The sequence below is a fragment of the Vibrio sp. 10N genome (genome assembly GCF_036245475.1).
Lineage (GTDB): Bacteria > Pseudomonadota > Gammaproteobacteria > Enterobacterales > Vibrionaceae > Vibrio.
This window is the reverse complement of the sequence record NZ_BTPM01000002.1, coordinates 346,028-403,698: the sequence shown is the minus strand read 5'-3', so window position 1 is coordinate 403,698 and position 57,671 is coordinate 346,028. Positions and strand designations below refer to the sequence as shown.

General features: G+C 43.8%; 42 protein-coding genes and 1 tRNA gene (2 of these 43 running past the window's edge). 10 read left to right on the top strand and 33 right to left on the bottom strand.

Going from position 1 to position 57,671, the window contains the following annotated elements; translation table 11 throughout:
• The 27 genes from AAA946_RS17985 to AAA946_RS17855 form a co-directional block, all read right to left on the bottom strand.
• Positions 1–1,175: the 5' end (the start) of a DEAD/DEAH box helicase gene (locus AAA946_RS17985; RefSeq protein WP_338166156.1), read on the bottom strand. It extends 5,053 nt beyond the left edge of the window; only the first 1,175 of its 6,228 coding nucleotides appear in the window; it begins with the start codon at positions 1,173–1,175; its stop codon lies off the left edge, out of view.
• A 15-nt stretch (positions 1,176–1,190) separates the two neighbouring features.
• Positions 1,191–4,583, bottom strand: a complete 3,393-nt coding sequence (locus tag AAA946_RS17980) for an STY4851/ECs_5259 family protein (RefSeq protein ID WP_338166155.1) — start codon at positions 4,581–4,583, stop codon at positions 1,191–1,193.
• A gap of 57 nt (positions 4,584–4,640) precedes the next feature.
• Positions 4,641–4,979, bottom strand: coding sequence for a hypothetical protein (locus tag AAA946_RS17975; RefSeq protein ID WP_338166154.1), 339 nt, complete (start codon positions 4,977–4,979; stop codon positions 4,641–4,643).
• Between the two features lie 53 nt (positions 4,980–5,032).
• Positions 5,033–6,448 (bottom strand): McrC family protein, encoded by a 1,416-nt coding sequence (locus AAA946_RS17970; protein ID WP_338166153.1) that lies wholly within the window; start codon positions 6,446–6,448, stop codon positions 5,033–5,035.
• A gap of 2 nt (positions 6,449–6,450) precedes the next feature.
• Positions 6,451–8,544, bottom strand: coding sequence for an McrB family protein (locus AAA946_RS17965; RefSeq protein WP_338166152.1), 2,094 nt, complete (start codon positions 8,542–8,544; stop codon positions 6,451–6,453).
• 51 nt (positions 8,545–8,595) lie between these two features.
• A complete protein-coding gene (locus tag AAA946_RS17960) occupies positions 8,596–9,978 on the bottom strand; it encodes a restriction endonuclease subunit S (RefSeq protein WP_338166151.1) in 1,383 nt (460 codons plus the stop codon).
• The gene (locus AAA946_RS17955) at positions 9,978–11,564 is read right to left on the bottom strand and encodes an N-6 DNA methylase (RefSeq protein ID WP_338166150.1); all 1,587 of its coding nucleotides are present in this window, start codon (positions 11,562–11,564) and stop codon (positions 9,978–9,980) included. Before AAA946_RS17955 ends, AAA946_RS17960 begins: the two co-directional genes overlap by 1 nt.
• A 317-nt stretch (positions 11,565–11,881) precedes the next feature.
• Complete coding sequence (locus AAA946_RS17950) at positions 11,882–13,648, bottom strand: hypothetical protein (RefSeq protein WP_338166149.1); 1,767 nt, start codon at positions 13,646–13,648, stop codon at positions 11,882–11,884.
• A 2-nt stretch (positions 13,649–13,650) separates the two neighbouring features.
• Positions 13,651–16,014 (bottom strand): AAA family ATPase, encoded by a 2,364-nt coding sequence (locus AAA946_RS17945; protein WP_338166148.1) that lies wholly within the window; start codon positions 16,012–16,014, stop codon positions 13,651–13,653.
• A gap of 3 nt (positions 16,015–16,017) precedes the next feature.
• Complete coding sequence (locus tag AAA946_RS17940; protein ID WP_338166147.1) at positions 16,018–17,472, bottom strand: hypothetical protein; 1,455 nt, start codon at positions 17,470–17,472, stop codon at positions 16,018–16,020.
• The gene (locus tag AAA946_RS17935) at positions 17,462–20,803 is read right to left on the bottom strand and encodes a DEAD/DEAH box helicase (protein WP_338166146.1); all 3,342 of its coding nucleotides are present in this window, start codon (positions 20,801–20,803) and stop codon (positions 17,462–17,464) included. The genes AAA946_RS17940 and AAA946_RS17935 overlap by 11 nt, the downstream gene beginning before the upstream one ends.
• An 8-nt stretch (positions 20,804–20,811) precedes the next feature.
• Positions 20,812–22,242 carry a protein kinase domain-containing protein gene (locus tag AAA946_RS17930; RefSeq protein WP_338166145.1) on the bottom strand — a complete coding sequence of 477 codons (1,431 nt, stop codon included), beginning with the start codon at positions 22,240–22,242 and terminating at the stop codon, positions 20,812–20,814.
• Positions 22,235–22,930: a PP2C family serine/threonine-protein phosphatase gene (locus tag AAA946_RS17925; protein WP_338166144.1), complete on the bottom strand. Its 696-nt coding sequence runs from the start codon at positions 22,928–22,930 to the stop codon at positions 22,235–22,237. The genes AAA946_RS17930 and AAA946_RS17925 overlap by 8 nt, the downstream gene beginning before the upstream one ends.
• Positions 22,931–23,608 (bottom strand): vWA domain-containing protein, encoded by a 678-nt coding sequence (locus AAA946_RS17920; protein WP_338166143.1) that lies wholly within the window; start codon positions 23,606–23,608, stop codon positions 22,931–22,933.
• 120 nt (positions 23,609–23,728) lie between these two features.
• Positions 23,729–27,280 (bottom strand): type I restriction-modification system endonuclease, encoded by a 3,552-nt coding sequence (hsdR, locus tag AAA946_RS17915; RefSeq protein WP_338166142.1) that lies wholly within the window; start codon positions 27,278–27,280, stop codon positions 23,729–23,731.
• Positions 27,281–27,292: 12 nt separating this feature from the next.
• On the bottom strand, positions 27,293–28,441 hold the full coding sequence (csm6, locus tag AAA946_RS17910; protein WP_338166141.1) for a CRISPR-associated ring nuclease Csm6: 1,149 nt from the start codon (positions 28,439–28,441) through the stop codon (positions 27,293–27,295).
• A gap of 108 nt (positions 28,442–28,549) precedes the next feature.
• Complete coding sequence (locus AAA946_RS17905; RefSeq protein ID WP_338166140.1) at positions 28,550–30,304, bottom strand: EH signature domain-containing protein; 1,755 nt, start codon at positions 30,302–30,304, stop codon at positions 28,550–28,552.
• On the bottom strand, positions 30,297–30,953 hold the full coding sequence (locus AAA946_RS17900; protein WP_290300290.1) for an OmpA family protein: 657 nt from the start codon (positions 30,951–30,953) through the stop codon (positions 30,297–30,299). The genes AAA946_RS17905 and AAA946_RS17900 overlap by 8 nt, the downstream gene beginning before the upstream one ends.
• On the bottom strand, positions 30,953–33,019 hold the full coding sequence (locus AAA946_RS17895; protein ID WP_338166139.1) for a chemotaxis protein: 2,067 nt from the start codon (positions 33,017–33,019) through the stop codon (positions 30,953–30,955). Before AAA946_RS17895 ends, AAA946_RS17900 begins: the two co-directional genes overlap by 1 nt.
• Positions 33,020–33,021: 2 nt before the next feature.
• Positions 33,022–33,357, bottom strand: coding sequence for a hypothetical protein (locus tag AAA946_RS17890; protein WP_338167198.1), 336 nt, complete (start codon positions 33,355–33,357; stop codon positions 33,022–33,024).
• A gap of 8 nt (positions 33,358–33,365) precedes the next feature.
• Complete coding sequence (locus tag AAA946_RS17885; protein WP_338166138.1) at positions 33,366–34,451, bottom strand: HNH endonuclease; 1,086 nt, start codon at positions 34,449–34,451, stop codon at positions 33,366–33,368.
• The gene (locus AAA946_RS17880; protein ID WP_198557603.1) at positions 34,448–35,158 is read right to left on the bottom strand and encodes an OmpA family protein; all 711 of its coding nucleotides are present in this window, start codon (positions 35,156–35,158) and stop codon (positions 34,448–34,450) included. The genes AAA946_RS17885 and AAA946_RS17880 overlap by 4 nt, the downstream gene beginning before the upstream one ends.
• A 2-nt stretch (positions 35,159–35,160) precedes the next feature.
• Entirely contained in the window at positions 35,161–36,933 is a 1,773-nt protein-coding gene (locus AAA946_RS17875) for a hypothetical protein (protein ID WP_338166137.1), read from the bottom strand.
• A gap of 512 nt (positions 36,934–37,445) precedes the next feature.
• Entirely contained in the window at positions 37,446–38,411 is a 966-nt protein-coding gene (locus AAA946_RS17870; protein WP_338166136.1) for a hypothetical protein, read from the bottom strand.
• 267 nt (positions 38,412–38,678) lie between these two features.
• Positions 38,679–38,990 carry a hypothetical protein gene (locus tag AAA946_RS17865; RefSeq protein ID WP_338166135.1) on the bottom strand — a complete coding sequence of 104 codons (312 nt, stop codon included), beginning with the start codon at positions 38,988–38,990 and terminating at the stop codon, positions 38,679–38,681.
• Positions 38,990–39,478, bottom strand: a complete 489-nt coding sequence (locus AAA946_RS17860) for a site-specific integrase (RefSeq protein ID WP_338166134.1) — start codon at positions 39,476–39,478, stop codon at positions 38,990–38,992. The genes AAA946_RS17865 and AAA946_RS17860 overlap by 1 nt, the downstream gene beginning before the upstream one ends.
• Positions 39,479–39,774: 296 nt before the next feature.
• A tRNA-Gly gene (locus tag AAA946_RS17855) sits at positions 39,775–39,849 on the bottom strand.
• Between the two features lie 382 nt (positions 39,850–40,231).
• Here AAA946_RS17855 and AAA946_RS17850 point away from each other — a divergent pair.
• The 4 genes from AAA946_RS17850 to AAA946_RS17835 all read left to right on the top strand — a co-directional run bounded on the left by AAA946_RS17850 (position 40,232) and on the right by AAA946_RS17835 (position 43,252).
• Positions 40,232–41,395 carry a threonine/serine exporter family protein gene (locus AAA946_RS17850; protein ID WP_112479605.1) on the top strand — a complete coding sequence of 388 codons (1,164 nt, stop codon included), beginning with the start codon at positions 40,232–40,234 and terminating at the stop codon, positions 41,393–41,395.
• Positions 41,396–41,821: 426 nt separating this feature from the next.
• Entirely contained in the window at positions 41,822–42,031 is a 210-nt protein-coding gene (locus AAA946_RS17845; protein WP_112462860.1) for a cold-shock protein, read from the top strand.
• 148 nt (positions 42,032–42,179) lie between these two features.
• On the top strand, positions 42,180–42,716 hold the full coding sequence (locus AAA946_RS17840; RefSeq protein WP_338166133.1) for a YaeQ family protein: 537 nt from the start codon (positions 42,180–42,182) through the stop codon (positions 42,714–42,716).
• The gene (locus AAA946_RS17835; protein WP_338166132.1) at positions 42,713–43,252 is read left to right on the top strand and encodes a hypothetical protein; all 540 of its coding nucleotides are present in this window, start codon (positions 42,713–42,715) and stop codon (positions 43,250–43,252) included. Before AAA946_RS17840 ends, AAA946_RS17835 begins: the two co-directional genes overlap by 4 nt.
• 5 nt (positions 43,253–43,257) lie before the next feature.
• Here the strand turns inward: AAA946_RS17835 and hmpA are convergent, their stop codons facing one another.
• Positions 43,258–44,457 carry an NO-inducible flavohemoprotein gene (gene hmpA / locus AAA946_RS17830; protein WP_338166131.1) on the bottom strand — a complete coding sequence of 400 codons (1,200 nt, stop codon included), beginning with the start codon at positions 44,455–44,457 and terminating at the stop codon, positions 43,258–43,260.
• 261 nt (positions 44,458–44,718) lie between these two features.
• On the opposite strand from hmpA, the gene norR reads away from it, so the two are divergent.
• Both norR and AAA946_RS17820 read left to right on the top strand, forming a co-directional pair.
• Positions 44,719–46,302 (top strand): nitric oxide reductase transcriptional regulator NorR, encoded by a 1,584-nt coding sequence (gene norR, locus AAA946_RS17825; RefSeq protein ID WP_338166130.1) that lies wholly within the window; start codon positions 44,719–44,721, stop codon positions 46,300–46,302.
• Between the two features lie 104 nt (positions 46,303–46,406).
• Positions 46,407–46,766, top strand: a complete 360-nt coding sequence (locus AAA946_RS17820; RefSeq protein ID WP_338166129.1) for a glutaredoxin family protein — start codon at positions 46,407–46,409, stop codon at positions 46,764–46,766.
• Positions 46,767–46,848: 82 nt separating this feature from the next.
• On the opposite strand, the gene AAA946_RS17815 is transcribed toward AAA946_RS17820, so the two are convergent.
• Entirely contained in the window at positions 46,849–49,575 is a 2,727-nt protein-coding gene (locus AAA946_RS17815; RefSeq protein ID WP_338166128.1) for a parallel beta-helix domain-containing protein, read from the bottom strand.
• A 30-nt stretch (positions 49,576–49,605) separates the two neighbouring features.
• On the bottom strand, positions 49,606–50,901 hold the full coding sequence (locus tag AAA946_RS17810; RefSeq protein WP_338166127.1) for an outer membrane protein transport protein: 1,296 nt from the start codon (positions 50,899–50,901) through the stop codon (positions 49,606–49,608).
• 673 nt (positions 50,902–51,574) lie between these two features.
• Between AAA946_RS17810 and AAA946_RS17805 the strand changes: the two genes are divergently transcribed.
• Positions 51,575–51,826, top strand: coding sequence for a DUF2999 family protein (locus AAA946_RS17805; protein WP_338166126.1), 252 nt, complete (start codon positions 51,575–51,577; stop codon positions 51,824–51,826).
• 74 nt (positions 51,827–51,900) lie between these two features.
• Here the strand turns inward: AAA946_RS17805 and AAA946_RS17800 are convergent, their stop codons facing one another.
• Positions 51,901–52,644, bottom strand: coding sequence for an urea carboxylase-associated family protein (locus AAA946_RS17800; protein ID WP_338166125.1), 744 nt, complete (start codon positions 52,642–52,644; stop codon positions 51,901–51,903).
• An 8-nt stretch (positions 52,645–52,652) separates the two neighbouring features.
• On the bottom strand, positions 52,653–53,393 hold the full coding sequence (locus AAA946_RS17795) for an SDR family NAD(P)-dependent oxidoreductase (RefSeq protein ID WP_338166124.1): 741 nt from the start codon (positions 53,391–53,393) through the stop codon (positions 52,653–52,655).
• Between the two features lie 96 nt (positions 53,394–53,489).
• Here AAA946_RS17795 and AAA946_RS17790 point away from each other — a divergent pair, with 96 nt between their 5' ends.
• The gene (locus AAA946_RS17790; RefSeq protein WP_338166123.1) at positions 53,490–54,506 is read left to right on the top strand and encodes a helix-turn-helix domain-containing protein; all 1,017 of its coding nucleotides are present in this window, start codon (positions 53,490–53,492) and stop codon (positions 54,504–54,506) included.
• Positions 54,507–54,604: 98 nt separating this feature from the next.
• A complete protein-coding gene (locus tag AAA946_RS17785; RefSeq protein ID WP_338166122.1) occupies positions 54,605–55,732 on the top strand; it encodes a ribosomal protein uL16 3-hydroxylase in 1,128 nt (375 codons plus the stop codon).
• A gap of 53 nt (positions 55,733–55,785) precedes the next feature.
• Here AAA946_RS17785 and AAA946_RS17780 read toward each other — a convergent pair whose 3' ends face one another.
• The gene (locus AAA946_RS17780; protein WP_338166121.1) at positions 55,786–56,958 is read right to left on the bottom strand and encodes a hypothetical protein; all 1,173 of its coding nucleotides are present in this window, start codon (positions 56,956–56,958) and stop codon (positions 55,786–55,788) included.
• Positions 56,959–57,261: 303 nt separating this feature from the next.
• On the opposite strand from AAA946_RS17780, the gene AAA946_RS17775 reads away from it, so the two are divergent.
• Positions 57,262–57,671, top strand: the 5' portion of a protein-coding gene (locus AAA946_RS17775) for a nucleoside recognition domain-containing protein (RefSeq protein WP_338166120.1). It continues 325 nt past the right edge of the window; 410 of the gene's 735 nt are visible here — the first part of the coding sequence; its start codon is at positions 57,262–57,264; its stop codon lies off the right edge, out of view.

The window sequence follows — 57,671 nt, the reverse complement described above, 5'->3', positions numbered from 1 at the left end:
TCATCTGTTGCTGAGAGGAGCTTTCTTATTTGGAGGAGCGACAAGCGGTTGTCATCAGCACTTAAGGTTTGACGAAGAATACGAAGCGGCACAATCGACTCTAGCGCCTTATATCGCTCACTCATGCTGGCAATGGCATTTATTGCTTCCAAATCCATTGCATACGGTAAATCAAGCTCTGAAAGAGACGAGACTTCACGATGGCCTTTCACAAGATAAACTTGAGATATATCCACACCAGCCACATCCGCCAAAAATGCTTTCAGTTCGGTGTCTGAATCCTTACCGCCTATCGTCGCAGAGGTCGCTACAAATCGAACTTGATCTGGAGTGACATCAAAACCATGCATAACTCTTCGGAGCAACAGAGATAGTTCTGCAGCCTGAGAACCTATATATGTGTGAGCTTCATCTAAGACAATCCAACGCAACTTGCCCTTGGATTTAGCTAAGATGGGCTCATCTTTTTGACGAACCAACATGTATTCCAACATCGTCGCGTTGGTAACTAAGATTTGTCCTGGGTCGGAACGTAATGCCTTTCTAGAAAGCTGTTGATTCGGCTGGATACGTTGCTTGGCAGCGGGCACGTTCTCTTTAGTTTCGCCATTGTACAAACAAAACTTTACATCAGCGCCAAGCTCATGTGTCCAAGCTGCAAGTCTATCACGCTGACTGTTAATTAAAGCGTTTAGAGGATACAAGAACAGCGCCTCAACACCGTTTGATTTGCTTTGGCGTCTTACAATGTCGTTAAGAATTGGAACAAGGAAACATTCTGTTTTACCTGAGCCAGTACCGCTACTAACAATCACTGACCGAGGTTCTGATTTAGAGAGATGTTCCCAAGCCTCATATTGATGGGCATAGGGATACCAACTACTATCGAACTTATAGTCATCACGAAGCTCTTTGGGAGGGTTTTCCATCGCACTGACCAGACGGCTCTCCAACAGTCTGCCTGATAAGGCGGTCATGGGTTCGGTGTGTGGTTTCCAACCAAAGGTTGCTTCGAACACAGGATCCCCTAGAAATGCCCCATCGTTACCCGGCGATTGACTAAAGGCATTCCATAGAAACTCTCTGAGTGGTTTAGAGCGAAGTCCAAATTGCCCAAGTGTTGCTCTCGCAGCACGCTTCGTTAGCTGATCAATAATTGATTCAAAATATTCCATTTCGCTGTCTCCAAACTAAACGTTGAGCAAACCAATAATTAATTTCTGTGTCAGATTAAACGCTTCATCGAAGTAGGTTTCATCAAACCTACGATATTCTCGCATCGCATGAACAACCTCAGCGGTCATTCGTAAATCAGCATGTCCAGCCGTCGCCAATGCAAGAAGGACGGGAGCGTTCATTACATTGTTTTTAAATGAGTAATCACCAGTGAGACAAAGTTCTACGATCTGTTTGTGCACTCTTTGCATCACCTGCCCAAACACATCGTTCGCGTTATGGCATGGCCATTCATTTTCACACTTCCGCTGTGCCAATTGACCACGTATGGCTCGAAGTTGAGCGGTATAATCACCGACCTCTATAAAGGACTTCTCTAAATTGAAAGCAATCTTGACGCCCAATAACTGTATGAGCGAAGAAAGGCTAGGAAAGAAAGATTCTAATTCCGATAGCTTTTTCATAATCCTGTCTTGAACCAGCTCTTCCATGCCCTCTCCACCTAGCCTTTCCAGTAAGTACTCATAGTAGGCTCGAACTACTTTAATAGACTGCTGAATATCGAGTGAAGTCCACAACATAGGAAACTGTGTACCCATATGCCATACAGCTTCGATTTCTGACTTGTTAGCCTGCAGTAGCAACGCAAGCATGAATTCAGGTTGCTGAGAGGCTCCGCGCCATAAATCGAAGGTAGTTAAAGGTACTTGATTGAAAGCTAATAATGTTCGAACGTACTTCCACTCAACCGATGAGTAGTCAGCGGCTAACTCTTTTGCTGCATGACTGAAGGCTTTGATGCGATCAATGTTCCGACTAATGCCAGCTGCGGCTTCAAAAGCACCTTTAGGGGCCGGAAGAAGTTGTAGATCTTTCGTCCACATAACAGGTCGAATGCCAAATTTAGGTTCGTTGCAATAAACTAACCAAGCGCCCGGCTCGAGCTCCTCATCAGGCATATGCCAACAATAGCGTCCTGAATCATCTACAGACTCTAGTTTCAGTGGAATAGGCGTCTGGTCTGGCTGCCCTAGAGGAATGGTAAACAAGTCTATAGCTACAATGTTATCTAGGTGTGAGCTCGCCGCTGAGCTCAAAACTACATGGCTATTAGAACGGTCTGGTAAGAGTGAACATTGATACAGTGCGAGATCAACGGAAAAAACCTCGTGGCCATGATGCATGACTTCCATTTTTACTTTTGCATCTAGACTTGTCGAAAGCGCAAATAGAGATTGAATGCTAGAGCGAAATGCGGAGAGTGATAAACCAGCAGACATGTCTTCGACCGAAGAGAGCACCGTTTTATAAAAAGCAGAACGAGCAAAGGCACCTCTAACGTCCTTAGCTTTCAACGAGAACTGAACCTCAATCTCACCATCTAATCCACAACCGTATAACTCATAGCTACTCAAGCTATCAACCAAAATCTCACTGTAGTTGTCAACTCTCTGTTGCTTAGCGTCAAGTAAGCACACTCCCTTACTAGGGAAAGGCAATCTCATTTCTATAGATTTAGGCTTATCTTGCCACCAGATTTCGATATCTATGTATGCTGGCGGGTAAGTGCCATTGGCACTAAGTTCGAGAACTACTGCTTGCTCCGTTGACGACAACTCCATTTTGACATCATCATGGTTGTCTTTTGCCAATGCTACCAAAGGGGGACAACTGGTTGATATGATTACTCTGCCTTGGCTAAGATCCGTAGCAGGAATTAAATCAACTCGAAAATCACTCGGAACACTAGCAATTCGAAAGTGCTTGTTGGTACCTGACTGATTTGTGTATCGAACCTCACTTTTCCCCGATGGTAGTGTACTCAACGAGGACCATTGTTGCTTATTCAGATCGTGCCAATGAACCGAGCTATCCTGTATCGGAGTTCGAACACCTTGCTCATTCAGTTCGATGAGTTTTGGGGTGCCTATGAAGCTTTTTTGTGGCGTTGTTTGAAATGGTAAAACGTCACCTTGCCACACATACTCTTTGGGTTGAACCCTCTCACCTCCAAGTACGATTTGATACTGACCGACATTGTATCGACCAGCCTCTCGAAGCATTGTAAGCTGACGATTATCTTGCAAAGCAGAGCTGGCTATGTCCTCGCATTGCTCTGAAGCCGATTCGACTACATATCCTTGTTGAGTCGCAATGATTGCCTTGCTGGCCTCACAGATGACGTCCCCTGCGCCTGAGAACACCCATTGTTCTTCTTTCTCGATGAATACCCAAGGTTCTTTATCAGATGCCGAGCTACCTCCTATTACAGGAGCAAACCACGTCTCACCTTGATCATCTCTAGCCATCAACTCTATTTCACAGCTAAACCAATCTGCAGGCAGCTGACTTTCAAGGACATCAACTAAGTATCTATCCGGGGTATTTTTGGGGCGAAAGGCCTTCGCCACAAGAAGCGGTTTTTTGCCCACAGCGAAAAGACTGAAACGTTCAGGTAAGCTCGCCATGTTAAATAGCTGCTGAATGTAAAGTGTGTTGACGCGAGAACGCAACGTTAGTTCTAACGAGTAAACGTAGTTTACCTCAACCTCACCTATATCATCGACCGTAAAGGCGTGTCTGTTGTGCTGTGGTTTTAACGAGCGAAGTAATCGAATCGTTTCCGGCATCTTACGCTGAACAACAATCGCTTTACCTAACGCCCTGTCTAACAAACTCTTAGCGACCGTATGCTCTATGTTGAGTGGCAACCTATCTACCCAGTTGGGCTCAACGACGTCAAGATACATTAAGGGATCTTCTTGCTTACCTAGGTCATGCTGATCGGCCAAAGAAAAAATCGCTTCAGCGATCTTACCGACCACTGAGTAAACCGCATCGTTTCTAAATGAAGACGCAATATGATGATCATGAGCTTTTGCTATCGCCAATGAATCAGGCTTTGATAGTGTGAATTTACCAAAGTCTTGAATCACCTGTTCAAAGTAATAGGCGAGTTTACTGCTCGAATCGGTCACCAACTGCAGCGGCAGTCCCCCTTCAACAGCAACTGTTCCCAGAAACATATGACCTTGCGCATTCATTAGAATTGGCCTTCGCCAGTAGCGGCAGCCAGCGGCTACCATACGACTTCTCTGCGCAGGAGAAAGCTCTGACTCATGAATACCTAAAGCACCAAATACAGGCTCCCAACTCCAATGTCCACCTGAAAACTCCCTGCGCCACCACTCAGAGGCAAATAACACAAAGGCCCCCGACCATTCAGAACTGATAGCCGTCGGAACGTAACTGGATATGCTATTGTTTCGTAAACTGTCTGACAGTGATTGTTTCAACAGCTCAAACTCGTTATCGCTGAGCTTATAGCTATAAAGTGGTTGTCCCGTCACTTTGTCTAAATCTCTAAAAGACAAAATTGACTGAATACAGTGTCTGAATGTGTTCATATTGCCCCTACCTAACTGACGTTATTGTTACTTTTCTAATTGACTAAAACAGACCCGTTACTCCGGCAACAAATATCCCAAAAACATTTCAATATGCTTTAAGGTCTGTACCTTAATTTTAAGCGCCGACTCCCCTCGCGTTAGACCTGGCGTGCTGTATGTGTTGCTGTGACGACCTTTATCTTCGGGGTAACGCGTTGTTGGGATCTCTGGTAATGTCACATTACCAAATGGTTCAGGTAGCCAGACATTGGCATACGAGCCATCTTTTGGCGTATCGACCTCAATCACGATGCCGAACTGGCTGGTGATATGCCATGCATTTACCTTTTTAGTGACGCGTGCTGGTTCACCAAATTCAAGTAAAAGTCTGTCTAATAGTTCGTCTCTAATCATTAGCGGTTCATTCTTATTACAATTTTGAGCATTACAATTACTTAGAGCTTAACTCACAAATGCAAGGGTCCACTCTTCATAAGCTTGTGAAATGGGTGATAGTCTCTGGTAATCAATCGACTAAGCCCACCCTGCTCTATTTCAAACGGGACAACCCACAACCGTAGGTCTTTGGTAAACTCAAATGAGAACTCTATCGGCTCTTGGAACCCATCATGTTGTGGGTAAATCAGCACAAGATCACCGGCTCCATCTTGATAATTCTGCCCGTAGGCCAGCATTTGATAGAAGTCAGACTGAGCCAAGCCATAATTGTTAGCTTGGATATCAATCAACTTCCATTTCGTGTCCAGCACCAGTTTTATTTTTTTCGAACTTATACCTTCAGAGTAAGTAATAAGCAGATCAGGTCTTAACTGAAACTGGCGCCGCTTTTGATGTTGAACCAAATACTCACTGGTCGTTTGGGTATGCAGTTTTGCTTCGGGTATGAGTTGCTCGTTTAGCACTGAGGCAACGTAGCTTTCGAACACTGATTCCATCGGAAACAGCAACGATTGTGCGCTCGACATGCCTTTCATACTCAGCGGAGAAAAACCTTCGAGAATCAAACGAGCCCACACCAGAGGTGCTTGGTAATAGCTCATACTTCGGTCCAATTTCACTCGCGCAAAATCTTGTTTCGCGTTAAGACTTGCGGGTACCTCATCGAAAGCAAAGTCGAGTTCTCGCAATAAACGCTGGTTAACATTGGCTCTGGTGTACGAGGCAACCTTTTTTAACGCAGCCCTAATCAGACGGTTCGCCGGTCGATCTTGAAGATACTCGTCATACTCAACAAAGAACTTATGTTTGTTCACCACATTGTGACGAAGCTGCTTAGATACTTTGAGCTTACCCTTTTGAAACGCTAAATTGTCTTCACGGCGCACATAATCACTTCGCAAGCCGCGTTTGACCAGTTGATTTACGCTATCCAAAAACTGCTTAATAAATACTTCAAGGAGCGGCATCTTAAGCGTATCGACGCTGGCGGAATCGGTGGCTAGGTGCCTAAACTCGCCTAGATGTCTGAGCATCATTAACAGTTTGCTTCGTGACTCAGTAACACCCAATTCAAAGTCTTCCGCCGTTTTGGCTATTTTGGGCAACACCTCTATATGCTGGCCATGTGGCGTAAAAATGACACCAACGTAGTTCTTTACTTGCAGCACCTTGTAACCAAAACGGGTTCTCAATTGCAGAAACTGCGATACGTTACTGTCTCTCTGCTCTAGATCGTGCTGGCTGGCACTTTGTTCATTGAAGAAAAGCGACTCAAGGTATTCAAAAGAACGTTCGGAGACATGGCAAAAGCCGTACTGAATCGCAGCGTCTTTGTCACTACAAAGAAAACCAAACTCAAAGACAACAGGATGCCCGCTCGCTACCCCGTTGCCCTTGTGTAATGGACTGTTGTTAGCGCCCATGATTAATCACCCGACGCTTGGCCCAACGAATAGATCCCAATGTAGGCAGAAGGATTATCCCAGACACTGTCGGTTTTATCTTTTAGTGTGAATTTCTGTTGTTCCTCACCGTACTGGTTTAAGCCATGGTTATGGCCAAACAGAGTTCCCAACGCCGCGGTGGTAAGCTTTTGTTCAGAAATAAACTGCAAGCTCTCTAATTGGGAATTCTCGGCTTTCTGGTTGTCCGCTAGCACCAAACGGATCTTGTTCCAATCTTCAAAGAAGTACTCTTCGAGCAAAGGGATGATTTTGTTTTGAAAGACCGACTTCAACACGATAAAGGCCTGAGTATCATCACCTTGCTCAACACATTCCTTGACTGGCATAAAGAAAGCATGCCCCAAGGTGTGTTCATGGTCGTAAAGTACTTCAATACGTTGGTTTAGAGTTTCTAGGAACTGCTCTAAATCTATGCCTTTAACCATAATGCTACTCAAAAGGCTAGGCTTTGGCATCATCTCGACAAACTCGAAACGGCGTCGCAATGCGGTGTCCATCATAGCTAGTGAGCGGTCAGCAGTGTTCATCGTTCCAATAAGGTATAGATTATTTGGCACAGAAAACGTCTCGCCAGAGTGAGGCAGAACGACTTCGATTGATTCAGTCTGCCCTTTTCCAGAGCGCTTGGAGTCTTCTATTAACGTAATCAGTTCACCAAATATCTTTGAAATGTTGCCTCGATTAATTTCGTCGATAACTAAAACAAAGTTCTTGGCATTTTGTGCAGAGGTCGCAGGCTTTTCTGGTAGCTTATATTTGGTGACTAAATATTTGAGTATGGCTTTTACGTATGAAGGGTTATAGAACTCCCTTACATTTGCTCCTCGATAGAGCTTACGAATACTGTCTATAGCAACAGGATAGCCGTTACCCAAATCTTCATGACTTGTCTCATGGGGAAATGCTCTGAAGGTCGTATTGCCGTGATATTGAATATCGAACGCCTTACCTCTTTGCGTTGATAAAGACAGTGAAGAGCCTTCTTCAAGTTCTTCTTTAAGCGCGGCAATTGCAATTTCCAGCGGGTCATTGTCTTGCTCTATCCCTTGTGTCGCCTGCTCGCAAATACTTTTAAAAATGCCCGATTTGACATCATAAGAGACTTGTCCATCTACTGAGTTTGCACTCAACCCTTCTACAAACTCCTCATAGCCATAGCTTTGATGGAACGTGACAAAGCGGATACGCTTAGCATCACACAGTTCTTGGTATTTTTTCTGGAGCGTAGCACGTTGCTCCGCAGTGGCACCGACCTTCTGATCGATATTCAGCTCAAGGTAAAACTCTGGCTCTGCGGCTTTTACTGCTGCTTCAATAGTGTGGTAGGTTTTACCTGTTCCTGGTGGGCCATAAAGGATTTGGTTCAATGGTTCAGAACTTTTGACTGCTGTCATGCTGCTTTCCGATGTATACGAATTATTTGCCTTTTCTTGTATTTCACCATCACCTAGACGGTTTTCTTTAAGATCCTCATAAACTTGCCATGTTGCCATGTTCGCAAGAAAATGGTCATAGTCTTCAGGAAGGTGCGCTCTTAACGCCGTTGTATAAGCTTGATTAAGTTCGAACCAATTGCCTTTAAGTGACAAGCCCAAATCGAAACGCTTGTTAAGGTAAGTCAATGCCCTAATTAAATAGCGGTCATCTACTGTTGAAATGCATATGCGAGGAGCTATTGCAGAAAAGGCTCTGTTAAGCAGCGCTTTATAGTTTTTATTGAGTAACTGTTTAGATTTGTATTCGAGCATTAGCCGCTGAGCTTCTGAGTACATCTCTGCTGATGGTTCAGCCTTTATACGCAGCGTTAACTCCCGCAGCGATGACTTCGCTCTCTCAAATTCTTCTTGAGACGGGGCCCCTTGCATTAGACTTGAAACATAGTTATCACGCTGATACCAAATCAACGCTAACGTTTCATCTGTAATGTCGGGATCATTTTGAATAGTTTCACAAGTACGCGTGTAACCAGTGTGCCACTTTGCAGTGGCATCTTTATACTGGTTGAAAAACTGCGCTAAGCTGGTTTCACCTGAATATTGATTTGACGTTTCCATTGTTACACTCATAAAAAAGCACGCTGCTGTGCGTGCTAATAAATTTATAAATTAATTATTTTCAGCAGCCTTTTTCGCTGCACGCTTTTTCGCGTTCTCTGCTTTTTTAGCGGCTTTAGCGAGCGCTTCGGCCTCTTTGCGGGCTTCTGCGATGCGCTCTAAAAGCTTGTCTGCGGGCTCATCGTTTGGATCTTGTGGAACCAGTTCACCACGGAAGGCTTTTGCTAAAATGCTTTGGGTTAGATTATCTACCCTCACTTGTGCTTTTTTCACTTGTGCTTCGATGGTGTTAGCGAGATCAAATAGGTTCCTAGCTTTAGATGCAATCAAGTTTTGTGTTTCCATACTTGGTATAGACAATTTACAAGACATAATGTGCTTTGAACCGACATTGCCTTGATTAACACCACCTGTCTCTCCTGCAAAAAACTGGTTTCTAAACAATTCCGAACGAAGGTACAAGTGCAAGTACTCAGGGATTACCTTTTTACGCTCAGGAAGAATCCGACCAACTCGCTGATTAATTAACACCGGTAAGTCCCTTTCAACTAAACATGCAAAACCATAATCTCTTTTGAACTTAGTCCCCGTCATGGAAAGTAAAATATCACCAACGCTTGGCTTAAATTTAAGGTATTCCTGTGCTTGCTTAGAATTCAAATAAGCAGGTGCTGTATCTAACTTTAAATAGTCATCTTTAACGTTACCAAGCTTGATTACTTGAAAATCGCCTTCATCACTAAACCACCCACTCTTAAAAGCATAGCCATTTTGAAATGTCGCAACATCGGATAGTTCGCCTTCTAACCATATGCTAGAGCTAGTCTCCGTCAACTTACCCGACACCGCAGCAGCAAGTACCGATTGGCGGAAGCGTTTTAGCAAATCAGGGATGCCGTCTAGGCGGGCTTTGATGGTGTCGACCTGTGCCAATACCTCGTCGAGTTTTTCGACGATGCGTTTTTGTTCGGTAAGTGGTGCTATATGCACTGGCAGTTTTTTCAACGTCGCAGCTTTTATTCCCTTAACAGTTGAACCAGTAGAGTTCAATCCAAGCTTTTGGTTAAACAAAGGTGAACGAAGATAGTAGTAAACAAAACGTTCTACTTCATTTTTGTAAAACTGAAAACAAATCGCTCTTTGTGCCAAAGCAAATTTTTCTTTTATATCAATCTGAGCAACGTTACCTAGAGGAGCTTCTGTAGTTAACAAAACATCCCCTACTATAGGTATACCTCTAGTCATCCAGCCATCGTAGTCAGCTTCAGCAATAAACTCCCTCGGTTCGCGATTGATAAAACCATCTTTAATGTTCTTAGCCGTGATTAAGGGGATACCTTCCTCAGTTTTTTTTGGAGTACGTCCTCGATAATCAATAAACTTAGCTAAGTCAATTAGTGACGACTCAACCCACCCCTTCGGCAACTTACTCATTACTCTGCCTCCGGCTTTTCTGCCAAGCCAAAGGCTTCTTCAAGCAATTGTTTTTGTGACTCAGCTTCATCGTTCGCACCAAGTGCTTGCATCAGTTGGTAGATCTCAGACATGGCTTCAGTGAGTTCTGCCATTGCTTCTCCGGCAAGCACTTCTGGCTCTGGTAGGTTTTCCGCACTCGTGGCTTCGAGATCTTTAAGCCATGAGATATCTAAGCTATCGCCTTTTTGGTCGCGAATATATTCACGGCTGAACTTGCGGAAACGTGCATTTTCGATGGTTTGCTCTACTGAAGATTCGCCTTCTGCAAACACGTTACCTAACGTTTCGTATACACCTTCAACACGATCAGATTGACCATTCGCATCGCTACCGTATGCGTCTACAAATACATCGAAGTGTTTGTCTGTTAGTGGGCGGCGTTTACCAAAGGTGTTCATATTGGTTCGCATATCAAATACCCAAGTCTCCTTGGTGCAACCTTTGTCCTGAGCTGGATTCTCTGGCGTGCCTTTTTGGAAAAACAGCACATTAGTCTTCACCCCTTGCGCGTAGAAGATGCCCGTTGGCAAGCGTAGGATGGTGTGCAGGTTACATTTGTCCATTAAGTCTCGACGGATTTCTGTACCTTTACCGCCTTCAAACAAGACGTTATCTGGGATAACAACCGCAGCACGGCCACCTGGCTCTAGCGCATCGTAGATATGCTGCATAAAACAAAGCTGTTTGTTACCCGTTGGGTGAACAAAGGTGCGAGTAATGTTGGTGCTTGCGGCACTACCGAATGGAGGGTTAGTCAAAATCACGTTGGCTTTTGGCAAGCTTTCACCCGCACTACCTAGTGTATTACCAAGGCGAATAGCCCCTTCATCTTCATCGCCCTCGATGTCATGTAGCAAGCAGTTCATCAGTGCAAGACGACGGGTCTCTGGCACCAGTTCCAAACCCACAAAGGCTTTGGTCATTTGGAACTCTTGGTCATCATCATCGAGGTCATCAAGATCGTTGGTTTGCGCTTTGATGTATTTATCAGCTTCAATCAAAAAGCCTGCTGTGCCTGCTGCTGGATCTTGAATGATTTCACGCGGCTGCGGCTGCATAAGTTTAACGATGGTGCTGATAAGCGAACGCGGCGTAAAGTACTGACCAGCTCCTGATTTGGTCTCGTTCGCGTTCTTTTGTAGTAGGCCTTCGTACATGTCACCAAAATCATCACGGCTCTTGCCCTTATCACCTTCAAACCATTCAAGGCTGTCCATGTTGTCCACTAGCTCGGTAAGCTGCGCTGGCTGCGTGATAGTGGTGTTGACGTTTTGGAAAATCGCTCGAACAATCGCGTGATCATCGGCGCCCAACTGTACCAACATATTGCGGTAGAACTGGTGTTGGTCTTGGCCGATTTTTGCTTTCAAATCCGCCCAGCGGTACCCCTCTGGTAACAGGTCATCTTCCTGACCCGTTTCTTCACACATTTTAAGAAACAGCAGTGAGGCCAGTTCGTTAACGTAGTTTTGGTATGACACCCCACCATCACGTAGGTTGTCACAGAGTTTCCAGAGTTTGGCGACGAGATCGTTGTTGTTCATGGTTTATCTCTTTATTGTTTGAGGGTATTCCCTCTAGCTTTCCCCTAACAATGGGTATAGCTATTAAGTTTCTATGGCCTTGCTTGTACAGAAAAAGACCATCAAAGTATCCATCAATTATATGGATTTAAGCAGGCTCATCCTACATATATTCCGTCTAGTTTGAAGAGTATGGTGCCTAATTCAACACTGAAACCGAAACATGGTACGCCTGAAGGCTTGAACATGCATTTTCCGCAGAAGAATTGTGCTTACAAGGCGACATAAGTCACCCTGCCCTTATTCGGTTCCCGTTATCCCAATCAAACCAGTGTATCCTAAAAACTGAAACTGAACGCAAACCTACCGTTTGATGAACTCTCCTCATTCAAACTAAATAGCGACCGCTTAACGTCTAAAGTCCAAGTTGCTTTGCAAGTTTTGTTTCTGCAAGCTGCCTTAAAGTAGTCTTTCGTTGTTTGCTCAACACTACTTTCGTGAGCTGGCTGGCTACAAACCGGACACTGCTTTAAGTACATCGATATATGACTTTTAGTGACAATTGCGTTGTACAGCTCTGTATTAGCATGTTCCTTCGCTATTTTGAGTTCTTCATCTGACAAACTGAAGTCAAATTTCTCTTGATATAGCTTGTCTATCGCGGTGGGCAGCTTGACCTTAAACCCAGTCAAATACTCACGAATGATAGTTTTCAAAATCTGCTGTTGCAGTTTACCAGCTAAGATTTCTTTTCCGTCAAGGGCAATCGGTGAGATTTCGATAATGTGGTCACTTGAACTCAACGTATTATTTTCGGGACATACTAGAAACACTCCAGGTGCTAACTCTCTTTCTGAAATTTCTTCAACCAATGGTTCAGAAATAGCAACTATTCGAGCTACTACATCTTCTTTTTTTACTACTAACCACTCACCTTTACCTGAGTGTTTGACCTCTAGTTCAAACGTATTGTTGTGTGTTAATTTATAGCCATCCTTTGCTTCGGATAAAGACCAGCCTAAATTAAAGAACACTTGCCTCAACACTTGGTCAAAGTATCTTTGAAATTGGATGAAGTTATGCTGTTTTTGTTCAAGAGCCTGTTTTGGTGATAACTTATCAATATTCGAGTTTGCAAGCCAAAGTCGCCAAAGCTTAGCAACTCTTCGATAGTTTTTGTCGTGAACCAGAATATTGGTTTGTTTCAGCTCCATACCCACCTTAGCTGCACGTGGAATCGACTGATACAGTTTGTCTGATCGTAACTGGGATAGCTTTCGAATACTGGCCTTGATTTTCTCTAGACTTGATTCAGTTTGATCCTGCAGTTGCTCCATCGAGTCGGTACTGTTTTCATATGCCCTGCCCCAGTCCTCAGTTAATTGAGTGATATAACGATGATCTTTGTTGCTGCTGTCCAGGGTTCCAAATTTCCCAATGAAAGTAACAATCTCCTCAAGACGTATTTTGTATAACGTCAAATAATTGAATAAATTATCAATTAACCGTACGTAAACGATGTTCTCATAAATACCGATCTCGTCCTCACTAACTTTTGCCATTAGTTTTTTAGGAACAATGCCAACAATCGTCCTTTGCTGCCAGCACTCGGAATGTGCAACTAAGTGAGCTTGATAGTTATTCGCATACCGCTTTACTCTACTCGTAGGCAACAGTTCTGTGTCGTAACGCATGCTCATTCTTGGCGAGCTATTTATCTGAAATAACACGCCATTATCGAAAGCATCGTCTATTCCGATATCCAGCTCATTGGGTGTTATGTTTTTGCTAATTTCTGGTGGTAGGAAATGGCTAAACTTATCTAGGTCAGTTGTATCAAATTTATCATTGATTTGATGGATAGCATCGTAAATCACTCTAAGTTGTTGCTCGCTCTTTAGAATATCTTCATTAGTAAACAGATCCTCCGAAGGCTGAGCAAAAACGAAATCTGTCGAGAGTCCCTCTGGGATAATAGGCTCTAATATCAGTGATTCTTCAAAGCACCCCTTACGTTTTTGAACAGTCAGGGCATAACGCCCTGATTGTAGGCGAGATAGTTCGTTGGGATTAACATTTTCAGAAGTTACCCTGTCTATTAACATTGTTAATAAACCCCTTCTTCTTTACGAGTAATTTCGCTCTCAATGATATTAATCGCTCTCGTACAAGGGCTATTAAAGGCCTTAAACAAGACACCTAGAGCACTTTTTAGGTCTTTAAGTTTCTCCACTGAAATATCATAACGTCCAAGTACTTTGCCTTTACGAAGCACTCTCGTAATCAGCAGGTGCTCAAGTGCATCGGCTTCATGACCACCACACTCTTTGTAAACGGATACGAATTTCAGTGCCTGAGCTTCCAAACGATTACCCCAACCGATATCAAACTGACGTTCAAGGATTGCTGTAAAATCAGATTTAGTGAGCTTTTTAAGCATGTCTAAGACCAGTTTTCGATGGGTCTTTTGTGCCTTCACAAACAACTCATCAACTGAATCAAAATCTATGACGGTGTTCTTGATAGACTTGGCAACCCAACCTTCAGGCTTAACTTGCTTCTCCAAATCTAATGTGAACGCTCGGTCATGCGTTTTATCCGCAAATTCGAATGTCGTTTCATCATGGTTCGCTGTCCCCATAAACCAAGTATTGGTTTTAAGTAATAGCTTTCTCTCTTCTACAAAGTGCTTCGGCGGATTTGCGACAGAAGAGTCCATTAACACCACTTTACGTTTCTGTTCATTTTGCTCCATTGCCGACAAAAACTCTGCGAAGTATTGTTCTGGACGAGATAGGTTCATCTCATCCAAAAGGATGATATTGAATCTATTTTCGTAAGATGGAGTATGTGCTTTATATAGGCCTTGCAGACACTCTTTTTCATAGTAGCGTTTTTCAAACGCATTGTAGTGACCGATTAAATCGTCTCTATCCCGCCAACCAGCTTGGACTGGTACCGTCGTCACTTCACCGCCTACCGCAGCGGCAAACGCGTTTACCAAACTCGTTTTACCTGTTCCTGAGATCCCTTGGAAAACGTGCAAAGGGCTGAGAGCTAAACCAGCCATGAACTTTCTGAGCAAGTCTAAATCGTAATACAGCTCTACATCCGTAGATATAGCGATTCTATGTTGCAACTCTTCTGTAAATTCTTTCAATGAATTAACGGGTTGTGCTGGAACCGGCTCACGATATTTTCGGTCCATTAGTGTCAGTTCTTTAAAAACTTCTTGAGACTGCTGCTTTTCGATTAAGTCATCTAATTGAGACTTAACCGCTTCGATACTGTGAGTTAATGCTGCATTGCTAAGTTCAAGAAGATCCTTTTGCTTCTGCAGCTCTAACTTTTCTCTCATGCTGAGCTTATACTTACCTTCTCGTAGCTTAACCTCTTCATGTTCTTGTTTTAGATCTCTTAGCTCTTCTTCTAAATCATCCACTCGATCTTTGTAGAAATCTAATTCTTCTTCCAAATCGTCTTCACTGCGACCTTTTAATTTAATGCGTGCATCTCGTAGGTCTTTTTCAAGCTCATCAATTCGTTGTAAAACTGCCGCAGGAGAGCCAAGTTCTTTGATTTTAGCTTCTCTTTCCAACTCTTTGTAACCACGTATACGTTCAGTCAGAGTTATAATTTCTTGTTGATCACGTTTACGATAATCTTCTAACAGCTTCAATTGATTTTCTAAATTTACTTTTTCCGTCTGAAACTCTCTTTGACACTCTTCTAAGGCTTGTTTTTTCAATACAGCATGCGCACCAAGCTTTTTCTTAAGCTGCTCATTTAGTAACTTGTTTTCTTCGATTTTTTTGTCAAGCTCGATCTGGCGCTCATCTAACTGCTGCTGCTCAACCAACAGCTTGTTCTTCAATGCTTCAAATCGGATATTTTCTTGCTCTTTTACTCGTTGGTTACTTTGAGCTTGTTGCTCAAGGATTTTGATTTCATTTGTTCTTCGTTGCTCATCAAGGTGCGCAATCTTTTGCTCAATTTTTTGATACTCTTTTTTTAAAGATTCAAGAGACTGTTGACGTTCCAGAACAAAACCTGCGTTTGCGTTAGCTTCCTTTTCTAATAACGACTTCTCTTTAATTGAAAGCTCAGATGTTTTCGCTAGCAGCTCTTTCTCTTTTACTCCAATAGACGCCTCTTTTCCTTCTATCGATTGGAGTTTAACTTTAGCTTCTTCGTGATCTTTGGCTGATTGCTCTAAATTGAAATCAATTTCGACTTGAGCGTCTTCTTGTTCTTTCTTTCTAGTCTCATTTTCGGAAATTAAATGTTCGAGCTGGTTTGTTAGAGCTACTAGAGCCTGTTTTTCGTCTTCATTAAGCTTACTCAGTAGTTGCTCATCCGAAGGGACACCTGCTTTTTTGAGTAGACCACCAAGAAACCCGTTTGAAACTGAGGATTTTGATCTTTCGGTAGGAATATTTGTTGCAACTTTTCTATTTTTACCTTTAGCCATTTTTTAGCCTACTAACATATTATCTAAAACTTTGTGCACAACATTGATGTAATGTAACGCCTGTTCATTTGTGAATTTTGTATTGTTTCCGTGCGAAGCCTCATCACGGGAATGCGACAATTTGTATACTTCATCGAATAGCAAACTATCGTTTGTAATAAACAACAGTGGATGGTGTGGGTAATCCCTCATTGATATGAAAATCGTCGCTAACAAAGAGCGAAGACTTGAATTCCGACCCTTCGCTGTTTGAAAGATCTTCCCTGGCTGTACGCTGAGAATGCTCTCTACCTGTGAAGCACTGAACTTACCAACTTCTTTCAATAGCCACTCGAGCTCTCTTTTCTTTTCATGATTTGAAAGATGTTTCCCCGGTAAGACGTTTAGTCGCTTGAATGGATAAGCCTTCAAAGTAGCCTTACACAAGACTTCTAAAACAGAGCCACATCCATTAATTAGCGATTTATTTAGGCTGTAGTCAGCCGATTTTTCTCGATTAAGCCTCTCTTTACCATTCATCAGCTCAAATAACGGTTCAACCAAATCTTCAAAACGCTCTGCATTCGGGTATCGACTTAATACTTCAACGCGGGCTGTTTCTTTCATAAGATCAACAGCTTCCTGATAAGAGAGTTCCTCCTCGGAGGTGTCGAATTTTGAGCAGGAGAACTGCTCTAACCTATCATCCGCATTTCTTGCGTGATCAAATAGTTTATTCATCCACGATGCCTTGCTTGAAAGACCAAAAGGATCGAAGAAGTCAAACTTAAAACCCGATGAGGTGTCTGCCCACAGCAACAAATACGCTTGCTCCGCTTCTTTATCAGACAGAAGCATTTTTTCTGCCTTGATAGGCAGATGATATCTCTCTTCACTGATGTTATTCGCGATCCAACGAGCTTCTTTGTCCTTGCTCAAAAGGTTTTCTAAGTCAGAGATAGTCGGCCGACTAATCTCTTGCAACCGTTTTCTTGCTCGATATGCTCTAACCGTTCTGTCTGTTGCTCGATCGAGCTTAAACGTCAGTACATTCGTGTCATTTTCTGGTTTGACCTCGATTGAGTGATAAGAAATTCTAGGAAGCCATTGACCTGTTAACGCACATTGAAAAACGGACGCCGTTGCCATCTCTGGTTCCAACTCAGAATCCAAGATTTTTCGGCCGCTTTCTGTAATCTTAAAGTTTTTATCCAGCCAACCATTCGGTTGCAATGTTGCGGTTAATATGTATAAAACCATTTCTTTCTCTAAACAAAGCCATGTAGCTATCTCACTTGCAGACAAGTCTCTATTACCACTAACCCTTATTAGCTCTAAAATAGCTCTTTCAAAAAGATTAAGTTCACGACCTCTATGCGAAGACAGATACACTTCCCAAGAGTATACAGGCCATGCGAAAAGCTGGACTTCTCTGCCTTTAGGGAAGTCTATTGTTTTAATATATTTATTAGAGAACAAGACCTTTCTCCTTTTGACACAGTTCATTAAAGAACTTGGGAAAGCCAACTAGTAATCTTTCAGCTTCAGATGTTCGAGTGGACTCTGGCATAAGTTGGTTCAGCCTATTCGAAGCTAAGCTAGCATCACCTACGACGATCAAAAGGCGTTTCTGTCGCGACATGGCAACGTTTATTCGGTTTGGTATACGGAGAAAACCGAGCTGCGCATTGACACTATCTTGTGTGATTTCATCTGGTTCATTCCAACTTCGAACCGTAGATAATAAAACCACATCAAACTCTTTTCCCTGGAACGCGTCAACAGAACCAACACGGAAGCGCTCTTCAGGCGTCTCACCTGAATTTGGTCTCGTCATTCTGTACTCAGAAACGACACTAGAACCTGAACCGGAATCCTCCATCACTCTTCTCTCCACCATTTTTTCAATGATATGGTCTCTTTGAGCTGCATAGAAAGTGATAATTCCTACACTTAAATCCGGTCTTGCTGATAGTATCTTGTATGCTTCGTCTGCTATAACTTCCGCTTCGCAATCTCGATATTTGGAGCCATTCTTTGATGACATCTTGCCTTTTGAACGCTCAACATCAATCCATGCTGCAAGCTTTCCTTCATATCCTGGGACATCTAAAGGAAAATACGATTCATCCAAGCCTGGTTTCACAGGAGGTAAACCAAACCTCTCGTAAAACTCTTCGCTGACAAATGCACCTAGCTCAGGATGCATACGAAACTGAGTATCTAGCATAACAACGCGTTTGTGTTCTGAAGAACCATCTTTTTCATATTTAGAAAGTGAGAAATACAAACGTTCAAACAAACTTTGTTGCAACAGTTCGTGATCAGTAATCTCTAGCTCGTTTTTATCTTGCAATTCTTTTTCTACTCTAGGTTCTAACATATGCGGAAGCTGTCTGTGATCCCCCACTAAAACAATACGTTTGCGCGCCATTGACATCGGTATCATGAGATCTAGCGGATTGGCTCTTGCAGCTTCGTCGACAATCACCGAATCAAAGTGAATGCTTTTACTGTGCTCAACAGACTTTACACCGACCATAGCTTCTCCAGCAGCTTGCTGACAGGTCGCTCCTAGTACGGCACTGTATTCTTCCAACGATTTCCGAACCTGTTGTTTCTCAAGCATCAAGTGATCAAGGTATTTTTTACGATAATACAACTGGCCAAGTCGCGGCGAACTTGCTAAACAAGCTTTAAGTTCTTCGATTAAATCGTCTAATAGTCTGGTTTGCCCGGTCTTCAATGAGCGTTGGTTTGGGAGCACAAACTGTTCTTGTAAAGCTTCCAGTAACCTGTCTTTTACGCTTTTTAATATCTCAAAATCTATGTCGGTTTGTAGCATCGCTTGGAGCTTTTCTGTGCCTTTGGCAGCAATGTTAAGCTCAGAAAGTAGAGTAGTTAGCCTTTCTAGTCTGAGCATCCCATCATCTTCATAAGAGATAGCTTCAGTTCTCAAAGCCCTTACCGCGGTTGTTAGTTCTTGCTTTTGAGCAGCCGTTAATGCATAAGAAGACGATAAGCTATACTTCTCTAAAAGCTGTTCGATATTTCTCTCAACCTTAGAGGAGACCTTAATGCCATAACCAAAAGCCAATTTCCTAAGGTTCACCTGCAATTCGACTAAGTTTTGATAAGTGAAGCTGGCACTACTAGAATTTTTGATTTGAAAGACGAGCGAAGAAACCTTGTCTACCAATAAAAATTCATCACTACTTTCAATTTCTTTATCGACGATTGGCTTTACCTTATCGACAACTTTGGATATCCAACTAGCTACGCCATTTTCTAGTAACTGTTCAGCATCATCCTTCTTACCCCCCACTTTGATCGCAGGAAGACCGAAAACACCAGATCTTGCTACAACGTTGTCTACTGCGTCGTGTTGATAGCTCGTCAATAGAACTTGATGTTTAAGTGAAAGATTGTACTTATTTCCCTCTTCAGCAATTCTATGTTGAATCGCAGAGATAACCTGAGTTTTCCCAGTACCTGGAGGGCCTATAATTAAAGCGATATCCGGTGTATTTAAGGCTACTTTTACAGCTTTTTCTTGTTTCTTAGTTAAGGACTTTCTACCAAGTTTTTTCTTTAAAGTTGTTGTTATCGCACGGAGCTTTTTGGTCTTCGTCTCTGGTGGCGTTACACCTTCTAAAATAAACTTGAGCTGCGGCATTGGGTTTCTTCCATCCTTCAATAGATCAAACGCAACTTTTTTCCTTTCGTGTTGCTTTTTCATACCATTAAGAGAAACGAAGATAAAACCCTTAGTTCTTGGTCTTTGTCGTAAATTTGCAACTAAATAGTCGCCTTCAACTTTAACTCTATTCAAGAAAACAGGTCTTGAACCTGCCTTTTCAAAGTTCTCTGATGAAGTGAGCCAACTCGGCAAATCCAAAGCGACCTGTAGCTCTAACTCTGACATCGAAAAGGTATCGCCGAGTGCATCTAACTCACTTTTGTATCGTTCAAAGAACGAGGCCAGTGCGTCACGCCCTACCTTGAACTTAAATCGTATTTCAGATTCTGATTCACTAGAGGCAGAGTCATATTCGAGGAACCCCACTGCTTTCGCCAATCTTGAGTGTTGCTCCCAGTGAAGGTCTGAGTATTTTTTCCATAGCTTAAAGTAACTTGCATTGTCTTGCAGATGTTGTTCAAGTTGATGTTTATAGTTAGAGCTATTTAACTGCTCTTCAATTCCATATAACTTAAATTCATGCTCACCATGATAAGCATATAATTTATCTGTCTCACCATCGAAATGACGAATTGACGAAAGGTGCCAATTTCTACCGATTCTATCAACTAAGATTTTATATTCTTTGCCAATAAGGAAGAATGATTCTGTAGAATTATCAAGAAATTCAACAAAGATGCCGCCTTTATTCTCTTTTTCAAAAATAAACTCATCATTAAGCCACGCTCTTACGCTCTCATTGTCAAGCAAAGTTGGTACTTGCTTTTTTATCTCCTCTACAAAAATAGGTTCAATCTTAAACTCAAGATCCTCATCGTAGCTGTCAATGACGCTGACATAACGGATAGCTATAGCGCGAGAATTTTTGTAGCAAGAGACTGCACAAACTCTTCTCGCTCTAGTACCCGAAACAGCCATAGCTAAAGACGTATTCTTGAACGTGACTTCAGCAAAAAAATCTCTATTTCCCTGTTTGATGTAATAAGAATCTACCTCAAAAAACAGTTCTACTGCTTGACCTGTTTTCCAATCCAAATTCGCATCATTAGGATCTTCGAAGACAAGTTCAATGACATCGCCTGTAAGGCATTTAGAGTCTAATAAGTTCATTTACCACCTCACACCAATTGCCATCTATAAGCACTCAACAAATTAACATAACTAGCATCGTGCTCTTCTGATTTCCGCCAGGTAGTGAATTCATAAGGGTCAATAGCACTGCGGCGCTTTGCAGCTATTCTCTGTTTGTGTTTAATTTGATGTACCTGGGAGGTATTTTTACGAGATATATTACAAACCGCATGGTTCTCTGGAACTAAATAGATATCTCCATTACTCATGGTTACAGTCAAGTCATCCTCACTCTCAAACCATAACTCTGTGTTATATGGAGCAGATTTAAAATTCAAAGACGTACCATTACTAACAATACGAAGATTGTTAGTATCAACAAAACCATCAGATACATTCGGCGTCTCGCGCAGTTCTTCCTCATTGAGGTAAATAACTTGCTTCAGTACAGCATAGTGTTCTTTATCTACAACGGCCGAGCAAAATGGACAAGCCTGTTCATCTGTTGAAAAATCAACAAAATAATGACTTTTGCAACTTGGGCATTCCAATAGATGGTCTAGTGCCTCCTGAAGTGAAACACACCATGCACCTAATGAGGGCCTCTCGTATGGATGAGTTTTGCCTTTGGTAAAACATCTATCGAACAGATTGTATAATGCCTCGTTGGATACTAAGGAAAGATCGATCCCTCCAGTGCTCTCGTTGCAATCATCTTCAGAATCATAAACCCAAGGTAATCGTCCTTCATATGCCTGCTGCTCGACAACCTCGGCTTCACCATCTTCGACTTCAAGGCCCATAAATGGATGTTGATGCGTGAGTAGCTCAAAGGCCATTACGGCAAAGGACCATTGATCTGTTAGTGCATTGACACCTATGTCACCTCTTACGACTTCTGGAGCGCCGTATCCTGGAGTATGTATGTGAGTAAAGCCCTCTCGTTCGTCGACACACAAATTATCGCAATCGATAAACCATACTTCTGAGTAACGACTGTCTTCTGAGACAAAGATATTCGCTGGTGAAATATCTCCGTATGCATACCCTCGACCATGAAGCTTAGCTAGTGTTTTAGCAACTTTAAGAAGTATGTGTAAACGTCTTTTTAATCCACCTGTCTTTATGTACTGCTCAATGCTCTGGTTATCAACAAGATCGCTAAAACTTTTCTCTAATACTTGTTGTAGTGGAATCAACCCATCCATCAACTCCATAACGTAGCCTAGGCGCGGTCTTGTTATTTGAATCTTAGGATGAGCTAAGTTGAGCCCAGTTAAATCTTGTCTCAGACTCCACTCCAACTGGCTTTTCCATTTTTGAATAGCATTCTCATTCTTGGTATTTAATATTTTCACCAAAATACCGCTTAATTGAGTTTTGCAGACAACGCCCTGCCCCCCCTCGCCAATTTTTTCAACTAGCTCGTACGCATTGCCATGTTTATCAAAAACCGTGTTTCTCTTCTTGCTATTCATTAACTAAGACCACTGCAATTGTTTTGTCATCTGTATGATGTGGTGTAGGCCAGTTGTTAAGTAGACCTTTTAACTGTTTTTTTGTTGCTCTCAAACTAACTCGCTGTGCACGCGTTATTAATGTGTCACAAAAGCCTATGTGTTCTTCAATATCTTCAGATATTCCATCAGTCATTAAAACTAATCCTCGACTTGCTTCCTGTAACAACTTTCCGCGCCCCGTTCGCCAATGTGAGAGCTTTTTACTAAGGCCCAAGCCTGTTGTTTCATTAGAGAACAAATCGTCTTCTGAAACAGAATGATTAATAATGTTGCTGCAAATAACACCATCACCAAGCTGGAGAAAACGGTATTCTCCTCTTGAATTTCCCCAAGCAACCAGTAACGTAGTGACAGCATCGTTAGATTCTATATTTTTGAGGTGAAGTCCACTTAACCACCTTGTATAGATGTCAGTAATGAGCTCTCTATCAGAAATACCTTCGCTGCTATCTATACAAGAGCTAACCGCTACATCAACCGCCAGTTTTGACCCAATATGAGATAAGACTCTAGACCCCATCCCATCAGCAACTGCCACTGCCCATCTACCTCTATCCGTTTTTGATGCGGCAGCGTCTTGATTGGGCAAACTTAGATCAACGTGTGAAGGACCTATAACAGAGAGTTTTGATATGCTGACTTTCATCTACAACGGGATATCTAAATCATCATCAGCTAAATCATCACTCACAAACTCCAGTTTCATAGGCTCATTTGATTTTTGGCTTTTAGAGTGATTTGCTACGCTCATTGTCACAGCACGGAAAAAACGACCTATTTCGGCAGCGTTATGTGCAAAAAAGAGTGGCGCCTCAATATCATTACCAAAAGACTCAAGTAAGGAGTTGTCAGCATCTTTACCTATTGATAAAGCGAACCTCGTTGCCTTTTTAGCACGCTCGCTGTTTAGCAAGGCATCAAATGCACTATTGTAGTCATCGGTCGGGTAACCATCAGAAACTAAAATTACTATTGGTCTGTACGCCCTAGATGGAATGCACTCTTTATTTTCAATCATTTCTTTAACAATTGTGCAAGCAGCTCCTAAAGGGGTCGTGCCTTGAGCAACAAAATTTTCTATTTGCTCTATTTGATGAGCCGGAGTCAGAGGAAGGTGTGTTTCAGCGTCGAGACCAAAGGTAACAATGGCCAAGTGGATCTCCGCTCTAAGACGACTTTCACTTGCAAAGCTTGTGATCATATCTTTGATTGAGCGATTTAGTGCTTCAATCTTGCCGTGTTCTCGCATACTACCGCTAGTATCGGCCATAACGATTACGGGTAAAGGCCGAGCTCTATTCGCAACAAATTTATTCAGTTCCATACTGTTCCTTATACTTCAGTTAATTCGATATTTTACTTCTTGTCACGGAAGCTAAATTGATTCACATATCTAACAATATGAAGAAGTAACTCGCCTTAGACCATTTCAATGCCAATTGATTTACGCGGGTTCGTCCCAAATATGTTCGGTGAACTCAAGCAATATACTTTCTAGGTCATCATTAAAGACTTTCATAAGCTTGCGTTTTCCACCTTTACGCTTGTAGTTACCGGTTTTAAAGGTGTCATCATCGAGTATGACCTTGTCTTTGATGGATTGTGCCAACCTATCGAGCCATGTCAGCTGTTCTGTATTCCAATCATTGGCCGATTTTATTCTCTCTAGAGCGAGCTCAACACGCTTTTCAAACGGAAGTAGCGCATCCCCAATAGAGGCACGTCGAATATGACCGATAAGCTTAGCGGCAATATCTTGGTTCTTAGCGGCCTTCCATGCGCTGCGAAGATTCGCTTCGTTGAAGTCTTGTGCATCGAACCACTCTTGCAGTTCAATCAAGCCTTTGCGAGTTAGGTCTCGTGGACGATTAATAATAGCGTCCAACGCTTCCTGTTGGTTTACGGAAACGTCCACTAGCTTATCGAATGCCTCTAAGAAGTCTTCTGGGTTATCAAAGTCTCCGTACGCCTGGGTTACCTCAACCACTTCATCGTGAATATCCGTGAAGATTGGCATGTCTCGCATAGCGTTAATGTCGTTTTTAAGCTGCTCTAAGCGACCGACCATATTCGGTACTTTGTTGAAGATTTCAGCAGACCACTTTGGTCCCTTGGTTTTGAGTGTTTTTGCCAAGCTTGCAAAGTCACATCCTGCTGCATTGCTGCAGATTTCATCTAGGCGTTTCACTTGAGATTCTATCTCTTTAGAGCGATCACGGTTGAATTGCGCGTGGCTAATAATGCGCTGCATTTTCGCCACTAACTGCTCGTGACTATGCTCGGCAAAGCTGCGTCCGTCAGCTTCTTTGGTTTTGTAGGTTTCGGAATCGGTGATCTCGTTAACCAACGTTTGCAGCTCTACTTGTGGACGAACCACTACTGGTCGCATGGTGTCTACACTTTGTAGTGTCGAGTACAAATCCACGGCATCAAAAATTCGGAATGAGCTTTTACCGACTGCAGGACATAAGCGCGTTGCTCGGCCTTTCATCTGCTCATAGAGAATTCGGCTGCGTACTTTTCGCATGAATACTAGGTTACAGATACTCGGGATATCTACCCCTGTCGTTAGCAAATCAACGGTGACCACGATGTTAGGTAGTCGCTCTTTTTTGTAGCGAGTGATCATTGATTGGACTTTATTGGCGTCCTTGTCGGCATCGCCTGTGATCTTGATGATCGCGTCGTGTTCAAGGTCTGGATATTTCGCCCTAAACGCAACGCGAAGCTCTTCAACTACCGTATCTGCATGAGTGTTGTTGACACAAAATACCAATGTCTTTTGGGCGCTTGTTGGATCGATATGCTGTACTAACTCCTCACATACGACCTTATTGAAGTTTGAAGCAATAAGGTTGCGGTTAAAGTCTGCGACTTCAAACCCTTGCTCATCTTCTAAGGTGTCGTTAATGAGTTCGCCTTGGTTAGACAGACGCACGACCTCTGCACCTTTTGATAAGTAGACACCTTCTTCACTCAATTTGGTCTTGATTTTGATTGGCGGCTCTTGGTCGCACAGGTAACCATCAATGACCGCTTTTCTATAGCTATAGCGGTAAACCGGCTTTTTCTGAGTGTCACCCAGCGTGCCACCACCAAAGATATCAATGGTATGCAGCGCTGGAGTCGCCGTAAGTGCAATTTTAACCGCATCAAAATGGTCGATTATACGGCGATAAGAAGAGATAAAATCGAGCTGATTACGGAACTTCAGTTCCCCTTCCGTCTGCTCTTTATCGAGGATGTAACCACGGTGCGCCTCATCAACGATAATGCAGTCATAACGACCAACAGGCATCACTTCATCGCTTTGAAGTGTTCGTTTAACCAACGACTGTACTGTTGCTACATGAATCTTGGTACTGTCTTCTGGGAAGCGATCCGTTAATCCTTTTATGTTGAAGATAGCGTTAAAGGTATCGCCTTTGATATTGGTATCTTCAAACGAATCCAATGCTTGCTTGCCCAGTGAAGTTCGGTCGACTAAGAACAACACACGTTTAAAACGCTGTGACTGAATAAGACGATACATTAGGGCGATAGCAGTGCGCGTCTTGCCTGTACCTGTGGCCATCGCAAGTAGAATGTCCTGTTGACCTGCGATAATCGCCTTCTCGACCGCTTGCACCGCTTCTTCTTGGTAGTAACGTAAACCAAGATCGTTCATGTCGGCATTGTCGGCAAACCATCGGTTTTGGAGCTGCAGGTCGTTCTCCAGTTTGGCGACAAGCTCTTCTGGGCGGTGCCACTCTGGCAACGCCTTTGGCATATTGGTGTTATGTCTTACGTCTCGAAACCAAATGCCGCTTTTGGTTTTCATTGCAGCTCGGTAGTCACGACCATTGGCGGAGAAACAAAATGGAATTTTGTAGCTTTCTTTTCCACTGGCGTCAGGCCAAGTAGGTGCATAGTTCGGGAAGGTTTCGGCAATTTGGTCCAGCACTTCGTCGTCGTTAGCTGCTTGTTCTAACTCTTGCTTCAAGAAAGCCGAATCAAAGTATTTGCTGTAACGATAAGCTTCATTGAGTTTCGCGGAGACATCAGTGTTCGCTTTTTTGGCTTCCACCACAGCAATGGGGCACAATCCAACAAACAGTACATAATCTGCAAACCCTGTTTTTCCTGTCTCATATTTACCCGTTGGCCACTCTGCGATGGCAATATTGCGACCTACCTGGGGACGAGTTCCATTAGCAAACGTGAGCGTTTTACTGTCGGCATCCCAACCCGCTTTACGGAGTTGCGAGTCAATTAAGAAGCGAGTTTCTGCCTCGCTAAGCTCGAGGCTACGAGATGCCGCTTCTTTGGTGATTTGCTGCTTGTAAGCCCTGCGTTCACTCTCTGTCTTCTTGGAGAGCTCCTGCTCTTTTTCTTGTAGCTTCGCTTCTAAAGCTGCAATTCGAGCTTGAGACTGCTCTTGAGTTTCCTCTTGTTTACTCTCTAAAACGGAGATGTAACCGTTAAGTGAAATGAGCTTCACTTGTTGTGCTTCGAACTCCGCTTTGGTCAGCGTTTCTGCTTGGCGCGCCTGTGCCAGTTCAGCTTTTAGTGACAGTATTTCTTGTTCGAAGGCTGGGCTGCTGTCAGAAGTTGGAAGTTCAAACTGCGGAACTGGGAAGTCATATTGCTTGGTAACGAGGCGGTAGTACCAAACCGCTACTCTGAATGCGAGGCGCAAACACATCTCTGCATCCTGCAGATCGTTATGATATTCATGAACTGCCTTGTTGCCGTTTTTACGAAGCTTATGGAAGACGCTCAGTATGCTGTCATCAACAAAAGGGATTCTGCCTAGTTCGCGCAGTAGGTCGTTTTGATTTTCAGGAATCTCAATGTCGAGCAACTTTGCAAGATGCTTTGCTGTCGATTCACCGAATATTCTGAGTTTGACCAGAGTTGTATTTGGGTCATCAGGATAGTTTTTTTCTGCTGCACGAGCGATAGCAAATAGAAAATCGTTGACGCCTTTCAGGAACTCAAAGTTAGATTTAGCCATAGTGTCTTTCCTTTAACTCTCTGATTCACAATGCTTGTTGATGACAGACACTTCGATATCCGGGCGACAAAGTGCAACTGAATAACGCTGGTTTACACCCTCAGAAATCGACACTACCTCCAACATACCTGCCGTTTGAGTTGGTAAGGCTTTCTTAAGCTTGCGATTTATGGTCGAACAAATGGGCTGCAGGAAGTCTTTGCTCATACCAGATAATGTAGAGTAATCACCCTCTACAAAATCTTCAGGTGTAGTGCCAAAGGTGCCAAATACCCTTGGGTCACGTGCAAACTGGCAGTAAGTGTTTAGAAAATCGATGCTGTGCTTCTGCTGGTCTTCAAAATATCGATCAACAAGCAGACCCTCAGTACCTTTGTCTAAAAGCCAAAGATAGAACGCCAGCTCTTTGGCTGTCAGTGAAACATCTATGCCCAATGTGGAAATCAATTTGGATGAGCCATCGATGGTAACGGACAGCTCTCCCTCTCGAGAGGAGTTCAACATGCCCACCGTTTGACTAAAAGAAAGATTAGCCATAGTGGATAGCACTGTTGGGTCAACGGCATTTCTCATCCTAACAAATGGAATTTCTGCCAATGTTACCGTCGCCTGACTTACATCGACTTCACCTTGGCCATTTTTACCCGTAACCCACTTTTGATTCTTGGTCGGATACCAAAAATCTCTAACAAACTCGTAAGCATCATCGACAAACACGTGGCTCAATGTGTCCTGCGAGCGGCCGAACATGGACATCGCATAACCAAAATAGAATGCCATGGTTTTTCGTCCACCAGCTAGCGACGCATGAATTGCCGTATGTTCATCTTGAGTCAACTCAAACACTTTTTTGGTAATGAAATCAGCCATAAAGGTTTGGTCTTCGATGGACTTGGCGTCGTCGATATACTCGCCTTTATCATTTTCTATCAACCAAACATGGCTTTCATCAAAGGTGAACTCTGGCAGTTGATATTCGTTTTTGAGTGCTTCTAGATGACCGTCTCGGATTAGGCCATTGAGCAAAACATCTTTACTGCTTTGTGTGGTGATGACGTACACTTCATCTGGAAATGGTCGACCGCTCTTTGCTATGGCAAAGAGTGTTTCTGTTAGGACTTGCGGGCTGGCGCCAGTTGTTGAAAGAAGGATGTTTTTCATTCTATTCTTTGTTTTTTAGTGGGTTACATCGAGCTACATAGTCTGATATTACACTAGATGAATATCCACACATACCTTAGGTGATCTCAGAATGACATAATTTTTTACTTAATAAGCAATTCTAAAGCGATTGGCGGTCTCAACCGCTTCTTTATGCCCTTGAGCTGCTGCTTTAGAAATCCAATCTTCTCCATACTTTCGGGTTCTCGCATCGCTGTTTGAACCCAAAAGCATATTCTTGCCAAGCTGCCACATAGCTTCTGGATTACCTTGATTAGCCGCTTTCTTTATAAACAATTCGTAATCAGCTTGATTTCCGAGTTGCTTAGCCATGATCGCCTTCGATAGATACAAAGTACTTTTCTGAGCTAAACCACGTAACTCTCCAAACTTGCCAGTTTTAACTTCTGCTTCCCAAAATCTTTCAATCCACGTTTCTAAACTCGCCTTACGTTTCTGAACCATCCCTTCGTCTGGTTTGGGTAGACCTCTGCTCTCGGAGTACTGGCCTAGTGCTTTCGATAACCCTTTGAAGGATTTAGTGCCATTATTTGGAAGGACTTTAAACTTGGTTCTAAGAAGCTTTTCACAATAGTGTTGCCAAAAATCAAGATGGTCATGTACTTCAAGCTGAGTCATAGTGCGAATGTCTTCACTTGTCAGAGCTTCGCTATCAAACAACTTTTGTGTATTCCAGTCACTCTTTTTATAAAATCGCGTTTCTGCAATGGTTCCTCGAAGAAACTCAACAACAAGCAAATTATCTAGTTCAAAGATATAGATCTCACTGTCTGTATTTGTGGAGTTTGGCAACACATGTACGAATTCGGGCAGGCCCCCATTTTGAGACTCAACCCAGTTATAGCTCTCGCTCGGAAGTAAAACCCTGACTCGTTCAAATCGACTACTGTAATTTGACCAGAACTTGGAACGACTTCTAATCTGGCGGGTTTGATAATCGTTAAAATCAAGCTGAATAGCCGCCTCTTCAGAGTAGAGGGCAGCCGAAATTGCATGCAAATCAAAGTAACTTGTTAAACCAAATTTCTTTTTTAACACTGCTTTTGATGCGCCACCAAGTTGAGGCCAGTAGCTGTTTTTCTTTAGAGGAAAACAGTGATTTTCTATGATTTCAGCACACTGGTCTCCGTAATCGAATTGTTCAAGCTTGCCTATAAAGCGCTCACAAAAATCAACTCTTTGTTGGGTGGTGTCTAATGCGTAAAAGTTGTTGGCAAGCCAAACGTCATCAAAATCTGATAGATTCCCATCCGATATTGGACTTAGCAGGCAATTAGCCAACTCTGCCTTGTAACTGTTAGCTTGAGGCAACCTCAAAAACTTAATATAGCCACTTAAAGTCTGTTTACCTTGGTAGCAAAGCGATGCCATTTCATCAAAATCTTTTGTTTTTAGCGCCAACAGCCAATCCAATTTGGCTTGATCTATCGCACTCCAGATAGGCACGGTTCTCGCTATATCTATCGATTCAACAAGTTCAGAAACTACACTCGTTGCTTTTCCATCTAACGCTAGCCCCATCTTGAACAGCGCAATATCTCCAAGCACCAGCTGACTACCAACACCGGTCCAGACCGCAACACAAGCACGCTCACGTTCTTGCTCGTTTAAGTTTTTCCACTGGACTTCGCTTTCAATCGCTTCTAACCATTCGAAAACATGAACTTCGTCTGACCTTTGAGCAGAGACGAGCGCCACTATTTGCATGAGTGTTTTTGGTGGAAAGCTCGGTGTCCTGTCGTCAGTAATTCCTAGTTCCAGAAACTCATCGAATGAATGGCTGGTTAACTTATTTGAGCTGGGTAATCTCGGCTGCGAGAACGAAAAACCTGAACTACTCAACTTTTTTCACCTCTGAGAAATTGCCAAGAAACTCTTCATCTTTGAACTGAAAGCGGAACTTCACCTTACGGTCAGCCGCATCGGCTGCGTCTTGTCGAGCTTCAATGGGGCCTCGTCCAGAAATTACCGCCTTATCGAAGAAGCGCTGTTTATTACTAAATTCCATTGAGTTAACGAAAGCGATAACACTGTTTGCGCGTAAAACACTCAGTTCCATATTCCTGTCAAACGCACCTTCGGAACTCGAATGTCCCTCAATCACAACTCGGCTAACTTCATCAGCGGTAGCTTGAGACTGAAAAATCGCATCAGAGTATATTGGAATGAACTTTTCCAAAAACTCTTGCCCTGACGCTTTCAATTTATAGTCGTTAAGGTCAAATAAGATTGAATCTGTAATTGAGATATCACCTGTTTCTGGATCAGCTTGGACGCCAATTCCCTCGGCATTCAACTTATCGTTGATATCTTTGATAATTACGATTCGAGTATTTTGGCTTTCTTCATATACCTCAGAAATTTGAACCAAAGCACTGATGAGCAGCAAGGCGAAGATCATCAGCAAGACTGACATTAGATCCCCAACCGAGAGCCATACACCAGACTCTTCTGCATCTGCAGTTCTTGGTGAGTGGGATAAACTCCGCATCAAGCCTCCGCTCTATCTGCTTCAAATTCTCGATTTTGAACTTGAGCGTTAATCAAGTAGCCAGCTGCTTGTGACAATTTATTATGGATCGTGCTTGCCGATTGGTCGAAATCATTGAAGAATGTTTCAAAGCTCTCATTTGCTCGCGAGAAGTATTCGTCCATGGCTTTCGGAAGGTTCTCTGTCACATCGGTAAACGACGCAGAAGCCGTTGCATACTCTTTCTTCAATAGTGCGATTTGTCTTCCCATTGTTTGCGCAGCATCTTGAAGCTCTGCCATTCTCGACGCTTCGTTTAACCCGATTGCTTTAGCGACACGCTCAACCGTTTGGGCAGAAGCTTCTAGTTTTTCATACTGTGCCGTGAGCTCTTGAAGTAGATTGTGGCGAGCTTGGTATTCGCTCTCGAAGACTTTGCGGAAATTCTCCACAACCTCATTGAGACCGTTACGCTGCTTACTTAAGCTATCCTCTAGTAAAGAATTCTGCTGTTCGAAGTACGCCGTTAGATTCTGTTGATACTGCAGCCGGAAAGCTTCTAGCTCTTTCTGAACGGTTGTCGACATCGACTTAACTTTTTCATCAATGTCGCCTAAGCCTGACTCTAGTTCTTGCTTCGCTGAAGTCATTAAACTACTAGCTTGATCGCCTACAGCCTCCAACACATCAGTTTGCTGCTTAAACGCAGCACTTGAGCCTTCGATGAGTGCATTGATTCGAGTCTCCACACCGTCGAATAGTGCTTTCTCTTTTTGTTGCCTTTCGTTAAGCGCACCATCCATTGAAGTTTTGATTCCTTCAAAGGCTGCAGAAGCTCTTCCCGCACTGAGTTCAAAGGCATCCCTCTGCTCTTCCAGACCTTTCGAAGCGCCATCAAGCAATGTTTGGACTTCTTTCGCGATTGTAGACATCGCTCCTTGAGTGTCGTCTTTAAAGCTCGCGAGAATTTGCTTTAGTGATTCAGCAAACTGTTGCAACTTGTCCATTGTATCTTTCTGGAACTCGTTGATTGTCTCTACAGTTTGCGCAGTGCTGGTCACCACTTTCTCAACATTGGCATTAAGCTGAGCGGAAACTTCATTACTCTGAGAGACTGCTTCACTTGTTTTCTTAAGCTCTTCTGATACAGGGTCAATCAACTCTGATTTCATCTTATCCACGAGCAACTCAACTAGCTCTTTTTGTGATTGCTCTTTGATGTCTCTAAGAGCAGAGAGTTCTCCTCTTATCGCTTGCATTGCAGGCGTAAGCTGGTCTTCGATTGATCCCTTAACTGCCTCAGATACTTTCTCCGCTATTGCATTGCCATCGAATGAGTCACCCAGGTTATTAAGGGAAGCGGCAGTATCCCTAAACTGTTGGCTCATGCTTTCGATAGCTGAAGCAGAACGCAACTGCGCGGCAACCACTTCCTGCTGCCCTTCATTCGACATGTTCTTCAGATAATGGACTGGGCTCGCCTCGAAGTATTGACTTGAAATAGCTTTTAAGAATGCTCCTTGAGCTTTAGAAAGACGGCTTGAAGACATTTTCATTAAAGCCATAAACACGGCTGAGCTACTTAAACCAGCTAGAGAAGTGTAAAAAGCTGTTTTCATACCTTCCAAGAGCTCAGCAGCAGAGCTCAGCAACGCTTTGGAATCTCCAGCCATACTGAACTGACTCAAACCAAGCGTGATCCCCAGAAACGTACCAGTGATACCTATGCTGGTTAAGAGAGCAGGAACCAACTTGTAGCGGGTCGAATCACAAGATGGAAGCATATGAGACAGAGGTGACTTCGTTAACCAAAGCCCCGCTTTGCTCTCAATTTTTAGACCACTTTCGGTAGGCGTGTAAACTAGGTGCTCAGCCAACCATTTAAGTTGAATCTCCGATAGGCTTTCAGGCTCTACTAGGTCTGTGGAATGATTGTTTTTAAGGCCGGCTATAGCTTTAAGCTGCGAGATTGCCCCCCAGGTAGCCTTTATTTCACGCACTGCGAAAAAGAAGAACAAAGCTAACGTTGTGATGATGATAATATCTGTTACCCCATCACCCGATATGATTGCGACTCTGTCTAGCATATTTAACTATTCCTTAAAAACTTACTTATTTCACTTGAAGTAAAAATCTGTTCTGCAATGCGTGCTGGTAGGTGCTCAGCATCTTCTCGAACTACACCATTTACTAGTACTTTGTCTCTGAGTCTTACGCTGTACAAAGCTTCTTCGTGATCATCACTATCAGAGGCTACTCGCAGATAGACCTCTTCTGGAAACTCCCTGAGAAGCGTTGCCTGAAGTGATGACTTTGTATCTCTCAAGGAATTTGTAGCAATGAAGTCGGCTCCAAACTCCTCTTTGGATAGCTTCCAAGCGTGGTTGACTGAAATAATTCGCTCCAATACTTGATCCAATCTCATCTTCATCATCAATGCCTCAACGTGTGAGCCTGGCTTCTGTAATCACTCAGAAACTCATTTGCTGTTATTACTTGCCAACCTTGTTTTAGTGCATCATTAATATCATTTGGTGAAATCGCCACACCAAATCGACGTTTAGGCCAAGCTAGCTCAATACGAGAAGCTATATCCCCCAAACTATCCTTCACATAGTAGTTAACCTCAGGCAGCGAAAGGTGTACTTCGCGACAAGCATGTAAAACACCATGAACTCCTGGGTCTGACAGCTCGAACAATTCCTGCCAGCCACCAAGGTCGTCTAATAATCCTTGATCCTTGCGAAGATCGTTAATCAATTGTCTTTCGCGATGGCTCAGAACCATGTGCTGGTGTTTTGGTTGCTTACTGTGACAGTCGATACATAGTGCTTTTAGGTTCTTCTCACTATTATCTGACTTAACGCCATTGATGTGATGCACATGCAGCAGTGAACGGTTCGTGCGTAAGTTTACCTTACAGTCCTCACATTCAAAGTTCTTGTCTACGCGATAACGTGAAGACACTCTCGACCAATCGTTGGTGTATCCTGTCTCAGCTGTTTCTGCGTTTCTAGAAGGCATATGAGGGAAAAACGAGCTATATGTCGCAAAGAATTCTGCCATGTTAAATTCAGCTACTATTGAGCGAATGTCGTTGGAAGAGTTACAGCCTTTATAGTTAAGCTTTCTCAAACAGTTCTGGCAGACTTTCAGTCTCGCTTTAGTTTCCCCATACCCAGAGTCAACAACAAACTCCCCAGAAGTATTATTCGTCACTACATAGCGTTCAAAACGTCCATTCGCTCTCATCGATTGAAGAGTTTTACAATCAGAGACGTGGAAACGAGCACTAGAGCCGTTAGCTTTGATATACAAGCTGACATTCCGTCCTTGGTAACTTAATAGACCAGACTCTATTTCTACATCTTTAAGCTCTACATCTTTACCTTGCTCTAGTTCTTTATCGACTTTCGCTATATGCGTTTCTTCATAGGCCCATTTGAAAGAACCTTTTTTCTCTGGTTGCATGGTATTGATAGCTGTCATCAAGGAGCCTAAGTTGAGAGTCAACTTCATTCTGCCCCCAAAATCTTGAGTATCTGTTGTTCAGCATTGGTAATGATTCGGAAAGACACTCTACGTGAACGCTTTTCATCTTCAACACCAGCCTCGTCTAATGCAAGTTTTGAAGATGAGTAACCAACTGCCGCTACGTTCCCTTTAACCCACTCATAATAGTCATTCTTAACTGGTTCCAAGGCCATCACGTACCCCAAAACAGCTCGGGTACGTGACTGAGAGAGTCGCATATTATTGAAGTAGGCTTCATAGTCTGTTGAATCATGATTCCAACGACTTGAGGTGTGACCTTCAATTTTGATTTCCTGGATAATTGGCTGGTATTTTTCAAGAACAGCTAAATAGCGAGGGAAAAAATCATCCAATATTGATTGAAACTGGTCGGTTAGATTAGCCTTACCATTAGCAAACAGTACATCTGGAGCGGTAAAGTTGACACTCAGAGTATCACGGTCGATCTCTGCTCCCCAGTGATCTAAATCCTTAGCGAACTCCTCAAGGAGCGCGATATAAATAGCTTGCTGAGTTTGCTTGTAGGTTTCAGCAACATCTTTAATCTTGTCGCGTTCAACCATAGCATCACGCATCAGAGCAACTGAAATGAATAGGAAAACCATCATGAGTCCAGCCATAAGGTCGGACACAGACATCCAATGTTCACCACTTCCTTCTTTGGGCTTTTGAGAGCCAAACAATTTTTCCATCGTTAAACTGTTGCTCCAGCGTTGACCACATTAGACATTTCTCGAACAAGCTTCTGATAATCTCGAGTGAACTGCTGCGTGATCGTTGCCAAGGCCTCACCCATTTCGTTCATAGTGCGGTTAATCTCTTGCTGCATTTGGATATCAAGCACTTCAACTTGTTTCTCTACCGCGTTACCAGTTTTACCAACTGAATCAACAATTTGGTCTTCCAAACTATCAAATGTACGCTTGACAGCTTGAGCCTGGATCTGGAAGACATCTTCGAGTGTGGTTTCTAAGCGATCATGAAGTTTTGTAATCGCTTGAGTCGTCTCAGTTTGAATCTCACGCGTGCTTGATAGCAGCTCTTGGTTAGCAGACTTAAGTACGCTACCCGTTTCTTTAGCATCGTCTTTGATGTCAGCAACGAGGACACGTAATTGAGAGTTTAATTCTGTAATAGCATCTTCAAGCTGTTCTTTGATTCGATCTGAGTTATCGGTTAGATAAGAAGCACTGTTTTGAAGCGCACCAGATGCACTGGTAACATTATCCGTGATGTCATTTGATGCCTCTGCAAGACGCCCACCAATTTCAACCGCTCTAGTCTCGAGTTCACTCGATACTTTAACAGCTCCTTCTTCCAAGTTGGTGCGCATAGTCTCAACGCTCTGATTGGCTGTGGTACTAAAGTTATCAATGATTTTCTGAGACTCGACTAACATCGACTCATAGTGCGTAGAAGCGGCCTTAACTGAATCACCAATCACTGCCATAGTACTGTCCATTTGCTCACGAATCTGAGGCATTGCTTCAACAGCCTTGTCACGCAAGTCCTTAAATGCCTCAAGGCGGTGTTCCAGTTCCGTAACTTGACCATGACCCAGTTCCATTACATGGTGAAGTTTTTCCATCGTCTGTGGAATGGACTCTGCTCGTTCATTAATGCTAGCTACAGATTTCTCTGTTGAAGAGATCGCGTCTACACCAAGCTGATACTTATTTGCCATATCTTCTAGCTGAAGCTTGTAGTTTTCTTGCCAGTCCACTAATTTTTTCACCGACTCATCTAGACGTTTGAAGTTCTCTCCAAACTGCTCGGTGAGCTTATCGTTAAACTCGACAATGACTTCTTTCAGCGCGTTAATAACTTGCTCTGTTGCAGACTTCGAAAGTAGCTCGCCAAATTCATCCATTTTAACCCATAGCTCGGCTCTAAACTTCTCATTTGATTGAGAAAAGTTTTCCAAATGACTATTGAGTTGTCTGTTACCGTCGGTAACATCTGTACGTAGATTCTTGATTTGAGATGTTAGAGATGAATCACTGTCTCCCCTTATAGCGGACAATAACTCTGAAGAAGATTCTAGCTGCTTATTTGACGCTTCTAGTTGCTGAGACATAACGGCGTAGATCTCATCTGGCCCTACCGATTTCTCAACTGACTCTTCTCGTTTAGGCAACACACCCAATATGGCTTTGTAGACTATCGATCCCGCCATACCAACTAAGCTTGTTAAAAATGCAGTCTTAAGACCCGAGAGCAAAGATTCGATACTGCCGTCAATATTCTTAGGGTCAAAGTCCATCAACCCGACCACAATGCCCGCAAAAGTACCTAAGATACCAAGAGAAGTTAATAGGTTGGCTGTACTAGCAGTCAATCGCGGAGCTTTTCCAATAGCAGAAAGAGCAATAGAAACAATCATTAATGCAGCAATAATCAGGATAAAGGCATCGGATATCGCATTTGCAGTAAATGATGCAATGAAAGAGGCTATCTGGTCGGTCATAGGAGTTTTCTATAGATTTGAGTTTAAACGCGCGGAATTCTACATTTACAGCACAGCATTCTGCAATAGGTTTATTGTGTCATTTATCTATAACACTGTTACTGATTATATGCATTTCGAATAGTATTAAGAAATCGTAAGCGTACAAAAACATGACTTCAATCAACACCTCCTTTCCATAAGATTCACTGCAAAAATAACCCGCCACCAATAAATATAAATACTTAATGATTAAGTGGCTTTGATTGCACTAAATACGTGCAAAAACGAAAAGTCCATACCTAATCGCCTGCATCTACATAGCAACTAGAAAGGTTAACCAGCAGCACCAAAAAAACAATCTAAGCAACAATAGCAGTTCGAATAGTGTTAGCGTTAAAAGGTCAGTTCTGGCATACACTCAATCGGCAATGATTTGGGTTCGGCTATTTAATGAGAAAGAAACTCTATGGCATCAGCCAACTGATCGGAATTTCTATTCCATCCGAACAAGCACAAAAACGCTGATGCTGCTAGGCAGCATCAATACGAGAAATTATGGCTTCTATAGGTAGGTCTTTCTCTTGGATAAGAGCAACCACTTTGGCGATATCCTCCTCTCGGTTTTGTGCAATCGCAGTGTTCAAGTCATCAATTAACATCAACGCTTGTGCTTTAGTAAGCTGTCGTAGCAGGCTTACTCGATTGCTTGTCGACATGCCCATGAGTTCGGTGGCGGAGTTGGCATGTTGCTTACTCTCACTATTATTTTTTGTTTCCACCGAAAAACATGGGCCATTTGCCGTTTTCACTGTGGTGCTTTCCACTGTGTCGGCTTTTTCATCCAACTTAATGACGTTGCTAGTTTGGATTGGTTGCTGAGCTGCCTCTTGTTCATCTTCAATCTCGCCTTTCTTGTACTTCTGTTTCGCGTCAAGCAGCTCTGCATAAAACGCTATAGATGGCAGCATGAAGTTCAGATGATTGCCAATTTTATCCTCGAGCACTCTCATCTCTTTCGATTTAACGTAACTGCCTTGCTTACGAGCTTGAAGAGACAATGACAGCGCCTGACTAACTGTTTCGATGCGGTGATCAGCTATCACATCTACGTTTTTATGTTCAAGTACTAACGCCTCTTCTTTCGATTTGAGCGCATCGAGACGGGTTCTAAGCGATTTCACCGTATTTTGAATTAGGCGGTCACGAGACACTTGCATTGGGTTAGGAAGCGCAGGCTTACTCACTATCGCCTCATCAGTTTCCTCTTGTTGGCTCGCTTTCACTTCACGCTTCACTTCAGCCATGAAGTTGTTCAGAGATTTACTATCTGATGGCGTTGACCCCGTATACATGGGTTTTGGCACCCCTTCGATTAACACCTTTAAGTGGTTGTTTTGCGCCCTCTCATAAGTGAAAGGTATTTCGCTTCCTAGGTAGTCGGTAAGAAACTTAATCACGCGTCGTTGATACTTGCTGAAGTTTGCCTGTGAACACATAAAATCACCTCTGGAATATTGCTTAACTGCGGTTGATGAGTGGTATCTTATCTGTGAATGGGTGAGAGCGGATTTCGTAAGGTTACGAAATCAAACTAGACTGGTATCGCCTTGTTTATGAGGATGAGCTTTGTCATACTGCAGAAAAACACAGCTACATATATTAGTAGCTATAGCGATCGGGCTAGGTTTCACAATTTTGCGCATCAAAACGAAATGAGCTAATCAAATGATTAGCTCATTAAACCGTGGCTCACACTGTTTGACCTAGTGCTTTGCCCTGTCTATCGCCAACTCAATTTGTTGCTCTACAAAACTCAGCACCCACCCCACATCTCGCTTTGAACGGTGATGACGACATTGGTATAACACCTCCACAACGCTATTCGCTACCATGTCGAGAAACCGGTCTTCTCGCCAATACTGGTGAGGTAGCATGTACGTTCGGCCTTTAAGTAGAAGATAGATTTCTGCTTTAGATTGTTTGATATCTTCAACCGTCATTTCATCAAAGTAATGACTTTGAATAACATCGAAGCACAGACTTGTGCAATGCACAGCTAACGGTGAATAGCGCATTAGTTACCCCCTACATTTAAGAAAGCGGCAAACGCGCTACCATCTCGGCGCGTAAGGTTTGGGACGTAACGAGAATACACACGAAACAGCATCGTAGTCGTAGTGTGACCCATTTGATTCGCGATCCATTCAGGAGATTCACCTGCCGCCAAAAGTAACGTTGCGAAGGTATGGCGGGTTTGATACGGATTACGTCGTTTTAACCCTGCTCTTTCAATAGCCGAATACCAAACGGAACGAGCAACTACAGCGTAATTGAGGTGACGATTTTGTGCATTAGTAAACACATATTTCAGTTTTTTATCGGCGCAAACACAATGCTTTTCAAGAGCTTCCACCACCCTATCTGTAAGCTGAATCACGCGATATGAACCATCGGTTTTGAGCCCTTTCAATCGGCCACGCACAATACTTTGACTAACCGTAATGGTTTTGTTCTCCAAATCCACGCCTTCCCACATCAACCCATCAACTTCACCGGTTCTCATACCGGTAAAAAATCTACTTGGAGTGCAGTGTCGGTGAGTTGTTAGAACTGATTCCAGATGATAGCGACTAGTTTCGAATTAATTGTGGTAATAGTAGGCTGACAACTAGGCCATTTAAGATCAGTTAACACCATATCTACTTGAAAAGTACGATGGTCTAGATTTGGTCTCAAAGTGGTCTCAGTGCACGGAGATTGGTTTGGAAATCTTTAGTGATAGCTTTAAGCTGAAGAGCTATAGATGTGATAATGCTTTGATATTATTTATTTTTTGGGAGTTACTGTAGATAAGAAACTTGGAGCGTGCAGCGGGAATCGAACCCGCATCATCAGCTTGGAAGGCTGAGGTAATAGCCATTATACGATGCACGCATCATCGTGGGACGAGAGTTAATATGCCATATCTAAACTAAAAAAAAAGCCTCTTTTTGCGTATTTTGGCTTAACTGCGCAACTTTGCCTCAATTTGGTCTATAAATGTACTATTGCACTGATATAAAAAGGAAAAACGAGAAGTAAATCTCACTTTTCTAGGCTAGAGCCAATCACCATTCGTTTACATGAGGAGAATTTATTATCAGAGTTCTTGCTAATTCATTGAAACGTTTGCGGTTCACCACCCAGCTTGCTGTATTTCGTTCTATTACAGTGAATAGAATTGATAGAAAATTGAATATTAACTATCGAAAAACCCTTGAAGCTTTGATACCTTTACGCCACCGAAGTGGCACCACGACATTGATTAGACGAACCTATGCCTTCCACTCAAACAATAAAGAAAATCGTAGATATCGGCGACACACTTCATCGTAGTGGGTGTGCCCCTTATAAAGTGGAAAAGTACGCGCAGTACTACGCGCAAAAACACGGCATCGATGTCATGGTGCAAGCCACACCCACTGCCATCAACTATCAATTTCCAGACAAAGACAACACGGTTGTACTAAAGCGACTAAAACCCGCCTCCATCAACCTAAGCTTGCTCGCCAACACTATCATTCGAATCAATCAGCCGAGTAATGAGCCCGTACCGGAGCCTGTTGGTTACCCAAAGTGGGTGGTCGCACTTGCTAATATGGGGATCCCACCCGCTTACCTCATGTTGGTAGGCAGCACATTGGAAGCCATTGCATTTTCTATGTTGCTGGGTTTGATGGTTTGGGTATGTCAGCTTGTTTATCGTGGACGCAACTCTATCGCCGTAGAGTTCATTTCTGCTCTACTAACCGGGGTTCTCGTGGCCTTTATCGCCAGTACCGGCGCAGCGATCCCTATATGGGCGTTATGTATCGCGAGTGTCGTTTTGTTTGTACCTGGTTTATCAATCGCCAACTCACTTGAGTGTTTGGCATTTAATGATTTAGTGTCAGGAACGGCATTGTTGGGACAAAGTGCACTGACCCTTATTAAGCTGTTTATTGGCGTCATGATGGGGTTAAACATCGGTGAAGCATTCTGGGGACAGGCAGAGTCCATCTCATACACCAATGAAGTTCCGTTGTGGCTACACTGCTTTGGGCTTTTGCTTATCTCAACGTCTATCGGTGTCATCTTCAATGCCAGACCTAAGGACATTCTACTTGGACTGCCTGTCGCTGTACTTGGTATGTGGGGGCCATTTTACTTAGGGTTTGATAGCGGCTGGGTTGTGGGAACTTGGGTAACTACCGTACTCATCACCTTGTATGGTACCTGGGTGGCTAAAAGGCTCGATTTGACCGGCTCTATTTACATCGTTCAGGGTATCATTATCCTCGTACCGGGTAGCCGTGTTATGGTCAGTGCCAGCCAATCTGTGTTTGAACAATCGATATTGCCGATCCCTAATATCGGTTTATCCGCATTATTTATGTTTTCGGCCATTGTCGCCGGTCAAATTACCGCATACTCAATATACTCGCCAAAAATAGAGAGATAGACCTCAATAAAGTGGTAATTCTATAAAAACCTAATGCGCTTCAAAATAATGACATTGTTTGCAGAACCTTTACAAAACATTATTTCGAAGCGCTAAATAATGTTTTATATCAATATGTTACGCATCAACACCAATGTAGATCCAGCGTCCAAAAAACTGTTATCGGTTTGAAATGTCATGAAAGTGCCATCTAAAAACGAGCTACACTTCAAATATTCGACATTAATACATTCACCGTACTTTGACTTGCCATAGAAGTCGCTTATATTCATCCGTGGCTAGAAAAAAAGTTCCATTGTTTACAAAAAGCAATCGTTGAATTCTCGTGATTCCCCCGACGCGTTGTACGCAATAGCAATTTCATTTTCCACGCTATAGCTGCCGGATTGGCAATAGAAACAAGATAGTAAAATTTAGGATATAACTATGTCTAACACAGTAACTGGTACAGTTAAGTGGTTCAACGAAACTAAAGGCTTTGGCTTCATTCAACAAGAAAATGGTCCAGACGTTTTCGCTCATTTCAGCAACATTAAAGCAGACGGTTTCCGTACGCTAGCTGAAGGCCAAAAAGTGGAGTTCCGCGTAACTCAAGGCCAAAAAGGCCCACAAGCGGAAGAAATCACTCCTGTTTAAAACTTACTTCCAGTAACGTTTGAAAAATAGCCAGCTTCGCTGGCTATTTTTGTATCAGTTAGTCCCGTTCCCCCACTTTGTTAGTATCCTTTTGCGTTGAGACGCGTACTATATAGTCAAACGATATTCACAATTTTTGAGCAATCTCATGGCCTTAAAACCCACAATTTATAAGTTTCGTGTCGCACTGACAGACATGAATCGCGATTACTACGACTCTCTTAACCTCACCGTTGCGCTGCATCCTTCTGAAAACCAGCAACGAATGATGGCGAGGCTTATGGCGTTTTGCTTAAACGCGTCGCCGGACCTACAGTTCACTAAAGGTCTATCGACGATTGAAGAGCCGGATATTTGGGAAAAGTCACTCGATGATCAAACCTTAGTATGGATTGATATCGGCGAACCAGATGTGGATCGCGTAAAAAAGGCGACTCGCCTTTCCAAGAAAACCAAAGTATACAGCTTCAACACCAAAAGTGATGTCTGGTGGCAACAAAACCAAGGTAAGTTTGGGTATTTAGACGCAAGCATTTATCGCTTTAACAACGAGTCTATTGAATCATTGTCTGAACTCGTCACTCGTACTATGGATCTGTCTGTCATGATCACCGGAACTTCGCTCTTTGTTGATGCGGAAGGCGGCTCAGTCGAAGTTACTGTAGAGGAACTGCAAGACAAATGATTGAATTGAGGAAAGCACTCTCCGACATCAAGGCTGACACGCTCACGATCGTAGCAACGCACGAAGAAGCGCTAAATAACCTTTGCGAACGAGAAAACCTCTTGTTTGCCAGAGCTCAAGAAAATAAACCAGACCATGCGCCATCAGGCTTGTTACTAGGACTATTTACTAAACTCAATGTCGAAGCGCTTTCCTCCCTTAACGCTCATCTAAACCAAGTTCAGGCAATGAAGTCTGCAATTGAACAGCAAGTTGGTAGTGAGCATGCCAATGCATTTAAACTCCCTGTTTTGGAGGAGCTCGTCTTAGTCACCCATATCTGGGTTTATATCCAAGGATACCTGGGGATGGACTACAGCCTTGCTAATGACCATGCGCTTCAAACCAGTGAAACACTCAGCCCTTTGACTCAGCAAAGTGTTGATGAACTAAGAACTGCATTTAATCAAAGCTATTATCAAGGTTTTCGTGAGTTCGAAACCAGAAAACCACCGTCTACGGGCTGGAAACGGTGGTTTGAGAAATGGTTCAACTAGCCGTGTTATAGCGTAGCGTGTGGGCCAAATACTTCATAGTGAATGCGCGAACGATCCACATCCATAGCCTCAAGTTGAGTCACCACAGCCTGCATAAAAGCAACCGGCCCACAGAGGTAGAATTCACCGAAATGCACTGGCAAAGACTCTTTGACGGTATTGAGATCCATCAGCCCAGTGTGACTCTCTCCCGCTTCTTGCTGCGCTGTTGGTTCACGATACCAAATATGCTGTTGCCAGCCGTTAGCTGCCAAAATAGTCGCGGTTTCATCCATAAAAGAGTGTTGTTGCTCATTTTCACATGCATGCAGATAGGTCACCTTCTGTGATAAGCCTTGTGTACCGAGTTTTTGCAGCATCGCTTGCATTGGAGTACACCCTACTCCCGCAGAAATAAGCACTACCGGTTTATCCGTTTGTTGATAATAGAAGTCACCCGCTGGAGGCATCACCTCCAAGCTCGCCCCCACATTCAACTCACGATGTAAGAAGTTTGAAACCAAGCCATCATCGTGCTCGTTCGATTGCTCTTTTTTCACCGAGATACGATAGTTCTTACCGTTAGGTGCTTGTGAAAGCGAATATTGACGGATCTCTACGTTGTCGCTACCAGTTGGGGAGACTTGAATACCCAAATACTGACCAACTTGATAATCAAGTACCTTACCACCATCCTCCGGCTCAAGAACGAAGCTGGTCACCAGTTCCGACTCCGACGTTTTCTCTTTGACGACGAATCGACGTGTACCACGCCAGCCACCCAGCGCCTGTTCACGCAGTTGGTATAGCTCTTCTTCACGATCAATGAAGATTTGTGCTAAGAATAAATAGGCTTCGGTCCACGCTTCCTCTACAGCCTGAGTGAATGCTTCTGGAGCTAATTCACGTAACGTTTCAATCAGGTGATGGCCGACAATTTGGTAATGCTCCGCCTTGATATTGAAGCTGGTGTGCTTATGAGCAATGCGCTCAACCGCCGCGGACAATGCCGCTAGGTTTTCAATGTTTTTAGCATAGGCTGCGACGGCCTCAAACAAGGCAACACTTTGACGACCTGATTTTTGGTGCGTCATATTAAAAATGTCTTTCAACTCAGGGTTATGAGCAAACATTCTTTGGTAGAAATGCTGAGTCAGCGCAGGTCCTGCAGACTCAAGAAGAGGAATAGTACTTTTGATAATATCGATATGTTGATTACTTAGCATAGTTTTCCTTAGAAGGCTTAATAGTATGACTTTATTAATAGTTATAATAATAGGCCGAATGACAAACCGTCGTGTCTGTACCCAGCTCTGTTTTCTTTGTTCGTAGTAAACACTGCAGGGTTTGTGCCAAGTATGAAAACATCGGTTGTTATTGGTTTCAATAGAGTTTTTCATCGTCAACTAGGTCAAAATGACTGCTTTCATTTGTGTCCAAATGACACTAAAATGATAACAACACTCATTTGACGCGCAGTACTCTTCATGCAAGATATCTCTACATCCAGTTTAATCGACCTGACTGTTGGCCTTGCCAGCAGCAGCAACGACCAAGAGCGTTTCGACTCACTGCTCAATACCATCAGAAAAACCATCCACTGCGATTGTGTCGCTCTGCTCTCTTTACAAGGCGATACACTCGTCCCACTGGCGATGCAGGGATTAGCTAGAGAGACATTAGGCAGACGCTTCGTCATTAACGAGCACCCTCGCTTTGAGCAGATTTGCGCCGCAAACAGTCCCGTAATTTTTGATGCCGACAGTGAACTGCCTGATCCGTTTGACGGTTTGCTCATCGACCATCACGGTGATCTTCCTATGCACTCATGCATGGGGCTGCCTCTGATTTTTGGTGAGAAAATGTTGGGAGCATTAACGCTGGACAGCTTAGAACCCAACGTCTTTCAAAGTATTCCCACACGCAATCTCGAAGTCTTATCAGCCATTGCCGCATCTACATTAAAAATGGCGCTCACGTTTTCTCAATTGGAATACCAAGCGAAGCAATCCCAGCGACTGCTCGAAGAACTCAACGAGGAAGCATGGGAGCGTGACGGCGGTGAAATGATTGGTAACAGTGAACCAATGCGCGCACTCAAGTCGGACATTGAAATCGTCGCCCCTTCCGACTTCAACATTCTTATTCATGGTGAAACCGGGGTTGGTAAAGAGCTGGTAGCACGAACCTTACATTATCAATCAACGCGCAGACAGCAACCTTTGGTTTATGTGAACTGTGCAGCGATCCCAGAAAACCTGATCGAAAGCGAACTATTCGGTCACGTCAAAGGCGCATTTACTGGCGCTGATAAAAATCGCTTAGGTAAATTTGCTCTGGCGGATGGCGGCACTCTGTTTTTGGATGAGATTGGTGAACTGCCACTTGCAGCTCAGAGTAAACTATTACGAGCTCTGCAAAACAATGAAATTCAGCCTGTGGGCAAAGACCAAATTCAGAAGATCAATGTCCGAGTATTGGCCGCGACCAATCGCGATCTTAAACACGAAGTCGACAAAGGTAGATTTCGCGCCGACCTTTATCACCGATTAAGCGTCTACCCTATTTCCGTCCCTCCACTTAAAGATCGCCTAGGTGATGTGGAGTTGCTGACAGGCTTTTTCTTAGAGCAAGCGCGCAGAAAATTAGGGATCCACCAAATCAAACTAAACCCCAATGTGGTGACCCACCTAAACCGTTATTCATGGCCAGGTAACGTCCGTGAGCTAGAACATGTCATCAACCGAGCCGCGTTAAAAGCCAAGGCGCGCACGATGGGAACCAAAGTCGTCATCGTAACCATCGATGATTGCGGGCAATTTGATGATGAAATAACACAATCTAATCAATCGAAAGCGTCAGCAGCATTGGAGCTTCCTCAAGAGAGCACCGGGATACGTGAAGCCACGGAAGAATATCAACGTGCTCTGATTTCCAATGCGCTCATAACCGCAGATTACAACTGGGCACAAGCGGCACGAGCACTCAAAACCGACCGAGCGAATCTCATCCGATTATCCAAGCGCTTAGGCCTCAGCGTAACAAAACGTCACAGCCTGTCGCGAGACTAAACGTATCGGTAACGTAAAAGAGGTGTTAAGATTTGGCGCTGTATGCGTTCGTAGAAGAACGTAATAACAACTATAAGCTCAACAAATTCAAAAGAAAGGTAGTTATGAAGCTCATCCGCATTATTTTAGGTAAAATTATTCTATTGCTGAACTTTGTGTTTTCTCCTCGCGGCGTTAAGCGCAGCACCGAGGCACAGCAGCAAGCCGATGCGAAAGCATCCGCTATGCAACTTTATCAGTTTGAAGCGTGCCCATTTTGTGTCAAAGTGCGCCGTGAAATGAAGCGCCAATCTATTCAAGTAGAACTGAAGGATGCCAAAAACGATCCAGTCGCCCGCGACGAGCTTCTCAACGGTGGTGGACGAGTCAAAGTGCCATGCTTGAAAATTGTCGAGAACGGCAACGAGACTTGGATGTATGAGTCCTCTGATATCGTGAGTTACCTGCAAAAAGAGTTTGCCTAGGCCGCTCTGTTCAGTCCGTAACCGCTATTAAACAAACGCCCGACACATTGGCCGGGCGTTTTCTCGTCAAGTGTTACTGCACTTATTCCACGCAGTCCCAACCGGTTGGGTCAATAGAGTTAATCCAATCAGCAACCAGTGCTACACCCTCTTTATGCACCACATGGCGACCTAATTCAGGCATCATATTGCCATTATCGATGTTAATTCGATAATGCAGTACAGAGTTATCCGCATCTCCTGGCATCACAACATAAGGACTTGGCCCTTTGTGGAAAGTAATGCCACGAGCACAAAGGCCCATTTGACCAACGCCTTCGCGCCAATATTCCAACTTAAATGGGTTACTGGCTGCTTTACCCTCGGTTCGATGGCAATGCGCACAGTTAATATCTAAGTAGGCTTTGGCATAGTCTTCAAGCTCGGCTGGCGTTAAGTTTGTCGCCCCTGCTTCAGTGTCAAACTCCGGCACTTTCGGCAAATTACTAGGCGTATCCGGAAGGCTTACCAAACCTAAATTTTCCCAATGCAACAACTGGTTGATTGGGTTACCAGAAGAGACTGAACGAACACTGTTCATGTTGCGAGCTTTTGGTCCAATGGGTGAGAAGCCAGCGGCTTGCGTACTGCCCACAGGATCGGTGACATCTTCGGTTACTTTATGACACAGCGTACATTCGTTACGACTTGGCACTTCGTATTTAAATGCCAGTGTCTCACCGTCGTGTTCAATTGTGCGATCAAACGGCACAGACACAGCAGTCAAGGTGGCATCCGTTTTATCTTCATTCCAGACATACGGTAGAGCAACCCAGCCCGAATCTCGGCGGATCAACAGACGAGTCTCAATCAACTCTTCATCTTCACCGATGGCATTATCCGTACTCGTTGGTAAAGTGAACGTTTTGATAAGTACGGTACCGACAGGGAAATCAAACACCTCTTGAGAACGATAGCTCGCTGATACATCTTCTGGCATCAACACATAACGATACTTACGAGCGTAATCAGTGAACAGCTCCACGTTCATTTCATACAACGTCCCTTTACCCGATGTGGCTAGGTTGAGATTTTTAGTCGGGTCGCTGGCATCGGCAAATAAGTGATAATCAGACAGATTGGTACAGTTTTCAGAAAAACTCGCTGACTCTCGAGTGAGTGCGGCCCAGTTAATGTCGCCAGCAGTATTGGCACGGCACATCTCATTCCCGACAATACCATTATTGCCAGACCCAGAGTCTCCGTCATCCGGTGTTTCATCGGTAATGCCCCAACCATATTCCACACCATCAATCGTGACTGTGTTAACGGCTAACGCTTGTTTCACATCACACCCTGCGCGAAGTAATGACGTATGAGGGTTCTGGTATAAGAAGTCCGCATTGGCAGGATCTTCTGAGTAACGACCGATTGCCGTTGGGTCTAAATGATCAACCAATACACCAACACTGGCTCCCGTATTATCGATCACGCAGTTTGCATCTGCATCGGTGAAATTAGTTAGATAATTCCAGCGATCAGTCTGAAATGTATAATTAAGCGCATCTCTTAGCTCTGCGAACATTTGCGAACGAACTAACGATTCCCCTGCACCATCATAAAATACCGCAGGAAACGCTTGATGCTTGAGTGAATACGCGAGCACCATATCATCAATGAGTGCGCCATTTGGATTCATACCGACGTTAGTGATGGTATTATTGTGAAAGTACATACCCGTTGGCACAGGGTTCCAGCCTTGCAAAATAGCCGCCCCTTCTGAGCTACTTGGCCCCGTAAAGCTAGGCACATAGGCATCTGGGTTATCATTAACCAGTAAGTAACTGGTCATCGCTACCGCCATCGAGTCGTGATTGTCGATAGTGTTGTTAAAGAATTCGCCATTGCGGCCAGACAAGATCACCACGCCTGTCCCTGGTGGTACGATACCAACGACGCCACAGCCACCGACGCCTTTATCACATGTCGTGTCGACGTAGTTAACTAAGTTGTTATCACGAATAGTATTATTGAATACCCTTACGTCATCGACTAAACGGCCAATCGTTGTTGCACCAGGTAAGTCAAACAACAAGACGCCCCCCGTGTTACCCACGGCAAGGTTGCCATAAACGTCCACACCTGAGCTGTTTTCAATTTCGATACCGGCAATATTTTTCTCGGCCACATTGTTACGTACAACAGCCCCGATAGTTTGCCCTACATAAACACCAGCATCCGCACTGCCGTAACTCCAAGTGTCCTCTATCAAGACATTTTGCGACTTCACCGGATAAATACCGTAGGTGCCGCGCAGAGAGCCATCTTCATCACGTTCGCGAGGCACTTCAAGCCACACTGTAGCCACATCGCGAATAATCAGCCCTTCCACCGAGTCGGCTTTGATGCCGTTTTTCGAAGCTTCTGAGACTTGCAAATCAGAAATAACGATATTGCTACCGCCACTCACGGCTATACCATCTTTGCCATCTACGTTAGAGAAGTCTAAGAAGGTTTTGTCTATCCCTGCCCCTTTGAAAACCACATTGCTTTTTGAATCTAAAGTGAGCTGATTGTTCATTTTAAAACAGCCCGCTGGCAGCGTAACCGTGCTATTGCTCTCCGCCAGTTCCACCAAGTTTTCAATAGCGGTCACTTCACTTGCACTCGCCCACTCCATACCATCAGCACAATGTACTGGTGAACCATATTCCGAGAGCGCATAAGCAGCTGTCGATTGTGGTTCATCATAGTCTTCGCCGTTACATCCTGTGAGGATGACGGCAACCATCGCCGCTATCGACAGCGGTCTTAAAAACGTCAAAGTCATCATTCATTCCTTGTCAAAAATCGTCATCCATTAGAAGCGATGGTTAAACTGCAATGCATACAAATACGCATCGCCTTCTGATTTAAAGTCCAGCGTGGTTCCCGGCAAGCTCTCTGGTTCTAGTTCTTCGCTAAAGGTGGTCTCTTTAGCATCGATAAAGCTAAAGCCGAAGTCCAGCCAAGTCGAATCACTAAAGGCGTAGCTCGCGCCCACGCTGTAGTTCATGCGATCGGAGTCTGGTAAGCTGATACTTGGATGATTGACATTAGGAGTTTGGTCAAACGCGATGCCAGTGCGCAGCGTCACCGCCGATGACACACCGTAGGTAAGCCCGAGTGCGTACTTAAACGAGTCTTCAAACTTTTCGTCTTTCTGCATCACGGTGACACCATTGACCGTACCGCGTATTTCTTCAAATGTACTCCAACCCGTCATCACAACGCTGTAATGAAGCGCTAGCGGATCGGTCACTTGGTGATAGCCCGAAAACTCTGCAATACTCGGTAAGTTAAGTTCGAGTTCTCCACCGACCGTTTGACCCGGTTGAGTGATAATCCCATTGGGGACGGGGACATCCGTGGTGTAATCGCCTTTGAGGGTAATATCCACTTTTGAGCGATAGCTTAATCCAAAGCGATGGTGTTCATTAAGCTCCCACAATAAACCTAGGTTAAAGCCATATCCCCAACCATCCCCTTTTAAAGATGTGGCTATATCAGTACGGTTATAACTCGTGCCGTACCCGCTATTAAGAGCATCCGCTAAAATACCCAAGGTTCGCTCTAATTCGGCATCCGCATAGACGGCACTTGCCCCCACAGATACACTGACGCTGTCATTCACCTTATAAGCGACATTAGGGTTAATATTCATCGTTTTTAAGCTAGTTTTACCGGCAATAGGACCTGCCAAATAATCTTTTGGATATTCCGTCATTAGACCAAAGTCGGTAAATAGACCAATTCCCCAGTGCCAACTTTCGTTAATAGGCATGGAAAAATAGGCCGATGGCACAATAACATCATCCACGACGTCATTATTTGTTAATTGTTGATTAAAGCTCTCCGAAGGGCCATTACCGGTTACACGAACTTGCGGGGCAATATACGCTGAGCCCACTGATATTTGCGCTTCGCTAAATCGAGTAATCGCAGCACTGTTGTGAGCTAATACCGCCGCAGAATCGGCAATCGCCGCTTCACCAGCATTGGCACGGCCAAGGCCGGCGGCAGAGTGCTCTGCAAGTTGAAATCCCGCCGCCCATGCGGGTGCACTAGGCATCACCAGTAAACTGGCAAGGGAGAGCGTCGCATACCTTTTATCCATTATTATCTACTCCATGATTTTTTAAGGATGCAAAAATTCCGTACGTTTGAGGGAAAACGCACGCAGTAAGGAAGTCAATCCATTGTTATTTTGAAAATATTGGCCACTTAGTTTTATAAAACACTAAGTACGATGCGACATGATAATTCTTAATTCACCTCTCTATTAAAATAGTAACTGAGTAAACTATCTAAAAGTTAGAGCGAAAATTCCAACACCGTTAGAGCAATGTTACAGAAGTGTTAAGTTGATCTCGTTATTCAATCATTTAACAGATTAAAAATTAAGACATTAATCGTTACCGTATAGCCAACTTATTTGTTAAACACAACTATACGGTAAATATTTATCATCTGATGAGTGATTCCATTTCATTTTCAGTGCGGGATTTAATATTGCTAAAGTAGAAAGCACTAATCCAGTGCAAAGCAAGCTCGAAGTTTTGCGGTTTTCTAACTATCGTCATGCATCAAAATATTGCGCATCGCTCATCAAAGTACGACGCTTATCTAATAGTCAACGAACAAAGCTAAGACTGAGCTCAATGTGGCCTTGCACGGTGAGAATACGATTACCGACGTGGACAGACTTTCGCCCATATTGGCAGTTCTCTCCAACTACACCAGATGCTAGAATGTGTACCTAATGGCAACAGTAAAACAAAGGTAACAAAATGAACCCAATTATTGCCCTATTGAAAGAGAACAATATTGGTGACGCGCAAATCAACGAGATTTTCGAGACGCTTACACAAAACCCATTAGCGGCAATGGCAACCATCAGCCAACTTGGCCTGCCACAAGATAAACTGCAGTTGTTGATGGGCCAAGTCATGCAAAACCCTGTGCTGATCAAAGAAGCCGTTGAAGAGCTTGGCCTTGACTTTGCGAAAGTGGAAGCCGCTAAAGAGCAACTCAACAAATAGCGCTTCATAAAGTTAAAAAGCAGAGGTGACATCACGTCACCTCTGCTTTTTTATTGCCATCCAATACCAACACTTTACCGAAGTTGCCACTCTAGGATTTCGTAACCCAACCCTTTGGCATTGATCTTTTCTGGTTCGCTCATTGGCACCGAATAGTCACCAACTGGGCAGGCGGACACCGCCACCAAAATGTCCATGTCGGCGACAAACTCAACGTAGTCCCCCGGCTTACTCTGACTGGGAACACTATCACCACTGCCATCAGGCTGGATAAAGCTTGGCTGAAACACCATGAAATTATCGTGAATAATGTCTTGCTCGCCCATCCCAAACTCTGATACCGCCTGAATCCCGTTTGCGTGGCAACTATTGTGATTCTTAACACCGCTCAATAGCTCCCATTGTGCAGCCGTACAGTGGCCACCTAATGCAACGTGATTATTAAAGTTTTCCGGTAACTTTGGATTGCCAGAGTGCTCCACTAAAAGTGTTGCCAGTGAGCGCACATGCGGCATGCAAGACCAAAGCTGGCTGTATTGCTTTAGGTAAGCACCTTCATATAAGAAGGTGGTGTGCCCCATGAAGTGCTCTTTTGTATCATGCTGATTAAATACCCACACGTCGCCAATCTGCGGCCCATCGGTTTGAATAATACGGAACACCTGCCCCTTGTTAACTTTAAATGCTTTTCCACTGTGGCGCTCGATATAGCCTTTACCGACACTGACCAGTTGATCTCGTTTAGCGCTCATGTCTAGATACTGAGCTTCAACTGGCGTTCCCATTAGCATGCCTGCGTTCTTCGTTATTTGCGTCATAATGCCACCTACCAGTTAATACGTTGACGATCAGTAAAGAAGCCTGCTGTTGGTCCTGAGTCATCAAGCGTTGCCAACCATACCGGTGTATCAGCCCCTTCTCTAACCGTTTTGGGACGATCTTGTGAATCACCATAGTCCGGCAATTCATCAAGGTTCATGTCTGTTTCAACCCAGCCTGGGCAGCAGCTATTCACCTTACCACCATACGACTCTAACGCTTTCGCGAATAACACCGTGTTGGCATTAACTCCCACTTTGCTCATTTGGTAAGCCGCACAAATGTCTTCTTTTAGTGGTGAGTTCATATCACTCAACTGCTCTAGCTGTGCGACTTGTGTCGACAGATTGACAACGCGTGGCGCTGCTGACTTCTTCAGCAGTGGTACCAGTTTTTGTGTCAACAAAAACGGACCGATCTGGTTAATTTCCAGCACATCACGCAGCATAGATTCTTCCATTTCAATGGGACCGATACCAAAATCCTTAAGAATGGCGGCGTTATTAATCAACGCATCCAGTTGGCCAAATTCACTCTCAATATACTCAACCAACTTATCAAATGAGCTTGTATCAGAAAGGTTCAGATATGCGGCGTACGCGTTCATATTTTGTGCTTGGAATGCCTTAGCTTTTGCCTCACAGTCTTGAATATCGGCCATGACAACCGCGTAGCCTCTTTCAAGCAGTAATTCTGTTGTAGCGTAGCCAATTCCTTGATAAGCACCGGTAACTAATGCAACTTTCATAATATCAATCTCCAAGTATTTGGTTTCTGTCAGACATCATACGCGCTACAATCAAGCAATACTTATCTTTATAGCTCATGTTTTCTCGAGGGCACCATGTATCCTTCTCTGTCATTGCGCCAACTGGACGTTACCTATGAATACAATCGACATACTTTACAGCGCCTTAGACAACTTTTCAGTCAGCTATCACCAGGAAATACAACTAAAAATCAGATAGATAAGCTAATCACTAAACCAACATCTCTGAAGAAAGACGAGTTGAGCCAGTTTATTAACTCGTCTATTGAACAGCTTGTTTTAGATGGTCATAGCGAGGCGGGACTTACATTTGGTAACAGTTTTGACATAAAGAGCCTATCAGGATTTAACATTGCGCTCCAAAGTGCCCCTAACCTAGGACAAGCGATCCTATTAATTGGGCGCTATTGCCCACTCATCGAGTCTATTCTGCAACTTGAGTTTTGCCCCACGGACTCTCGGCTGTACATAAGCTATCGGGATATAACTACTCCACCGTGGCTTTACGAAGACGCTTTAGCTGGCTGCTGGCAACTCATTCAACAACTTGCAGCGACTCCAGTTACCGTTACCGAACTGCAGCTTGCTATCCCTGAGCCTAGTCATACTGAGTGTTACAAAGACTATTTTCCAATCGATGTTCAATTTGACGCCCCAAAAACCTATATTCAGCTCTCTCATGAAAGTTGGCTGACGCCGATGGCAATCTCTGCACAGCCGGTCACCGACTTATTTGAATTCTGGCTCGACAAAGAGCCCTCTGAGCATCAAGCTTGGCTGGTTAATATTTATCGTTACGTCATAGACACCATGACCACAGCCTATACAGAGCCTTCCTTGACTACACTAGCAGAACGCCAAAATTGCAGCCTTGCGACTATGAAACGCCGCCTTGCGAGAGAAGGGAAGAATTTCACGCAGATCAAAGACGAAATCAAAATGATGATCTGTTATCACTACCTAACGATGACCAGCCTGCCCATATCGATGATTTCTGAGTGGACTGGATTTACCAGCGCTACAAATTTTTCTCGCGCTTGTAAACGATGGTTTGGAGAGTCACCCCGAAGTTTCCGACGTCCAAGCCTGTAAAACGCTCATTCTCTCATCGGAACCAAGGCGACTTCTCTACCCTAAGTTGCTAGAATCCGCACAGCCTTCAACAATTACTCGCAAACAATAAAGTGTCTATGTATCAATTAACCGTAAATCTTGCCGACTTCCTTGCCCAATATTGGCAAAAGCAGCCAACCATCATTAAAGGTGGTTTCGCCTCTTTCACGGATCCCATCTCTCCAGAAGAGCTTGCAGGGCTATCGATGGAAGAAGAGATCGACTCGCGCTTTGTCTCCAATCTTGATCAAAATTGGCATGCTGAGCACGGCCCATTCACTGAACAAAAGTTCGCAGAGCTTGCAGATAGCCACTGGTCTTTAATTGTGCAGGCCACCAATCACTGGCACGCCGGCGCAGCAGAACTCGTCGAGCCGTTTAAAGCACTCCCTCAGTGGCTGTTTGATGATTTAATGGTGAGCTACTCAGTCCAAGGTGGTGGCGTGGGGCCACACATTGACCAATACGATGTCTTTATTGTTCAAGGTATGGGGAAACGTCATTGGCGCGTTGGCGCGAAAGATATCGGGCAATACAAAGAAACTAAGCGTCACGAAGCTCTGCGACAGATAGAGTCTTTTGATGCCATCATCGACGATGTGCTTGAGCCTGGCGATATTCTCTATATCCCACCTGGGTTCCCACATGATGGTTACGCCCTAGAGCCATCACTCAGCTACTCCGTTGGCTTTCGCTCTCCAAAAGAACAAGAGCTTATCAGCAACTTCGCCGACTATGTGTTAGCTCATGACTATGGGGATAAGCACATGGATAAGCCGACTCTCAATGCTACCGAGCACTTTGGTCAAATCAGTACCGATGACAAAAAAACGCTGACAAGCATGTTGATGTCGGCACTTCAAGACGAGTCGACTCTCAAAGACTTTCTAGGTTGTATGCTCAGTCAATCACGTCATCAACTCAATATCATTGAACCGGAAGACAAATGGAGCTCTGAGGATGTTGCTCAGCACCTTTCAAATGGTGGTGCTATCTACAAAGTGGCTGGGTTGCGAGCTCTGTTACATGAAGAAGAGCCAACCATGGTGTACATCAATGGTGAAGTATTCAAGTTGCCAGAAGCACAAACTTGGCTAGCAAGATCGCTCACAGATAGAGAAGTTATCGTTGATATCGAGCCTAACTCTCACGTTGTACCGCTTCTGACTGAGCTCATTAACAAAGGTTATTGGTTCATCGACTAAAAACAAAAATGGCGTCCTAAATGGACGCCATTTTTTCTTCTACTTGGAGTAAATTAATCTTTGATACGCGCAAGAGTAAAGAGTGCAAAGGCGAGTGCCACTGCCGCCGCTAACGCAACAAAGCTAAACAGGCTCGCCATACCAGCAACCTCACCCACAACACCACCCAGCGATGTGCCCGCAGCGTAACCACCAGCGATAGCAAACAGTAGGAAGCCTTGAGTCGCTGCAGGAGACAGAGTCGTGACTTTGGCAACAATTGCGGGTTTCACCATGTCTACCATAGACAAACACTGCATAAACACTAGGTGCATCACAAGTGGCAGGTAGAAATATTCTGTAGAGCCTGTGACTAAGTTTGAAAGTACCGTGCCAACCACAATGTAGCCAACTAATCCCACGACCCAAACTTTACCTGCACCGAATTTTCCAAGTGCACGACCAGCAATATCCAACGTTAATAGGCTTATTACCGAAGAGATGGATAGCAGCAATGCTGTTGCTGACTTATCAATATCAAACAAGCTTTCAAATAGGTTAGGACCTTGCGCGACTTGGTTAGAACTTGCCAGCATTGCAATAAACACTGCCAATAGGAAAGTTACAAATGTTAGGTTCCAGCGGCCTTTCTCTTCGCTTTCACCTTGTTGTGGTGTATCCGACACAATGCGCTGCGCAGCCACCTTGCCATCGATAGATACAATGATCATCGCAACAATCGAAAGCGCACCAACAATACCAAAGCTGAGCGTTGCACTGATGCCTTCCGCTATGGCCAAAATAGCGCCCATGACAATCGCGCCAACAAAGATACTTTGGTTCATGCGTGTCAAGCGTAATGCCTCTTGTGCTTTATCAAAGCCTGCCGCCACGATAAAGGTCGGGTTGACGGTCATTAGGGTAATAGATCCAAGACCAACCAAGAATGTCGCAAAGTACATCGCCCACGTTGCAGGGACAAAAGCGAACAACACCATGGCAATTGCATAGAACAAAAGCGAGGCTTTTTGTGCTGCACTATGCAGTTTCAAGCGATCCACGGTAGAGCCGATTAGTGGCGCAATAAAACCGCTTAATCCAACAAACGAAAGCGCCGCACCCGTGTGTACCATAGAGCCCGTCACTTCAAGAATATGACTCGGTATCAAAAGCGGTAGCGCAATGAGCTGGATAGCACCAAACATAAACGCTGCGGCATACCAAAACGAAAGACCGTGTTTTTGCATAAGATAATTACCTGATTCTCTGATTTCTATTGTCAGTCTATTCTTATTTGCTGCCAATAAGCAGTATCAAACCAGAATAATAGGTAACATACGTTGCTGGTTTCATGAACGTTTTAAACTCGTATTAGCTAAATTAATCCAACCCATTAACAGAGCTATATCTATTTCACGCGCAATTTCACAGTTACATATTTTGTAATATTTAGCTTCCGTAAAACAATCCTTCAGTTGATGCTGATCAGTATTTAAAAGCGTCGATATCCTCAGACTATGCATTCTGTTCCACTCTCAATAGGTTGTTCCATGTCTGACTTAACTAAAGAACGTAAGGTAACAATCGGAAGCTATATAGCCTTAGCTTTTGCGATTGTTTTCTTCTCTGGCTTACTCCAATCCAACGAATGGTATGGGGTATTTGATTTCACCACGCTCAACGGTGCATTTGGCCAAGTCGCTCACAACGTCACTGAAACTGAAAGTGGCGTTCAAGCTGCAACCACCTCTTTTCGCGGTGTTGGTGGCAGTGGCGCACGCGACGGCTTCATTTTCGCATTAACTTTGATCCCAACCGTGATGTTCGCACTCGGTATGATCAATGTACTTGAGCACTATGGTGCGCTGGATGCAGCTCGCAAACTACTTTCTCCCCTTCTTCGTCCACTGATGGGCATCCCAGGTAACTCAGGCCTTGCTTTGATCGCGTCTTTGCAAAG

Bases quoted from the DNA above. Each gene is read 5' to 3' on its own strand.
- AAA946_RS17970 (WP_338166153.1), bottom strand. From the start codon at position 6,448: ATGGGCGCTAACAACAGTCCATTACACAAGGGCAACGGGGTAGCGAGC.
- AAA946_RS17950 (WP_338166149.1), bottom strand. From the start codon at position 13,648: ATGTTAATAGACAGGGTAACTTCTGAAAATGTTAATCCCAACGAACTA.
- AAA946_RS17870 (WP_338166136.1), bottom strand. From the start codon at position 38,411: ATGTGTTCACAGGCAAACTTCAGCAAGTATCAACGACGCGTGATTAAG.
- AAA946_RS17840 (WP_338166133.1), top strand. From the start codon at position 42,180: ATGGCCTTAAAACCCACAATTTATAAGTTTCGTGTCGCACTGACAGAC.
- AAA946_RS17920 (WP_338166143.1), bottom strand. From the start codon at position 23,608: ATGGAACTGAATAAATTTGTTGCGAATAGAGCTCGGCCTTTACCCGTA.
- AAA946_RS17780 (WP_338166121.1), bottom strand. From the start codon at position 56,958: ATGCAAAAACACGGTCTTTCGTTTTGGTATGCCGCAGCGTTTATGTTT.
- AAA946_RS17860 (WP_338166134.1), bottom strand. From the start codon at position 39,478: ATGAGAACCGGTGAAGTTGATGGGTTGATGTGGGAAGGCGTGGATTTG.
- hsdR (WP_338166142.1), bottom strand. From the start codon at position 27,280: ATGGCTAAATCTAACTTTGAGTTCCTGAAAGGCGTCAACGATTTTCTA.
- AAA946_RS17930 (WP_338166145.1), bottom strand. From the start codon at position 22,242: ATGAATAGCAAGAAGAGAAACACGGTTTTTGATAAACATGGCAATGCG.
- AAA946_RS17960 (WP_338166151.1), bottom strand. From the start codon at position 9,978: ATGAGTAAGTTGCCGAAGGGGTGGGTTGAGTCGTCACTAATTGACTTA.
- AAA946_RS17955 (WP_338166150.1), bottom strand. From the start codon at position 11,564: ATGAACAACAACGATCTCGTCGCCAAACTCTGGAAACTCTGTGACAAC.
- AAA946_RS17850 (WP_112479605.1), top strand. From the start codon at position 40,232: ATGCCTTCCACTCAAACAATAAAGAAAATCGTAGATATCGGCGACACA.
- AAA946_RS17885 (WP_338166138.1), bottom strand. From the start codon at position 34,451: ATGAAGTTGACTCTCAACTTAGGCTCCTTGATGACAGCTATCAATACC.
- AAA946_RS17795 (WP_338166124.1), bottom strand. From the start codon at position 53,393: ATGAAAGTTGCATTAGTTACCGGTGCTTATCAAGGAATTGGCTACGCT.
- AAA946_RS17880 (WP_198557603.1), bottom strand. From the start codon at position 35,158: ATGGAAAAATTGTTTGGCTCTCAAAAGCCCAAAGAAGGAAGTGGTGAA.
- AAA946_RS17975 (WP_338166154.1), bottom strand. From the start codon at position 4,979: ATGATTAGAGACGAACTATTAGACAGACTTTTACTTGAATTTGGTGAA.
- AAA946_RS17815 (WP_338166128.1), bottom strand. From the start codon at position 49,575: ATGACTTTGACGTTTTTAAGACCGCTGTCGATAGCGGCGATGGTTGCC.
- AAA946_RS17835 (WP_338166132.1), top strand. From the start codon at position 42,713: ATGATTGAATTGAGGAAAGCACTCTCCGACATCAAGGCTGACACGCTC.
- AAA946_RS17820 (WP_338166129.1), top strand. From the start codon at position 46,407: ATGAAGCTCATCCGCATTATTTTAGGTAAAATTATTCTATTGCTGAAC.
- AAA946_RS17875 (WP_338166137.1), bottom strand. From the start codon at position 36,933: ATGACCGACCAGATAGCCTCTTTCATTGCATCATTTACTGCAAATGCG.
- AAA946_RS17945 (WP_338166148.1), bottom strand. From the start codon at position 16,014: ATGGCTAAAGGTAAAAATAGAAAAGTTGCAACAAATATTCCTACCGAA.
- AAA946_RS17805 (WP_338166126.1), top strand. From the start codon at position 51,575: ATGAACCCAATTATTGCCCTATTGAAAGAGAACAATATTGGTGACGCG.
- AAA946_RS17845 (WP_112462860.1), top strand. From the start codon at position 41,822: ATGTCTAACACAGTAACTGGTACAGTTAAGTGGTTCAACGAAACTAAA.
- AAA946_RS17865 (WP_338166135.1), bottom strand. From the start codon at position 38,990: ATGCGCTATTCACCGTTAGCTGTGCATTGCACAAGTCTGTGCTTCGAT.
- AAA946_RS17895 (WP_338166139.1), bottom strand. From the start codon at position 33,019: ATGCTAGACAGAGTCGCAATCATATCGGGTGATGGGGTAACAGATATT.
- AAA946_RS17810 (WP_338166127.1), bottom strand. From the start codon at position 50,901: ATGGATAAAAGGTATGCGACGCTCTCCCTTGCCAGTTTACTGGTGATG.
- norR (WP_338166130.1), top strand. From the start codon at position 44,719: ATGCAAGATATCTCTACATCCAGTTTAATCGACCTGACTGTTGGCCTT.
- AAA946_RS17925 (WP_338166144.1), bottom strand. From the start codon at position 22,930: ATGAAAGTCAGCATATCAAAACTCTCTGTTATAGGTCCTTCACACGTT.
- AAA946_RS17800 (WP_338166125.1), bottom strand. From the start codon at position 52,644: ATGACGCAAATAACGAAGAACGCAGGCATGCTAATGGGAACGCCAGTT.
- AAA946_RS17935 (WP_338166146.1), bottom strand. From the start codon at position 20,803: ATGAACTTATTAGACTCTAAATGCCTTACAGGCGATGTCATTGAACTT.
- AAA946_RS17790 (WP_338166123.1), top strand. From the start codon at position 53,490: ATGTATCCTTCTCTGTCATTGCGCCAACTGGACGTTACCTATGAATAC.
- AAA946_RS17785 (WP_338166122.1), top strand. From the start codon at position 54,605: ATGTATCAATTAACCGTAAATCTTGCCGACTTCCTTGCCCAATATTGG.
- AAA946_RS17900 (WP_290300290.1), bottom strand. From the start codon at position 30,953: ATGCGGAGTTTATCCCACTCACCAAGAACTGCAGATGCAGAAGAGTCT.
- AAA946_RS17890 (WP_338167198.1), bottom strand. From the start codon at position 33,357: ATGAGATTGGATCAAGTATTGGAGCGAATTATTTCAGTCAACCACGCT.
- hmpA (WP_338166131.1), bottom strand. From the start codon at position 44,457: ATGCTAAGTAATCAACATATCGATATTATCAAAAGTACTATTCCTCTT.
- AAA946_RS17965 (WP_338166152.1), bottom strand. From the start codon at position 8,544: ATGGAAACGTCAAATCAATATTCAGGTGAAACCAGCTTAGCGCAGTTT.
- csm6 (WP_338166141.1), bottom strand. From the start codon at position 28,441: ATGAAAAACATCCTTCTTTCAACAACTGGCGCCAGCCCGCAAGTCCTA.
- AAA946_RS17980 (WP_338166155.1), bottom strand. From the start codon at position 4,583: ATGAACACATTCAGACACTGTATTCAGTCAATTTTGTCTTTTAGAGAT.